Below are 55323 nucleotides of genomic sequence, written 5' to 3'. Positions count from 1 at the left end.
ATGCCTCTGTTGAAAGAGCGCATGGGCGATGCGTGCCTCTCGTACACCATCGACAAGGGTCTCGGCGGCGGCGCGCCGGGCTCGCCGCCGGCCTACGTCGGCATGTGCCACGTGTTCTGCGAGTCGGCCGAGGCGTTCCAGGCGGCGTTCGGCCCGCACGCCAAGGAAATCCGGGCCGACATCCAGAACTACACCGACATCACACCGGTGATGCAGGTCAGCGAAGTCGTGGTGGGCTGAGTCAGTTCGAGCGCGCGCGGCGGCTGCGGCGGCGCCACAGCACGCGCGCGAGCCACGCCACCGGCAGCACCACGATCACCAGCCATGGCAGCGCCGCCGCCACGAAGGTGATCAGCGCGCCGACGCTTTCGGCCAGCACCGCACCCGCGTTGCGCAGCGCCTCCCTCATCGGGCTGTAGCCATCGTCGCCGCCCGCCACCAGCACGCGCTTCGGCGTGAACTGGATCTGGATGTGCTGCTTGCTGGTCTGCTGCGCCAGCACCTTGCGCTGCGTGGCGGTGGCGTCGAGTTCGGCCTGCGTGTTCGACAGCGTGCGCTGGATCGCCAGCAGGTCGGCCATGGTGCGCTTGGTGACGGTATCGCCCAGCATCGCGCGCAGGCTGTCGCGAAACTCGGTGCGGTTCTTGATGCGGGCTTCGACGTCGATCACCTCGGCGGTCTTGTCCTCGCTGGTGGTGGTGTGCGAGACCACGCTCGCGACGCCAGCCAGGCCGCCGAGCAGCTTGTCGACCTCGGCGGGCGCGACGCGCACTTCGAGCATGGCGCTGCCGGGCTGCCGCGGCGTTTCGCGCAGCAGCGAGGCCGAGAGCAGCTCACACTGCAGCGTGCCGCAGAGATCGCGCATCTTTTCAAAGGCCGCCGCGAGCTGGTCGGGCGGCACCTCGACGACGAGCTCCTGCCGCACCGCGAGGAAGCGCTGCAGCGGCGCATCCTGCTGCACGTCCTGCCGCATGTTCGACGACGCGCTGGATTCCGCGGCCGGCTGCATGCGCTGTGCCTTCATCGCCATGCCGCCGGCCGGGGCCGGGGCCATGGCCGGCGGTGCGACCGGCTCGCTGCTGTGGTTGTTGGCGTCCCTGTCGCGGCCGCAGCCGGCCAGCGACAGCGCGGCGGCCAGTGCGAGCAGCAGGCCGCCCGCGCGCAGGCGTTCGGCAAGAAGGCGGTCAGCGAGAAGGCGGGGGAAGCCCGAAGGCAGGCGAGAGGCGGTCATGGCGTTCCTTGAGTGATGACGACCTCGGCTGATACGCGCCGGCGCCCGCAGCGGGGTTAAAAACTTTTCTTCAGGCCGCCGCGGTCGCCATCCGCAGCAGTTCGTCGCCCTCGCCCACCTGCTCGCCCGGCGCGAACAGCAGTTCTTGCACCGTGCCGTCGGCCGGCGCGGCGATGGTGTGCTCCATCTTCATGGCTTCCATCACTGCCAGCGGCTGGCCGCGGCTGACCTTGTCGCCGGCCTTCACCGCGAACGACACGACCTTGCCCGGCATCGGCGCGGTGAGCCGGCCGCCTTCGGCCTGTGTGTCACCGGCATGCGCGAGGCGATCGACGGCAGTGATCTTCGTGGCGCCCTTCGCTGCGAAGACATGCGCCGTCGCGTCGTCGAGGTAGACGTTCACCGTCTGCCGGTTGCCCGCGAAGTCGAGTTCGAACTCGCCCGAAGGAAAACGCCCGACGGTCAGCGGGCCCGCGACACCGCCGACTTCGAGCCAGAGGCTGCCGTCGTGCCGGAACGTGAGCAAGGCGGTCTGCGCCTCGCCGCGGAACTCGACATCGAAGCGGCGCGTGTAGGCGCCCAGTGCACGCCAGCCGTCGCGGCGCGCAAACGGGTCGGACGCGCCGGCCGCGGCGCCCTCGGCCACCAGCGTGCGCGTGATCGCCGCGGCAGCCGCGAGCGGCAGGCCCAGCGGCTCGCGGTCGAACAGCACGGCGCGCTCGCGCTCGATCAGCGCCGTGTCGAGGTTGGCCTTGGCGAACGAGTCGGTCGCGAGCACGCCGCGCAGGAACTGCACGTTGGTCGCGACGCCGACGATGTGCACCTGCGCCAGCGCCGCATCGAGCCGCGCGAGCGCCTCGCCGCGCGTGGCGCCGTGCACGATCAGCTTGGCGATCATCGAGTCGTAGTAGGGCGAGATCTCGCCGCCCTCGCGCACGCCGTCGTCGATGCGCACGCGGCTGCGTTGGAACGCCGTGGCCTGCGGCTTGCGATAGACGCGCAGCGTGCCGGTCGCGGGCAGGAAGTTGTTGTCGGGGTTCTCGGCGCAGATGCGGGCCTCGATCGCGTGGCCGTGGATCTGCAACTCCGCTTGCTGCGCCGGCAGCAGCTCGCCCGACGCCACGCGCAACTGCCATTCGACGAGATCGAGGCCGGTGATGGCTTCGGTGACGGGATGCTCCACCTGAAGCCGCGTGTTCATCTCCATGAAGAAGAAATTCATTTCGCCGCCATCGCGCTGCTCCACGATGAACTCCACCGTGCCCGCGCCGACGTAGTTCACCGCGCGCGCCGCAGCCACGGCCGCCTCGCCCATCTGCTTGCGCATCGCCTCGGTCATGCCGGGCGCGGGCGCTTCCTCGAGCACCTTCTGGTGGCGCCGCTGCACCGAGCAGTCGCGCTCGAACAGGTAGACGTAGTTGCCGTGCGCATCGCCGAACACCTGGATCTCGATGTGGCGCGGGCGCTGCACGTATTTCTCGATCAGCACCGCATCGTCGCCGAAGCTGTTGATCGCCTCGCGCTTGCACGAGGCGAGCGCGGCCTCGAAGTCGGCCGCCTTGTCGACCGCGCGCATGCCCTTGCCGCCGCCGCCCGCGCTGGCCTTGATGAGCACCGGATAGCCGATGCGGTCGGCCTCGCGCTGCAGCAGCGCCGGGTCCTGGTCATGGCCGTGGTAGCCGGGCACCAGCGGCACGCCGGCCTTTTCCATCAGCTGCTTCGACTCGGCCTTGAGCCCCATCGCCTTGATGGCCGAGGGCGGCGGGCCGATGAAGACCAGTCCCGCGTCGGCGCAGGCCTGGGCGAACTCCTCGTTCTCGCTCAGGAAGCCGTAGCCCGGATGCACCGCCTCGGCGCCCGTGGCCTTGGCGGCCTCGAGGATCTTCTGCCAGCGCAGGTAGCTGTCCTTGGGCGCGCTGCCGCCGAGGTGCACCGACTCGTCGCAGGCGCGCACATGGTTCGCGTGCGCATCGGCGTCGGAATACACGGCGACGGTGCGGATGGCCATGCGGCGCGCGGTGGCAGCCACCCGGCAGGCGATCTCGCCACGGTTAGCGATGAGGATTTTCTTGAACATTCGAGGCGTCTCCCGGAGGATTCTTTTTCAGTTGGAACGCGGGCACGACGCCCGGATCGGATCGGCCGCTGAAGATGCGGGCCACGCGGCTGAACAGCGCCCGGAGGAAGCGCCAGCTTTTGCGGATGAGCCACACGCTCGCGACCAGCACCAGCACGAACAGCACGAGGAACACGAACGGGTGCGCCACCGCCAGCCACAGCCCCGCGGGCACCATCGTGTCTTCGACCAGCGAGGCGCCCACGTTCGAGAACGGCTCGGGCGAGGTGTTGATCGCGGCGCGCGTGGTGGCCTTGGCCGCATGCGCGGTCGCAGCGAAGCCGCCGCCGAGCAGTGCCGCGACGATCGCCATCACGCCATGGTCGGCGCCGAACACGCTGGCCGCGAGCGCTGCGCCGGCCGGGATGCGGATCGCGGTGTGCACCATGTCCCAGAGCGAATCGAGCCCCGGGATCTTGTCGGCGAAGAACTCGATGAAGACCATGAAGCCGCTCGCCGCGATGACGACCGGATGCGCGAGCATTTGCAGCCCGCCCGGCAGCGGCACCCAGCCGAAATAGCCGACGAGGCCCGTCAGCAGCACCACGAGGTAGAGGCGCACGCCGCTGGCCCAGCCGATGGCGGCGGCCAGTGCGAGCAGCTGGGGCATGTCGAGCGCGGTCATGCGTGCGCGCTCAGCGGCCCAGCCACGAAGGCTTGCGTTTCTGCAGGAAGGCCTGCACGCCCTCGCGGCCTTCGTCGCTGGCGCGGATGTCGGCGATGCCCTCGACCGTCTTCGCGACCAGCGCGTCGTCGATCTGGCGGCCGTCCACGTCGGCGATCAGCTGCTTGCAGGCACGCACCGCAGCGGGGCTCACGCCGGTGAGCGCCTTCAGCAGTTCGTCGACCTTGGCATCGAGCGCCTCGGCCGCGACCACCTCGTGCACGAAGCCGATGCGGTGCGCCTCGGCCGCGCCGAAGCGCTCGGCCGTGAGGAAGTAGCGCTGCGAAGCCCGCGTGCCCATCGCGCGCAGCACGTACGGGCTGATGGTCGCGGGCACGAGGCCGATCTTCACTTCGCTGAGGCAGTACCAGGCGCTGTCGACGCTCACGGCCATGTCGCACGCGGCCACCAGGCCCATGCCGCCCGCATACACGTCGCCCTGCACCCGCGCGATGGTGGGCTTGGGGCATTCGGCGATGGTGCGCAGCATGGCGGCGAGCTTGCCAGCGTCGGCAATGTTCTCGTCGCGCGTGTAGTCGGCCATGCGGCGCATCCAGTGCAGGTTGGCGCCCGCGCAGAAGGCCGGGCCGTTGGCGCCGAGCACGATGGCCCTGACCTGCGGCGCGGCGCCGGCTTCGGTGAAGGCCTGCGTGAGCTCGGCGATCACCGTGTCGTCGAAGGCATTGCGCGCGTCGGGCTGGTCGAGCCAGATGCGCGCGACCGGGCCGTCGCCGGATTCGAGCTTGAGCTTGGTGAAGGTGGTCATGTCACATCCGGAAGATGCCGAAGCGGGGTTCGGGAATGGGCGCATGGCGCGCAGCGGCAAGGCCGAGCGCGAGCACGCGGCGCGTGTCGGCCGGATCGATGATGCCGTCGTCCCAGAGCCGCGCGCTGGCGTAATAGGGATGGCCCTGGTCTTCGTACTGCTGGCGGATCGGCGCCTTGAAGGCTTCTTCCTCTTCCTTGCTCCAGCTGCCGCCCTTCAGTTCGATGCCGTCGCGCTTGACCGTGGCCAGCACGCTCGCGGCCTGCTCGCCGCCCATCACGCTGATGCGCGCGTTGGGCCACATCCAGAGGAAGCGCGGGCTGTAGGCCCGGCCGCACATGCCGTAGTTGCCGGCACCGAAGCTGCCGCCGATGATGATGGTGAACTTGGGCACGTTGGCGGTGGCCACGGCGGTCACCATCTTGGCGCCGTGCCGTGCGATGCCTTCGTTCTCGTACTTGCGCCCGACCATGAAGCCCGTGATGTTCTGCAGGAACACCAGCGGGATCTTGCGGTGGCAGCACAACTCGATGAAGTGCGCACCCTTCTGCGCCGATTCGCTGAACAGGATGCCGTTGTTCGCGACGATGCCGACCGGCATGCCTTCGATCTCGGCAAAGCCGCAGACCAGCGTGGCGCCGAATCGGGCCTTGAACTCGTGGAACTCGCTGCCGTCGACGATGCGCGCAATGATCTCGCGCACGTCGAAGGGCTTGCGCGTGTCGGTGGGGATCACGCCGTAGAGTTCCTCGCGCGGGAACAGGGGTGCGCGCACCTCGTCGGCCGCCGGGGCGGCGCGTTGTTCTTCGCCCCGCTGCGCATTGAGGTTCGCCACCGCCGAGCGCGCAAGCGCGAGCGCATGCAGGTCGTTCTGCGCCAGGTGGTCGACCACGCCCGACAGGCGGGTGTGCACGTCGCCGCCGCCGAGGTCTTCGGCCGTCACGACCTCGCCCGTGGCCGCCTTCACGAGCGGCGGGCCGCCGAGAAAGATGGTGCCCTGGTTCTTGACGATGATCGACTCGTCGCTCATGGCCGGCACATAGGCGCCGCCGGCCGTGCACGAGCCCATGACGACCGCGATCTGCGGGATGCCCTGGGCGCTCATGTTGGCCTGGTTGTAGAAGATGCGGCCGAAGTGGTCGCGGTCGGGAAACACCTCGTCCTGGTTCGGCAGGTTGGCGCCGCCCGAGTCGACGAGGTAGATGCACGGCAGGCGGTTCTGCTCGGCGATCTCCTGTGCGCGCAGGTGCTTCTTGACCGTCATCGGGTAGTAGGTGCCGCCCTTCACGGTGGCGTCGTTGCACACCACCATGCAGTCGACACCGTTGACGCGGCCGATGCCCGCGATCAGGCCGGCGCCGGGCGCGTCGCCCTTGTACATGCCGTGCGCGGCGAGCGGCGAGATCTCGAGGAAAGGCGTGCCCGGGTCGAGCAGCTCGGCCACGCGGTCGCGCGGCAGCAGCTTGCCGCGTGCGGTGTGCTTGGCGCGCGCGGCCTCGCCGCCGCCCTGCTCTACCGTGGCGAACTGCGCGCGAAGGTCGTCGACCAGCGCTCGCATGGCGGCGGCATTGGTCTGGAAGTCCGCGGAGCGGGCGTTGAGTTTGGTTTCGATCTTGCTCATTGGGCCCCTTTGTTCGGCACTGTCGTGTCCTCACTTCCCCCCAAGGGGGAGCGAGCTTGCTTGAAGCGGTTCTGCGCGGCGCTCATGCTGTCTTTTCTTGTTCGAGGCCGAGCTGTTCGGCCATCGCTTCGCGGATCTTGAATTTCTGGATCTTGCCGGTCACGGTCATTGGGAACGCTTCGACGAAGCGGATGTACTTCGGCACCTTGTAATGCGCGATCTGGCCTTTGCAGAAATCGCGCACCTCGGCCTCTTCGAGCATCTGGCCGGGCTTGGGAATGATCCAGGCGCAGAGCTCCTCGCCGTACTTGCGATCGGGCAGGCCGACCACCTGCACGTCCTGGACCTTCGGATGGCGGTAGAGAAACTCTTCGATCTCGCGCGGATAGATGTTCTCACCGCCGCGGATCACCATGTCCTTGATGCGCCCGACGATGTTGACGTAGCCCTCGGCGTCCATGGTGGCGAGGTCGCCGGTGTGCATCCAGCGCTCGGCATCGATGGCCTCGCGCGTCTTGGGCTCGTCGTCCCAGTAGCCATGCATCACGAGGTAGCCGCGCGTGCACAGCTCGCCCGACTGCCCGGGCGCGACGATGGCGCCGGTCTCGGGATCGACGATCTTCACCTCGACGTGCGGCTGCACCGTGCCGACCGTGGACACGCGCCGGTCGAGCGGCGTGTCGGTGCTGCTCTGGCAGCTCACGGGGCTGGTCTCGGTCATGCCATAGGCGATGGTGATCTCGCCGAGGTGCATCTCGTTGACCACGCGCTTCATCACCTCGGTCGGGCACGGCGAGCCGGCCATGATGCCGGTGCGCAGCGTGGACAGGTCGAACTCCTTGAAGCGCGGATGGTCTAGTTCGGCGATGAACATCGTGGGCACGCCGTGCAGCCCGGTGCACTTCTCGGCCTCCACGGTCTCGAGCACGGTGAGCGGATCGAAGCCGTCGTTCGGGTACACGATGGCCGCGCCATGCGTGAGGCAGGCCAGGTTGCCGAGCACCATGCCGAAGCAGTGGTACAGCGGCACCGGAATGCACAACCGGTCGGCCGGCGTGAGCTTCATGCACTCGCCGATGAAGAAGCCGTTGTTGAGGATGTTGCGGTGCGTCAGCGTCGCGCCCTTGGGAAAGCCCGTCGTGCCGCTGGTGAACTGGATGTTGATCGGGTCGGTCGCCTTCAGCGTCTTCTGGACCTGCTGCACCTTCGCATCGGCCGCATCGCCGCTCGCGAGCAGCGCGCTGAAGCGCTGCATGCCGGACTCGTCGGGGGCATCCTTGCCGTCGATCCAGAAGGTGTGCGCAAGCTGCGGCAGGCGTTCGGGTCCGACTTCGCGCAGCATCGCCAGGTAGTCGCTGGTCTTGAAGCGGGCCATGGTCACCAGCGCCTTGCAGCCGACCTTGTTGAGTGCGTATTCGAGCTCGGCGGTGCGGTAGGCCGGGTTGATGTTGACGAGGACAAGGCCGACCTTGGCGGTGGCGATCTGCATCAGCACCCACGGCCCATTGTTGTGCGACCAGATGCCGACGCGGTCGCCGGGTGCCAGGCCGAGTTTCAGCAGCGCGCTCGCGAGGCGGTTGGCTTCGGCCTGCAGTTCGCGGTAGGTGAAGCGCAGGCCTTCATGGCGACTGACCAGGGCTTCGCGCTCGGGTTGCTTCTCGACCATGCCGTCGAAGAAATCGCCGAGGGTCTGTTCGATCAGCGGGACGTCGGTGGCGCCCTTGGCGTAGCTCTTGTCCAACGCAGAAGTCATGTCCATGTCCTTTGGGATGGGCGCCCCCGGAAGGGGAGGGAGAAAACCCGCTCAGGCGGTTTCCGAGAACAGCTCGCGCCCGATCAGCATGCGCCGGATCTCGCTCGTGCCCGCACCGATCTCGTACAGCTTGGCATCGCGCCAGAGCCGCTCGACCGGAAAGTCCTTCGTGTAGCCCACGCCGCCCAGCGCCTGGATCGCCTCGCCGGCCATCCAGGTCGCCTTCTCGGCCGAATAGAGGATCGCGCCGGCCGCGTCCTTGCGGAAGGTGCGGGCGTGGTCATTGCGGTCGCAGGCCTTGCCCACCGCGTAGACGTAGGCGCGCGTGGCCTGCCAGGTCGAGTACATGTCGGCCAGCTTGCCCTGCATGAGCTGGAACTCGCCGATGCTCTGGCCGAACTGCTTGCGCTCGTGCACGAAGGGCAGCACCGCGTCCATGCAGGCGGCCATGATCCCGAGCGGGCCGCCCGAGAGCACCGCGCGCTCGTAGTCGAGGCCGCTCATCAGCACCTTGGCGCCCTGGCCTTCGCCGCCGAGCACGTTCTCCTCGGGCACTTCGCAGTTGTCGAAGAACAGCGGATAGGTGTTGGAGCCGCGCATGCCGAGCTTGTCGAGCTTGGTGCCGGCCGAGAAGCCCTTGAAGCCCTTCTCGACGATGAAGGCCGTCATGCCGCGCGCGCCCATCTCGGGCTCGGTCTTGGCGTAGATGACCAGCGTGTCGGCGTCGCCGCCGTTGGTGATCCACATCTTGCCGCCGTTGAGCACGTAGTGGCCGTTCTTCTTCTCGGCCTTGAGCTTCATGCTGACCACGTCGGAGCCGGCGTTCGGCTCGCTCATGGCCAGCGCGCCCACGTGTTCGCCGCTCACCAGCTTGGGCAGGTATTTCTTCTTTTGCGCGTCGCTGCCGTTGCGGTGGATCTGGTTCACGCACAGGTTGGAGTGCGCGCCGTACGAAAGCCCCACCGACGCCGAGGCGCGAGAGACCTCTTCCATCGCGACGATGTGCGCGAGGTAGCCGAGCTCGGTGCCGCCGAACTCTTCCTTCACCGTCATGCCGTGCAGGCCGAGGTCGCCGAGCTTCTTCCAGAGGTCGTGCGGGAACAGGTTGTCGCTGTCGATGTCGGCCGCGCGCGGCGCGATTTCATGGGCCGCGAAGTCCTGGATGGCGCTGCGCAGCGAGTCGATGGTCTCGCCCAGGTCGAAGTTCAGGCCGGGATCGTGCATGTGTCTTGTCTCCTCTGAGGGGTCGGCGCGCAGGCGGTCCCACGCGGATTGGCGCTTGGAACCACGCAGCTTACGCCTGGCCGCGCCGCAATTGGCGCCACAATGGTTGCAAAATGCGCCACGCCGCGCCTGCCATCCGATGTCGTCTCCTGCCTTTCTCAGACCCGCCCGCGCCGTCACGCCAATGGCCTTCGTGCGAGCCATCGTGCGCGGCTACCAGCGCTATGGCGCCGATCCGTCGGAGGCGCTGCGCTCGGCACAGATCACGCCGCGCGAACTGGCCCGGCCCGACGCCCGGGTCACGGCCGCGCAGTTCGAGGTGCTGTCGGATCACGCCATGCAGGAACTCGACGACGAAGCGCTCGGCTGGTTCTCGCGCCGGCTGCCCTGGGGCAGTTACGGCATGCTGTGCCGCGCCTCGCTGACCGCGCCCGACCTGGGCGTGGCGATCAAGCGCTGGTGCCGCCACCACCACCTGCTGACCGACGACATCGGCCTGTCGCTCGAGATGGCGGGCGGTGTCGCCACGCTGCGCGTGGCCGAACGCCGCGCGCTCGACGACGCATTCCGCGAGTTCTGCCTGGTGACGAGCCTGCGCTTCATGCACGGCTACATGTGCTGGGCCATCGACTCGCGCATCTCGCTGCGCCAGGCCAGCTTTCCGTTCGCGGCGCCGGCACACCGCGATGCCTATGCGTCGATGTTCACGCCCGACACGCGCTTCGACGCGGCCTGCGCGAGCATCGCGTTCGACGAGCGCTACCTCGCCCTGCCCTTGCAGCGGGACGAGCGCGCGTTGCGCACCATGCTCAAGCGGGCGCTGCCCCTCACGATCCTGCAGTACCGGCGCGACCGGCTGCTGGGCCAGCGCGTGCGCGAACTGCTGCGCTCGCACGCCGGCGAAGCCACCACCGCCGAGGGGCTGTCCGCATGGCTCAATGTGTCGAGCCGCACGCTGCACCGGCAGTTGCACGAGGAAGGCACCTCGCTCCAGGCGCTGAAGAACGAGGTGCGCCACGAGATGGCCGTGGACCTGCTGCGCCGCACGGCGCGCCCCATCAAGCAGGTGGCGCTGGCGGTGGGCTTTCGCAACGAGAAGAGCTTCGCGCGCGCCTTCCTGCAATGGACCGGGCAGGCGCCGAGCGATTTCCGCCAGCAGGTGAAGAAGTAGAAGTAGCGCTCAGGCGGCCGCAGGTGCGTCGATGCGCGCCAGCGCCGCGGCGATGGAAGCGCTGTCCTCGGGGCGCACGAGCTTGGCGACTTCCTTGCCGTCGCGCATGAACACCAGCGTGGGCCAGAGGCGCACGCCGAACGAGCGGCCGAGCGGCCGCCCGCTGCCGTCCTCGACCTTGATGCGGCGGATGTGCGGGTACTGGGCAAAGGCCTCGGCGATGTTCGGCTGCGCGGCCTTGCAGATGCCGCACCAGTTGGTGCCGAACTCGACCACGGCGGGGCCTTCGAGGGCATCGATCTCGGCGCGCTCGGGCTGCGCCGTCTGGTATTCGGAAGTCATCGGGGTCTGGCTCCTTGTGAACATGCTCGTTGCCATTGCAGCAGAAAGCGCGCGGGCCTGTTCGCCGCAGGGGTTTCAGCCCTGCTGCATGCCGTGCGCCGCGAGCAATGCGGGCAGTTCGCGCATGTCGCTGAACACCTGCAGCGCACCGACGCTGCGCAGTGCCTCGGGTCCGCTGTGGCCTGATTCGCCGGTGCTGTAGCCGAACACCGTGGCGCCTGCGGCCACGCCGGCGGCGGCGCCCGTCACGGTGTCTTCGACCACCGCGCAGCGCTTCGGATCGACGCCCAGCGCTGCCGCTGCTGCGAGGTACACGTCGGGATGCGGCTTGGAGCGCGGCATCTCGTGGCCGCTGAAGATGCGGCCCTCGAAGAACTCGATCAGGCCCGTCTTGGCCAGCTGCAGCTCGACCTTGTGGCGATCCGCGCCCGAGGCGCAGGCGATGCGCCCGTCTAGCGTGGCGTGGATCTTGCGGATCGCGTCGAGCGCATGGGGAATGGCCTCGAGGTCGCGTTCGAGCGCTTCGTTGCGGCGGCCGCGGAAGGTCTTGAGCCAGTCCTCGGTGATCCGCACGCCGGTCTTCGATTCGATGAGCGCGGCCTCGTCCTTCACGGCCTTGCCGGTGAAGGCGTTCATCGCCTCTTCGGTGCTGAGATGCCAGCCGAGCTCGCCGAGCATTTCGGCGAGCACGCGGTTGGTGATGGGCTCGGAGTCGACGAGTACACCGTCGCAGTCGAAGAGGACTGCGGCGAAGGGGAAGGTGGGCATTGAGGTGTCTTTTTGGGGATCTTGGGCTTTGGGGATAGTAGCAACGCGTGAGCTAGGTTTGTTTTCCGGAGCCGGGTTTCGCCCCGGCCCCGAACCCAAAAGAATCAGGAAGAAGACACAGCCCGAATCGGTATGTACATCTCCCCACCCCCCGCCACGAACTCCCGCGACTTCTCGGCCATGCCGGCCGAAGCCGCTTCCGCCTCGGCCACCCCCTTCTTCGCCGCGTACTCCCGCACCTCCTGCGTGATCTTCATCGAGCAGAACTTCGGCCCGCACATCGAACAGAAGTGCGCCACCTTGCTCGAATCCTTCGGCAGCGTCTCGTCGTGGAATTCACGCGCGGTGTCGGGGTCGAGCCCGAGGTTGAACTGGTCCTGCCAACGGAATTCGAAGCGCGCCTTGCTCAGAGCATCGTCGCGCGAGCGCGCGCCGGGATGCCCCTTCGCCACATCGGCCGCGTGCGCGGCGATCTTGTACGCAATGATCCCCTGCTTCACGTCGTCGCGGTCCGGCAGGCCGAGGTGCTCCTTCGGCGTCACGTAGCAGAGCATCGCGGTGCCGGCCCAGCCGATCATCGCGGCGCCGATCGCGCTGGAGATGTGGTCGTAGCCTGGCGCGATGTCGATCGTCAGCGGCCCGAGCGTGTAGAACGGCGCCTCGTGGCAGTGCTTGAGCTGCTCGTCCATGTTGGCCTGGATCATGTGCATCGGCACATGGCCCGGCCCTTCGATCATGGTCTGCACGTCGTGCTTCCAGGCGATCTGCGTGAGCTCTCCGAGCGTGCGCAGTTCGGCGAACTGCGCCTCGTCATTGGCGTCGGCACCCGAGCCGGGGCGCAGGCCGTCGCCGAGCGAGAAGCTCACGTCGTAAGCCTTCATGATGTCGCAGATGTCTTCGAAGTGCGTGTAGAGGAAGCTCTCCTTGTGGTGCGCGATGCACCACTTGGCCATGATCGAGCCACCGCGCGAGACGATGCCGGTCATGCGGTCGGCCGTCAGGTGGATGAACGCCAGGCGCAGGCCGGCGTGGATGGTGAAGTAGTCCACGCCCTGCTCGGCCTGCTCGATCAGCGTGTCGCGGTAGATCTCCCAGGTCAGGTCCTCGGCCACGCCACCGACCTTCTCGAGCGCCTGGTAGATCGGCACGGTGCCGATCGGCACGGGGCTGTTGCGCACGATCCAGTCGCGCGTGGTGTGGATGTTCCTGCCGGTCGACAGGTCCATCACGTTGTCGGCGCCCCAGCGGATGGCCCAGACGAGCTTTTCCACTTCTTCCTCGATGCTCGAGGTGACGGCCGAGTTGCCGATGTTGGCGTTGATCTTGACCTTGAAGTTGCGGCCGATGGCCATCGGCTCGACTTCGGGGTGGTTGATGTTCGCGGGAATGATCGCGCGGCCGCGCGCCACTTCGTCGCGCACGAACTCGGGCGTGATGATGCGCGGAATCTGCGCACCCATCGGGTTGCCGGCCACGCGCCTCGCACGCTCCTCGTTGGCGAGGTACTCGGCCATCCACTCGCGCTTGCCGTTCTCGCGCAGCGCCACGTACTCCATCTCGGGCGTGACGATGCCGCGGCGCGCATAGTGCATCTGCGTCACGTTGGCGCCCGACTTGGCGCGGCGCGGCGTGCGCTGCAATGCCGAGGCGCCGGCGCGCAGTTCGGCCAGGCGCTGGGCATCGCGGTCTTCGTTCTTGGCGCCGTCGTCGAGCGCATGGTGCATGCGGCCTTCGTAGCTTTCGGTGTCGTTGCGTTCGACGATCCATGCGCCGCGCACGTCGGGCAGGCCGCGGCGCACGTCGATCTCGACCTTCGGGTCGGTGTACGGACCCGAGGTGTCGTAGAGCGAGACCGTCTCGCCGTTGGTGAGCAGAACGTCACGCACAGGCACGGCGAGGTCGGGCCGGCTGCCGGGAATGACGCACTTGTGCGATGCGGGGAACGGCTCGCGCGTCAGCGACAGCAGCGAGGTGAACTTATCGGGGGCATTCATCGATCGGGCACTCCTTGTGGAAAGACAGGGTGCTCCGCAATCGCTCGGTGGCCTTCGGCAGATGCCCGCCACAAGATGGTGTGGCGGACCGAAGTCAGGGAGTGCAGCTCTTCTTACGCCGGTATGACCCGGATCAAGTTCGCGGGTCGGCAGCTTGCCATCTCAGCACGCCACATGCGTGCACCCCGGAGCGGTGCCTATTGTGCGGGCCGTCGCACGGGGCGTCAACCGGCAGGCTGCTGCAGGTCGCCGTCGAGGTAGTACCAGCGCTCGCCCTCGCGCACGAAGCGGCTGCGCTCGTGCAGGCGCGTGGCGGCACCGCTGGAAGCGCTGCGCTGGCGCGCGACGAATTCGACTTCGGCATGGTCGGCGTCGAGCACCGAGCGCGAACGCACATCGAGCCCCAGCCATTTCACGCCCGGCTCGAAGTCGATCGACGCCGGCCGCTTCGTCGGATGCCAGGTGGCGAGCAGGTAGGGGGCGCGCTCCAGCACGAAGGCGGTATAGCGCGAGCGCATCAGCGACTCGGCGTCGGGCGCGGGCGTGTGCTCGAAGTCGTCGACGTAGCGACCGCAGCACATCGTGTAGCCGATGGGCTTGTCGCGGCGGTCGGTGCGGCCGCAGGGGCAGGGTCCGGAGGTGGGATCGGTGGCGCTCATGGAGACCGCTATTGGAACATTTCCGCGCGGCGCCCCCCGCGGCGCGCCGGATGGGTGCATCCACCGTTGGCGCGGCGCTTGCTACAAGCTAGGCTTCCGGCACGAGGAGATGATGCGATGTACCTCACGGCCTCCGAGCACAAAGCGCTGCGCGGCGTCTTCACGCTGTTGGCAGAAGACCGCGGCGAGCGCGAGATCCGCGAGCGCCTTGGCTGGGCGCTGCTCGACCTGCTGCGGGCCGACCAGTTCGCCTCGTACGTCTGGCACGCCGAGCACGGCAGCTTCGGCGAGCGCGTGGCCCTCAACATGGACCCGGCCAACCTCGACCGCTATGCCGAATGGCACCAGCACCACGACCCGATCACCTTCGTGCTGCAGTCGCGGCGGCGAGCGACGCGCGTGACCGAAGTGATGCCGCAGCGCGCGCTGATGCGCACGCCGTTCTTCGGCGACTTCCTCGCGCGCGACGGCCTGCACTGGGGCATGAACCTTCATGCGTTCGAAGGCGTGCATGCGTTGGGCGACCTGCGCATCTGGCGCCGCAAGGGCCGCAGCGACTTCGGCGACCACGAGAAGGCACTGCTCGACCTGGTGGAGCCGGCATTCGCCGGCGCGCTCAGGCGCGCGCAGCAGCATCGCGCGCCGGCCGCATCGCTGCTGAGTGCGCGCGAGCAGCAGGTGGCCGACGCGGTGCGGCAGGGCCTGACCGACAAGGAGATCGCGCGGCGCATGGGCGTGGGCGTGCCGACGGTGCGGACCTACCTGCGCCGCACCTTCGACAAGCTCGGCATCGAACGGCGCTCGGCGCTGGCGGCACGCATGGGCGCGGAAGCACCGGCCACGCGCTGAATGAGCCGCCCCCTGCCGCGCTACTTCGGCGCGGCGATGCGCCCGAGCACGGCTTCCACCGCGAGCCCCAGCGCCAGCAACCGGCGATCGCTGCCGGCGGGGCCGTCGAACTCCAGCCCGATCGGCAACCCGCTCGCCGCGCCGATCCCCGATGGCAGTTGCAGGCCCGGAATGCCGGCATTGCTCCCCGGGTCGGTGTTCTGGATCAGCGCGCCGAAGTTCTCGGGACTGCTCGACTCCGGCCCGGCCGCGAGCGCCACGCGCGGCACGGTGGCGAACACCAGCGCATCGAGGCGGTGCGTCGCGAAGGTGTCGCGATAGAGCTTCTGCAGCGCCGGCCGCGCGACCTTCATGGCGTTGTCGTAGGCCGGCTTCGCATCGATCACGCCATTCGGCGCGGGCAGCTTGCGCGGCACGACGAAGGTTTCGAAGGTGCCCTTGACGTCGGCGCTCGCAATGCCGGCGACCAAGTGCGTCATGTCGACGCCGGTGCGGTACTTCGCAAGATAGGCCACCATGTCGTCGTGCGCCTCGTAGAGCGCCAGCGGAAAGCCGATGGCGCCGTTGAGTTCCATGAGCTTCGGCATCTCCACCTCGACCAGCGTTGCGCCGGCTTCGCGCAACTTGGCGAGTGCCGCGTCGGTGGCCGCGCGCGTGTCGGCGTCGAGGTTCTCGTGGAAGGCCGGCACCACGCCGAGCCGCACGCGCTTCAGGTCGACCGGGCGGACCGCCGCACCACCGGCGATCACACGGTCGAGCAGCACGAGGTCGGCCACCGACGCGGCCATCGGCCCTGCGGTGTCCCGGGTGTGCGAAATGGGCGCGATGCCCTGCTGCGGATAGCGCCCGATGCTCGGCCGCAATGCGGCGCAGCCGTTGAACGCGCACGGGATGCGCACCGAGCCGCCGGTGTCGGTGCCCAGTGCGGCCGTCACGATGCGCGCGCCCAGCGCCGCGCCATTGCCGGACGACGAACCGCCCGCGATGCGGCTTGCGTCGTAGGCATTGCGCACGCCCACCTCAGGCCCGCTCTGGAACGCCGGATTCCATCCCGTCACGCCGAAGGCCAGCTCGTGCATGCTCGTCTTGCCGAGGATCACGGCGCCGGCAGCGCGCAGCTTCGCGACCACCGGCGCATCGGCGGCGGGCACGAAACCCTTCAGCGCGGGCGTGCCGGCCGTGGCGGGCAGGCCCTGCACCTGGATGTTGTCCTTGATGACCACGGGCAGCCCGGCCAGCGGCTTGCACGCAGCGCCGCCACGCTGGCGCTGGCGTTGCTGCGCATCGGCGGCGCGCGCAGCCTTCAGCGCGCCCGCTTCGTCGAGCGTGACGAAGGCATTCAGCTCCGGTCGGGCCTTGGCGCGCGCGAGCGAAGCCGTCACCAGTTGCTCGCTGGAGAGCGTGCCGGCGCAAAGCTGCCGGACCGCTTCGCTGGCGGTCAGCGCGGCGATGTCGCCGGCTGCAGGCTGCGCGGCTGCGGCGGCGCTGCACAAGAGAAGGGAAAGGGAAACGGCTTTCTTGGACGACTTTGGCACGACAGAACCTCCGATGAAGAGGCCGCCATGCTGCACCGGCGCCGCGGTGCTGTCTGTCGTCGAAACCGATGACAGGCAGCGCGGCGGTCGCTCAGGCCAGTGCGCGCTGGATAAGAAGCTTCTGGATGTCCGACGTGCCTTCGTAGATCTGGCACACCCGCACGTCGCGGTAGATGCGCTCAAGCGGAAAGTCGTTCACATAGCCGTAGCCGCCGAGCGTCTGGATGGCGGCACTGCAGACGCGCTCGGCCATCTCGCTCGCGAACAGCTTGGCCATCGCGGCTTCCTTGAGGCAGGGCCTGCCGGCATCGCGCAGGCTCGCGGCATGCCAGATGAGCTGCCGCGCCGCCTCGAGCTGCGTGGCGCAGTCCGCAAGGCGGAAGCCCACGGCCTGCTGGTCGAAGATCGCGCCGCCGAAGGCCTGGCGTTCCTTCGCATAGGCGAGCGCGACCTCGAACGCGCTGCGCGCCATGCCCACGCTCTGCGCCGCGATGCCGATGCGCCCGCCCTCGAGCGCGCCAAGCGCGATCTTGTAGCCCTCGCCCTCCTGCCCGATCAGGTTCTCGGCTGGGATGCGGCAACCGTCGAAATTGATCTGCGCGGTGTCGCTGCTGTGTTGGCCGAGCTTGTCCTCGAGCCGCGCCACGTTGTAGCCCGGCGCCTCGGTCGGCACGATGAACGCGCTCATGCCGCGCTTGCCCGCGGCCTTGTCGGTGACCGCGATCACGATCGCCACCTGGCCGTTCTTGCCGCTGGTGATGAACTGTTTGACGCCGTCGATGACCCAGCCGTCGGCGTCCTTGCGCGCGATGGTGCGCAGGCTCGACGCGTCGCTGCCGGCCTGCGGCTCGGTGAGGCAGAACGCGCCGAGCATCTGTCCTTGCGCCAGCGGCTCCAGCCACTGCTTCTTCTGCTGTGCATTGCCGTAACGCAGCATGATGGCGTTGACCGGGCAGTTGGTCACGCTGATGGCGGTGCTGGTGCCGCCGTCGCCGGCGGCGATTTCCTCGAGCACGAGCGCGAGCGTCAGGTAGTCGAGGCCGGCGCCGCCGTGCTCCTCGGGCACGCAGATGCCGTAGGCGCCCAGCGCCGCGAGGCCCTGGTGCGCTTCCTTCGAAAAGATGTGCTCGCGGTCCCAGCGCGGGGCGTGGGGCCAGAGTTCGGCTTGCGAGAACGCGCGCACCGCGTCGCGGATGGCTTCCTGGTCGGCACTGAGCAGCATGGCTGTGTCTCCTGTGTTTTTTTTTCTTGGCGCGGGCCTGCAGCGGCTACTTGCCGGCGCCCAGGTCCATGATCAGCCGCGCGGCCATGTACAGGCGGCGCGGGATGGCGCTGGTGTCGACGTACTCGGCCTTGTCGCTGTGGTAGCCGAAGCCCGGCAGGCCCAGGCTTTCAATCACCGGCTTGCCCGAGAGCGCCGCATAGGCCGCATCGGTGCCGCCGCCGGTGCGTTCGGCAATGTCGAGCGTGCCGCCCGCCTCCTTGTAGAAGGCGATGGCCTTGTCGACCAGTTTGCGGCCGCCTTCGCCGGCATTGAAGGCCGGACGGCCGCGCGTGATGAGCACCTTGACGTCCGCTTCGGGCAGTTTCTTCTGCTGCGCACGCTCCTGGAGCGTCTTCATCGCGGCGTCGAAGTCCTCGTTGCGCGCGTAGCGCACGTCGGCATTCAGCGTGGCGCTTGCCGGGATGATGTTCGACACGTTGCCGGCCTTGGCGATGGTCCAGTTGAAGCGCAGGTTCTTCGACTTGTCGTCGATGTCCATCGTGCGCAGCACGAGATCGGAGGCCTCGACCAGCGCGTTCACGCCGAGCTCGGGCGCCGCGCCCGCATGCGAGGCTTTGCCGGTGATGTTGACCTGCACGTAGGCGATGCCCGAGGTGCCGAGGGAGAGCTTCTCGTCACCGGCGCTCGTGGGTTCGAACGACAGCACGTAGTCGGCCTGCTTCGCTTCTTCCTGGATCAGGTCGCGCGAACCGAAGGAGCCCTTTTCCTCGTCGGTGTTGAACAGCACGGTAATGGTGCCGAAGTCGCGCACGCCGTAGTCCTTGATCAGCAGCTTGAGCGTGTGCAGGATCACGGCGTTGCCGCCCTTGTCGTCGGCGATGCCGGGACCGTAGGCCTTGTCGCCCTCGATCTTGAACGGGGCCTTCGCGAGCGTGCCCTTCGGATAGACCGTGTCCATGTGCGACATCAGCAACAGGTTCTTGCCGCCGCGCCCCTTGAGCTTGCCGACGATGTTGTCGCCCACGACGAGCCCCGCCGACTTGTGCCGTGTGACCGTGAAGCCGAGGTTCTTGAGTTCGCCCTCGAGGTACTGGCCGGCGGCCGCGAGGCCTTCGGCATCGCCGGTGCCGGTCTCGAGGTTGACGAGTTTTTCCAGCGTCTTGATCAGCGCGGGCTGCTCGTCGGTGGCGGCCTGAAACAGCACGTTGTCGCGCTTCTGGGCCCAGGCGGCGCTCGCCACGAAGGCGGTGGCCAGCACGACGGCCATGGCGGTACGGTGAAAGGAAGGGCGCATGAAGACTCCTGCTCTACGCATTGTTGGATGTTGGTCTGGGGGCGCCCGGGGGGCGTCCGCTCATAGCAATTCGAGTGCCACCGCCGTGCCTTCGCCTCCGCCGATGCACAGCGTCGCCACGCCGCGCTTCTTGCCGCGCGCCTTGAGCGCATGCAGCAGCGTGACCATGATGCGTGCGCCGCTCGCGCCGATCGGGTGGCCGAGCGCGCAGGCGCCGCCATGCACATTGACGATCTCGTGCGAAACGTCGAGTTCGTGCATCAGCGCCATCGGCACCACCGCGAAGGCCTCGTTGACTTCCCACAGGTCGACGTCGCGCACGCTCCAGCCGGTCTTCTTGAACAGCTTGGCGACAGCGCCGACCGGTGCGGTCGAGAACCACTCGGGCTGCTGCGCATGCGTCGCATGGCCCATGATGCGGGCGATCGGCGTTGCGCCGATCTTCCTGGCGTGCGATTCGGTCATCATGACCAGCGCCGCGGCGCCGTCGTTGATCGACGAGCTCGAGGCGGCGGTGATGGTGCCGTTCTCTTTCTTGAACGCGGGCTTGAGCGTGGAGATCTTGTCGAGCTTGACCTTGCCCGGGCCCTCGTCGATCGAGACCACGGTATCGCCGCCGCGGCCCTTCACGGTGACGGGCACGATCTCGTCCTTGAACGCGCCGGATTCGGTGGCGGCCTTGGCCCGCTGCACGCTGGCGATCGCGAAGGCGTCCTGCTGCTCGCGCGTGAACTTGTACTTGGCCGCGCAGTCTTCGCCGAAGGTGCCCATGGAACGGCCCGGCTGATAGGCGTCCTCGAGGCCGTCGAGCATCATGTGGTCGAAGATGCGGTCGTGGCCCATGCGGTAGCCGCCGCGGCCCTTGAGCATGAGATACGGCGCGTTGGTCATGCTTTCCATGCCGCCCGCCACCATCACCTCGTGGGTGCCCGCAAGCAGCAGGTCGTGCGCGAGCATGGCCGCCTTCATGGCCGAGCCGCACATCTTGCTGAGCGTGACCGCGCCGGCGCTGTCGGGCAGGCCGCCCTTGTAGGCCGCCTGGCGCGCCGGCGCCTGGCCCTGGCCCGCCATCAGGCAGTTGCCGAACAGCACTTCGCCGACGCTGTCGGGCGCAATGCCGGCGCGCTCCACGGCGGCCTTGATGGCAGCGCCGCCGAGGTCGTGCGCCGCGAGCGACGCGAAGTCGCCCTGGAAGCTGCCCATGGGAGTGCGTGCAGCACCGACGATGACGATGGATTCGGACATTTCAGATCTCCTTGTGGATGGATGTTCAGAAGTGGGTCGCATGCCCCTCGTGCGGGAAACGCTGCGATTCCTCGTACGGGAAGACGTCGAGCATCTGCCCGGCCTCGATGCGCTGCTTGTGGTGCTGCCAGAAGGCGGCGTCGAGCAGGTCGGCATGGTGCGCCATGAAGGCCTCGCGCACGGCGTCGTTGCCGAGCAGGAACGGGCCGAAGGTCTCGGGGAACACGTCCTTCGGGCCCACCGAATACCAGACCTCGCCGCTCATCTCGTCCTCCTCGTTGCGCGGCGCGGGCACCTTGCGGAATTTGCAGTCGGTGATGTATTCGATCTCGTCGTAGTCGTAGAAGACGACCTTGCCGCCACGCGTGACGCCGAAGTTCTTCCACAGCATGTCACCGGGAAAGATGTTGGCGGCGACCATGTCCTTGATGGCATTGCCGTACTCGACGACCGCATGCTCGAGCTGCTCCCTGGCGCGCCGTGCGTGCGCCGGGGTTTCGGGGTCGGCCAGCGTGTCGAAGGCCTCCTGCAGGTAGATGTTGAGCGGGATCATGCGGCGCTCGATGTAGACGTGCTTGAGCACCAGCTCCATCTCCCCGTTGCCGTCGCGGTCGGCGATCTCGAGCTGGCTGGGTGCGAATTTCTTGATCTCCTCGATGAGTTCGGGCTCGAATCGGTCGAGCGGAAAGCCCACGTCGCTGTATTCGAGCGTGTCGGCCATGCGCCCGACGCGGTCGTGCTGCTTCACGAGCAGGTACTTGCCCTTGATCTGCTCGCGCGTGGTGTCCTTCTGCGGCGGATAGAAGTCTTTGATGACCTTGAACACGAACGGGAAGGAAGGCAGGTCGAACACCAGCATGACCATGCCCTTGATGCCGGGCGCGATGCGGAAGCGGTCGCTCGAATAGTTCAGGTGCGAAAGAAAGTCGCGGTAGAAGAGCGTCTTGCCCTGCTTAGCGAGGCCGAGTGCGTTGTAGATCTCGGCGCGCGGCTTGCGCGGCATCAGCGAACGCAGGAACTGCACGCAGGCCGAGGGCACTTCCATGTCGACCATGAAGTACGCGCGCGCAAAGCTGAAGAGCATCTGCAGGTCGTCTTCGCCGAACAGCACCGCGTCCACGTAGAAATGGTCTCGGCTGTCGTGCAGGATCGGCAGCGAGAACGGCAGCTCGGTGAAGCCGTTCATGATCTTGCCAACCACGTAGGCACCCTTGTTGCGGTAGAACAGGCCCGAGAGCACCTGCAGCTGAAAGTTGGCGCGCAGCTTCACCTGGTCGAAGCGCCCCATCATGGCATTGGCCACGCGCTCGGCGTCGCGCCGCTTGTCGGCGAAGCTGCCCTGCAGCGCATAGTCGTCGATCATCTGTTCGATGGTGCCGGCCAGCGCCTCGTCGCTCGGGTAGTAGGGCCGGTATGTGGGCGCACCGCGCGGCTCGATGTATTCGGTGCTGATCGCCGGGCGCACGAAGATGAAATCGTTCTGGAAGTAGGCGCGGTGCAGGATCTTCGTTGTCACCGAGTTGAAGAAGCTCTCGGCCAGCTCGGGCTGGTGGTGGTCCACAAGCAGGCCGATGAAGTGCAGCTTGACCTGGTGCCACACCTCCATGGGCTGCTCGCCGGCCTTGAACTCCTTCTCGAGGCGGGCCACCGCCTCGTTCACCCGCAGGTCGTAGAACTCGATGCGCTCGCGCTGCGCGCGCTGCTGGCCATGCCAATCGGCTGTTTCGAACCGGTGCTTGGCGCGCGCCGACTCGGCGCGAAACAGCGTGTAGTGGCGGTTGAAGCCGTCGATCATCGCCTTGGCGATATCGTAGGCCAGCGGGGAATCGAGACGCTGCGGGAACATGCGTTCAGCCGGCGCTTGTGGGTGTCGCGTTCTGGCCGGCTTCGTCGGCGGCCGCCACGGCGGCACGCGGCAGCGGCGTGGCTTCGGACGGCGTGCTCCACTTGAAGCGGATGCGCTGCACCGCGGCCTTGTACACCGCGTCGAGCGGCTTGGCGCCGTCCACGCTCAGGCCCAGGTCCTGCAGCAGGCCGTCGTGCACGCCGAAGGTCCAGCCATGGATCGTGACCTGCTGGTCGCGGCTCCAGGCGTCGACCATGACCGTGCTCACCGCCACGTTGACCACCTGCTCGGCCACGTTGAGTTCGCACAGCGCATCGGCGCGCACGTCCTCGGGCAGGCTGTCGAGCATCACGTTGTGCCGGTCGCGCACGTCCTGAATGTGGCGGATCCAGTTGTCGGCCAGGCCGATGCGCTTGCCGCTGAGAGCGGCCGCCACGCCGGCGCAGCCGTAGTGGCCCACCACCATGATGTGCTTGACCTTCAGGTGCTCCACGGCGAACTGGATCGCCGACAGCGCATTGAGGTCGGAGTGCACCACGATGTTCGCGACGTTGCGGTGCACGAACACCTCGCCGGGCTCGAGGCCGGTGATCTGGTTGGCGGGCACGCGGCTGTCGGAGCAGCCGATCCACATGTAGCGCGGCGTCTGCTGCTTCACCAGGCCGGTGAAGAAGCCGGGCCGGTCGCGTTCCATCTGTGCGGACCAGGCACGGTTGTGGGCGAAGAGGTCGTCGAGTGTTTCGGTCATGGCGGTGATTGTCGATGAGTCGTGGTTCGGTCGAAGGTCGATGCCGGCATCTCAGGCCGGCCTGGCGGCTTTCTGCGCGCGGGCCAGCGCCGCGCGGCCTTTTTTCTCCTGCTCGCGCACTTCGGCCAGATTGGCCTGCAGCTCGACGAGCTGCGCCTCGAGCTGCGCGCGGTGCGCGCCGAGCACGCCAAGGAACTTCTGCAGCTGCGCCACGGTGTCGCGCGGGCTGTCGTACATGTCGAGGATGTCCTTGGCCTCGGTCAGGCTCAGGCCGAGGCGCTTCGCGCGCAGCGTGAGCGTGAGCCGCGCCCGGTCGCGCGCGCTGTAGATGCGCTGCATGCCCGAGCGCTCCGGCGTGAGCAGCCCCATGTCCTCGTAGAAGCGGATGGCGCGCGTCGTGAGGTCGAACTCCTTCGCGAGCTGGCTGATGGTGAAGGTCTGCGCGGACATGTGGCGAAAGGTAAGGGCGGAATACGTCCGGAAGGGCGTTGCGGTGGCGACAGCAGGTTTGTGCCGCCGTCCCTACAATGGTGCCCTCAACCTATGACGTTTACGTAAACGTCAATCTTACATGAACCTCCTCGAACGCGAACTCCACTACCCCCTGGGCGACACCCTGCCCGTCCCCGGCGAAGCATTGGAAGTCGCACCGGGCGTGCGATGGATCCGCATGCGGCTGCCCTTCGCGCTCGACCACATCAACCTCTGGCTGCTGCGCGACAGCATCGGCGGCGTCGAGGGCTGGACGGTGGTCGACTGCTGCATCGCGCACGACGAATCCCGCGCCCAATGGGAACAAGTCTTCGAGACCCAGTTGCAGGGCCTGCCGATCCTGCGCGTGATCGTCACCCACATGCATCCGGACCACATCGGCCTGGCCGAATGGCTCTGCACGCGCTGGAACGCGCCGTTGTGGATCAGTTCGACCGACTACCACGTGGCACGTGTGCTCACCACCAGCGGCGACACGCTCGCGGGCGGCGAGGCGGCGGCGCGCTTCTTCGCCTCGCACGGCCTCAGCGACCCGGAGGCGATGGCCAAGATCCGCGCGCGCACCAGCTACTACGCGAACATGGTGCCTGCGGTGCCCGACTGCTTCGTGCGCATGATGGACGGCGACACCGTCATGATCGACGGCCATGCATGGCGCTGTATCAGCGGCTACGGCCACGCGCCCGAGCACATTGCGCTCTACTGCGACGAACTGAAGCTGCTGCTCGGCGGCGACATGATGCTGCCGCGCATCTCGACCAACGTGAGCGTGCACGCCAGCGAACCCGATGCCAACTCGCTGCGGCTGTTTTTGGACAGCATCGACAAGTTCAAGGCGCTGCCGGCCGACACGCTCGGCCTGCCGTCGCACGGCAAGCCCTTCACGGGCATCCACCGCCGCGTCGACCAACTGCAGGAACACCACCGCGACCGCCTGGCCGAGCTGCTCGAGGCCTGCATCGCAGGGCCGCTGACGGCCGCCGAGGGCCTGCCGATCCTGTTCAAGCGCGCGCTCGACCTGCACCAGATGACCTTCGCGATGGGCGAGACGGTCGCGCACCTGCACCTGCTGTGGTTCGCAGGCCAGGTGCGCCGCGAGCTGGGCGAGGACGGCGTCTACCGCTTCAGGGCGGCCTGACGAAGCAGAAGAAGCCGCCGCCGTGCGCGCCGCAGCCGGGGCCGCATAGACTTGGCGGCCATGAACATGCCGCACACGCTCGCCGCGCTGCGCGCCGGCCGGCTGGCGGGCACGCGGCGGCTCGATCTCTCGTGCGGGCTGACCGAGTTTCCGCGCGAGATCTTCGCGCTCGCCGATTCGCTCGAAATACTGAACCTGTCGGGCAATGCGCTCGAGGCACTGCCTGACGACCTGAGCCGGCTGCACCGGCTGCGCGTGCTGTTCTGCTCCGACAACCGCTTCACCGAACTGCCCGCCTCGCTCGGGCAATGCCGCTCGCTCGAGATGGTCGGCTTCAAGGCCAACCGCATCCGCAGCGTGCCCGCGGCGGCGCTCGAACTGCCGCTGCTGCGCTGGCTGATCCTCACCGACAACCAGATCGATTCGCTGCCTGATGCGCTCGGGCGCTGCGCACGGTTGCAGAAGCTCATGCTCGCGGGCAACCGCCTGCAGGCGCTGCCGGCATCGCTCGCGGCCTGCGGGCAGCTCGAGCTGCTGCGCATTGCGGCCAACCGCTTCGAGCAGTTGCCCGCCTGGCTGGCATCGATGCCCCGGCTCGCATGGCTCGCGGCGGCCGGCAATCCCTTCGATGCCGCCGCGGAAGACGCGGCCATCGCCGCGCCTTCGGTGCCGAGCGTGCCGTGGCACGAGCTGGCGCTCGGCAAGAAGATCGGCCAGGGCGCCTCGGGCGTGATCCATGAAGCCGTGCTGCGCGGCGTGCAGCCGGTGGCGGTCAAGCTGTTCAAGGGGGCGGTCACGAGCGACGGCTGGCCGCACAGCGAGATGGCGGCCAGCGTCGCGGCGGGCGAGCATCCCACGCTGGTCGCGGCGCAGGGCCGCATCGGCGGGCATCCCAAAGGGTGCGACGGCCTGGTGATGGCGCTCGTCGATCCGGCGTTCGCCACGCTCGCGAGCCCGCCGAGCTTCGACTCGTGCACCCGCGACGTGTACGCCGAGGACGCGCGCTGGCCTTCGGCGGTGGCGCTCCGCATCGCACGCGACATCGCCTCGGCGATGCGGCACCTGCATGCGCGCGGCATCGTCCACGGCGACGTCTACGCGCACAACATCCTGTGGCGGCCGGAGGGCGGCGCGCGGCTCGGCGATTTTGGCGCTGCCTGGATGCCCGGCACGCTCGGTGCGGTCCAGGCACGTGCCTTCCAGGCCGCCGAGATGCGCGCCTTCGGCTGCCTGCTCGAAGAGCTGCTGGCACGCTGCACCGATGCGCCCGCGCCCGCCGTGGCCGCGCTCGCGGCGCGCTGCCTGCAGCCCGATGCGGCCGCACGCCCGACGTTCGACGAGGCGCTGCCGCTCATCGAGCGCGCGCTGTCCTCACCATGACGCGCCGCCCGCCACCGCAACTGCCGCTGCCCACGCGCGACGGCGTCGGCCCGAGCTGCGTCGGCCTGCCGCAAGGCCCGTGGCCGACCATCGCCGAGTTCCTGGTCGAGCGATTCACCGCGATCACGCGCGAGGCCTGGCTCGAACGCATGGCCGCCAACGACGTGGTCGACGAGTACGGCGAGCCCGTGACCGCGTCGCGCCGCTACGAGGCGCCGCTCAGGGTCTATTACTACCGCACGCTCGACGACGAGGCGCGCATCCCGTTCGAGGAGCAAATCGTCTACCGCGATGCCGACCTGCTGGTGGTCGACAAGCCGCCCTTCGTGCCCGTCATTCCCACCGGCAAGTACCTGCACGAGAGCCTGCTGGTGCGGCTGAAGCGCAAGCTCGGCATCGACGACCTGGTGCCGATGCACCGCATCGATCGCGGCACGGCCGGGCTGGTGCTGTTCTCGGTGCGCCGCGAAACGCGCGGCGCCTACCAGGAGCTGTTCCCGGAGCGCCGCATCGACAAGCACTATGAGGCGGTCGTCCCCTGGCAGCCCGGGGTGTCGGCGGCGCCGGCCATCTACCGCAGCCGGCTCGTCGACGACGAAGCGCACTTCATGCGCGTCAGGGAGGAACAAGGCGGCGAGCCCAATTCCGAGACGCACATCGAGGTCGCGCAGCAGGCGGGAGGCCACGCGCTGCTCCGGCTCTCGCCGGTCACAGGGCGGCGCCACCAGTTGCGCGTGCACTGCATGGCGCTCGGCATGCCGATCGTCAACGACCCGATCTACCCCACGCTGCTGCCGCAGGGTGCCGACGATTTCGACCGACCGCTGCAGCTGCTCGCCAAGTCGGTGGCGTTCGAAGACCCGCTGAGCGGCGAAGCGCGCACTTTCACCAGCCCCCGAAGCCTGGCGCTGCCGCCAAGGTGACGGCGCGCGGGCGCGCGGCGCACTAAGCTTCCCTCCGGCATCTTTCAAGACTCCGGAGACACCTACATGGACACCACCCGACTCTTCTCGCTCGAGGGCCGCAGCGCCCTCATCACCGGCGGCTCGCGCGGCATCGGCCGCATGATCGCCGAAGGCTTCCTGGCCCAGGGCGCGCGCGTGTACATCTCGGCGCGCAAGGCCGATGCCTGCGACGCCGCCGCCAAGGAGCTCTCGGCCTTCGGCCACTGCGTGTCGCTGCCGGCCGACGTGTCGACGCAGGAGGGCATGAAGGCGCTGGTCGAGGCCTATGCCGGCCACGAAAAGACGCTCGACATCCTCGTCAACAACGCCGGCGCCGCCTGGGGCGCGCCCTACGACGAATTTCCAGAGAGCGGCTGGGACAAGGTGGTCGACCTCAACATGAAGACGCCCTTCTTCCTCACGCAGATGCTCACGCCGATGCTGCGCGCCGGCGCCACCGACCACCTGGCGAAGGTGATCAACATTGCCTCGATCGACGGGATCGCGGTCAATCCGCTCGAAACCTATTCCTACGCGGCCAGCAAGGCCGGCGTGATCCAGCTGACGCGCCGCATGGCCACGCGGCTCGCGCGCGACCGCATCGTGGTGAGCGCCATCGCACCGGGCGCGTTCGCCTCCAGCATGAACAAGGATGCACGCGACAACGCCGAAGAGGTGGGCAAGCGCATTCCCGCCGGCCGCATCGGCACCCCCGAGGACATGGCCGGCGCGGCCATCTTCCTGGCCTCGCGCGCGGGCGACTACGTGCTGGGCTCGACGCTGGTGCTCGACGGTGGCGTGATCCACACGCGCGGAACCGACTAGGCACAACGGGCTGCCCCGCAGCGCCGCGTCGCGGGATCAACGCCAGCGGGGAACGGCTTCGTCCTTGAGCTGCGCGCGCAGAACACCGTAGTCCGGCACCACGCTCTCCACCGTTTCCCAGAAGCGGTGCGAGTGGTCCATCACGCGCAGGTGGGCGAGCTCGTGCGCCACCACATAGTCGATCACCGACAGGCGGAAATGGATCAGCCGCCAGTTGAGCCGGATCGAACCGTCGGCACTCGCGCTGCCCCAGCGCGTGGCGGCGTTCGAGAGCGACAGCTTCTGCCACTGCACGCCGAGCCGCGGCGCAAAGTGGTCGAGGCGCTCGATGAAGAGGCGTCGCGCGCTGCGCATGAGCCAGGCCTGGGCGGCATCGCGGATCTGCGACGGCGCTGCGTTCTGCGCCACCGCAAGGCGCAGGACGCGCGCTCCCGTGCCCTCGGCGCCGGCCTCGTCGAGCGTGCCGCCGACGCTCGAGAAGCCGTGCTTCGGGTCGAGCCGGATCACGACCGGCTCGCCCATGAACGGAAATTCGGCGCCGTCCTTCCACTCGATGCGCGTGGCCTCGACGCGCGCCTGGCGCTGCTGCGTCTCGCGCAGCTTGCGCAGGATCCAGTCGGCTTTCTCCTGCACGGCGGCATCGACGTCGCGCAGCGTCACCCAGCGCGGGGCGCGCACCGACAGTCCCTCGGCACCGACGAGAAAACCGATGGTCTTGCGCTTGCCGCGTTTGAACTCGTAGCCCACGCGCGCCGAGCCCAGGACCACTTCGCGCGTGGCCTGCGGATGGACGAAGCTCGCGAGCGCCAACGTGTCGCGCAGCGGAATCGCGGGCACTGCGGGCGCGGCGCCGGCATGCGGCGCAGCCTCGTCGGTCGCGGAAGGCGCGGGCGCAGGCGACACGGCCGGCGGCGCTTTCTTCTTGCGCGGCGTGCGCGGACGGTGCTCGGGCGGTGCAGGCGCGGCGAACTCGCTGCCGAGCTTCTCGAACAGGTCCATGGTGAACTGCAGCAGTGCCTGCATCGTCCGGCTCTTTCCTGCCTGCGCCGCCTGCGCTCTCTTCAGCGCCCGTGCGCCTGCTGCGCCTCGACGGGCGGGCTGCTGTCGCGATAGGCCTCGGGATCGAGCCGGTGCATCTCGGCTTCGATCCAGGCCTCGACCTCGCGCATCAGTTCGTCGGGCTTGCGTCCGACGCTGGAAATGGCCGGGCCGATCGACACGTCCACCACGCCGGGGCGTTTTATGAAGGCCTTGCGCGGCCAGACCTTGGCCGAGGTGACCGCGATCGGAATGACCGGCACGCCTGTTTCGCAGGCGAGCCGGGTGCCGCCATTCTTGTAGGTGCCTTTTTGCCCGCGCGGAATGCGCGTGCCCTCGGGGAACATGATGATCCAGATGCCCTGCGCGAGCAGCTTGCGGCCCTGGTTCACCACCTTGTTGAAGGCCTGGGCGCGCTGACTGCGATCGATGTGGATCATGTCGAGCCGGGCCATCGCCCAGCCGAAGAAGGGCACGTAGATCAGCTCCTTCTTGAACACGTAGGCCAGCGGGTGCGGCATCAGCGTGGGCATGAGGAAGGTCTCGAAGGTGGACTGGTGCTTGACCAGCAGGATCGCGCCTGCGAGCTGGTCGGTGGGCAGGTTCTCCATGCCGCTCACGCGGGTGCGGATGCCCAGCAGCACGCGCGCACCGTCGATTGCCCAGCCGAGCCAGCGCGCGGCCATCCAGTAGAGCGGGATGCCGCGCTTCCAGAGCGAGCTGACGCACATGATGATGCCCCAGGGCACCACGGTGACGAGCATCCAGAGGGCATGGAACACGGAACGGAGAAAAGCCATCAGACAGCCACCTGCAGTGCGGCCTGCGCTTCGCGCGCAAGCAGAAAGTCGACAAAGGCGGCCAGGTCGTTGTGGACCATGGTGTTCGCCGGGTATTCGGAAGGCAGCGGATCGACGCCGCGGCAGGCGGCGCCCATGCCGGTGAGCAGCAGGTGCGGTTCGCATCCGGCCGCAGCGCCGGCCTGCAGGTCGCGCAGGCTGTCGCCCGCGGTCGGCACGCCCTTGAGATCGAAGCCGAAGCGGTCGGCGATCTGGCGGAACAGCCCGGGCGCCGGCTTGCGGCAGGCGCAGCCCTCGTCGGGGCTGTGCGGGCAATAGAAGACCGCCTCGACCCGCCCGCCCACGGCCGCGAGCATCTTGTGCATCTTGGCGTGCATGGCATTGAGCGAGGCCATGTCGAACAGGCCGCGCCCGAGCCCCGACTGGTTGGATGCGATCACCACGTGCCATCCCGCATGGTTGAGCCGGGCCACGGCTTCGAGCGCGCCGGGCAGCGGCGTCCACTCGACGTCGCTCTTCACGAAGTCTTCACGGTGCACGTTGATCGTGCCGTTGCGGTCGAGGATGACGAGTTTCATGGGGTTGTCCCTTCAGACTCCTGGTGACGCCGCGCGAACGCCAAACCTCAAGCCGCCAGCCGCTCGAGCTGCGCCACGCGGTTCATCGCCACGTGCAGCGACATCAGCAGGCCGAGCCGGTTGAGCCGCAGGTCGGCCTGCTCGGCGTTGACCATCACGCCGTCGAAGAAGGCATCGACCGGCTCGCGAAGGGCTGCCAGGGTCTGCAGCGATCCGGTGTAGTCGCCAGCGTCGAACTGCGCATTGGCGGCCGGCACGACCTCGGCCATGGCGGCGTGCAGCGCCCGCTCGGCGGGTTCCTGCAGCAGCAGTTCGCTCACGTGCGCATCGGCCTCGGGCGCCTTCTTGAGAATGTTGCCGATGCGCTTGTTGGCGGCGGCCAGCGCGGCGGCGGCCGGCAGCGCGGCAAAGGCGCGCACGGCCGCGAGCAGGCGCGGCACTTCGCCCAGGCGCTGCGGGCGGGGCGCGAGCACGGCGTCGACCTCCTGCGCGCTGGCGCCCTGTTCGCGCAGGCTGCCGGCGAGCCGGTCGAGCACGAAGTCCTGCAGCTCGGCGGTGGCGCGCTGGCGCTCGAAGCCCTCGATGCCGTCGAACTGCGCAGCGGCCTCGGCCAGCAGCACGTCGAGGTCGAGCGGCAGGTTCTTCTCGATCAGCATGCGGATCACGCCGAGCGCATGGCGGCGCAGCGCGAACGGGTCGCGGTCGCCGGTGGGCAGGTTGCCGATGCCGAACATGCCGACCAGGGTCTCGAGCTTGTCGGCCAGTGCGACCACGAGGCCGACGGGATTGCGCGGCAGCTCGTCGCCCGCGAAACGCGGCTTGTAGTGGTCTTCGATGGCGTCGGCCACCGCGGCATCGAGGCCGTCGTGCAGCGCGTAGTAGCGGCCCATGATGCCCTGCAGCTCGGGAAACTCGCCGACCATGTCGGTCACGAGATCGGCCTTGGCGAGCTGCGCGGCCTGGGTGGCGTGGGCCGCGAGCGTGGCGTCGCCGAGCTTTCCGGCCAGCGCCTGGGCGATGCCGCGTGCAATGCGCATGACGCGCTCGACGCGCTCGCCCTGGGTGCCGAGCTTGTTGTGGTAGACCACCTTGGCCAGCGATTCCACGCGCGAAGCCAGCGACTTCTTGCGGTCCTGGTCGAAGAAGAACTTCGCGTCGGCCAGCCGCGGCCGCACCACGCGCTCGTTGCCGCCGACGACCGCGCTGGCGTCGTCGGGGCTGATGTTGCTGACGACCAGGAACTGGTGGGTGAGCCGGTTCTGCGCGTCGAGCAGCGGAAAGTACTTCTGGTTGGCCTTCATCGTGAGGATGAGGCATTCCTGCGGCACTTCCAGGAATTCGCGCTCGAAGCTGCAGACCAGGACGTTGGGGCGCTCGACCAGCGCGGTCACTTCGTCGAGCAGCGCGTCGTCGTGAATCGGCACGGTGCCGCCGCCCACGCGCACCGCCGCGGCCGCGAGCTGGCGCGCGATCTCGGCGCGGCGCGTCTCGAAGCCCGCGATGACGGCGCCTTCTTCCTGCAACTGCAGCGCATAGTTGCTGGCATCGCGCAGCACCACCGGGTCGACAGCCGCCTCGAAGCGGTGCCCGCGGGTCTCGCGGCCGGCCTTCAGGCCGAGCGCCTCGACTGGCACGATGGCGTCGCCATGCAGCGCCACGAGGCCGTGCGCGGGCCGCACGAAGCTCACGCTGCTCCAGCCCGGCAGTTCGCATCCGCTTTCGAGCTGGTAGCTCATGACCTTGGGGATCGGCAGCTTGGCGATGGCTTCGGCCAGCGCCTTCTGCAGGCCTTCGGCGAGCGTCGCGCCCTTGGCGGTGCTTTCGTAGAACAGGGCCTCGGCCTTGCCGTCCATCGCGCGCTTCAGGCCCGCAACGGCCGACGCATCGGCACCGAGCGCGCCCAGGCGCTTCAGCAGCGCGGGCGTCGGCTGGCCCGAGGCATCGAGCCCCACCGACACCGGCATGAGCTTCTGCGACACGGCCCGGTCGGCGGCCCGATCGGCCACGAGCGTGAGGTGCGCCGCCAGGCGGCGCGGCGAGGCATAGGCGGTGAGCACCGAGCCGGCTTCGGCCAGGCCTTGCGCCAGCAGCTGGTCGCGCAGCACGCCGGCAAAGGCCTCGCCGAGCTTCTTCAACGCCTTGGGCGGCAGTTCTTCGACGAACAGTTCAACCAGCAGGGAATTCTTGTTGTTCATGGGGATGGTCATCGCTCAGGCTGCCTTTTTGGGTGCGATCTGCGCGACCCATTCGCGCGGCGCCATCGGGAAGCCCAGCCGCTCGCGGCTCTCGTAATAGCTCTGCGCCACGCTGCGCGCGAGGTTGCGGATGCGGCCGATGTAGGCGGCGCGTTCGGTCACGCTGATCGCGCCGCGCGCGTCGAGCAGGTTGAAGCTGTGCGCGGCCTTGAGCACCTGCTCGTAGGCCGGCAGCGCGAGTTGTTCGGCCATGAGGTGCTTGGCCTGCTTCTCGTGTGCGGCGAAGGCGGTGAAGAGGAACTCGGCGTCGCTGTGCTCGAAGTTGTAGGTCGACTGCTCGACCTCGTTCTGCTTGTAGACGTCGCCATAGCTCAGGCCTTCGGTCCAGGTCAGGTTGTAGACGTTGTCCACGCCCTGCAGGTACATGGCCAGGCGCTCGAGGCCGTAGGTGATCTCGCCGGTGATCGGCTTGCAGTCGATGCCGCCGACCTGCTGGAAATAGGTGAACTGCGTCACTTCCATGCCGTTGAGCCAGACCTCCCAGCCCAGGCCCCAGGCGCCGAGCGTGGGATTCTCCCAGTCGTCCTCGACGAAGCGGATGTCGTTCTTCTTGAGGTCGAAGCCCAGCGCTTCGAGCGAGCCGAGGTAGAGCTCGAGGATGTTGGACGGCGCGGGCTTGAGCACGACCTGGTACTGGTAGTAGTGCTGCAGCCGGTTCGGGTTCTCGCCGTAGCGGCCGTCCTTGGGGCGGCGGCTGGGCTGCACGTAGGCGGCCTTCCAGGGTTCGGGGCCGAGCGCGCGCAGGAAGGTGGCGGTGTGCGAGGTGCCCGCGCCCACTTCCATGTCGTACGGTTGCAGCAGCGCACAGCCCTTGTCGGCCCAGTACGACTGCAATTTGAGAATGATTTGCTGGAAGGTCAACATGAAGCAGGCCGGCGTGACCGGACATTGGACGGTAGCGCGGTGAAGAAGCACCGCGAAAGCAGGCGATTTTACGGTCGGAGGGCAACTCTCCCACAGCCGTCCGGCATGGTCGCTGCCGCGCCGGGCGCGCAGCGTGTGCGACAAACGAGGGCCGGCCGCGTGCCACCGCTTCACAGACAGACATGCAACCGCCCCACATCGGCCCCGAATCCCCCCTGTTCATCGTCCTCAACACCAGCTCCGGCAGCGAGGACGCCGCCGAGGCCCGCCGCACTATCGAAGAAGGCTGCGCCGCGGCCGGTCGCCGCCACCGCATCTTCGAGATCGACGGGCGCGTGACGGTCCAGGCGCTGGCGCGCGAGGCGGTCGAGCGGGCGCGCGCGGCGGGCGGGATCGTGGTGGCGGCGGGCGGCGACGGCACGATCAATGCGGTGGCCCAGGCCACGCTCGGCAGCGGGCTGGCCTTCGGCGTGCTGCCGCAGGGCACTTTCAACTACTTCAGCCGCGCCCATGGCATTCCGCGCGACACCGCCGAGGCGCTGCAGGTGCTGCTGACCCAGCGGCCCCGGCCCGCGCAGGTGGGGCTGGTCAACGACCGCGCCTTCCTCGTGAATGCCAGCATGGGCCTGTATGCCGAGCTGCTCGAGGACCGCGAGAGTTACAAGGTGCGCTATGGCCGCAAGCGCTGGGTCGCCTTCTTCGCCGGGCTGCTCACGGTGATGCGCGGCCGCCGCCACTGGAACCTGCGCATGGCCTGGCGCGGGCAGGAACGGTCGATCCGCACACCGACACTGTTCGTCGGCAACAACCCGCTGCAACTGCTGCAGGTCGGCATCGAGCATGCCGACGCCCCCGAGAACGGCCAGCTGGCCGCCGTCACGCTGAAGCCCCTGGGCATGCTCGCGATGCCGGGTCTGCTGGTGCGCGGCGCGCTGGGCCGCTTGGGCAGCGCCGACGAGGTGCTGAGCTTTCCGTTCGAATCGTTGACGGTGAATGCCGGCCGCTCGCGCGGCCCGCGGCGCGTGAAGGTGGCGACGGACGGCGAGATCGCCTGGGCCGAGATGCCGCTCCTTTTCCGTGTCTCGCCCGAGCCGCTGTGGCTGGTGCGGCCCGAGGTGGCACCGGAACTGGAGGCCGCCAAGCAATGAGCGGCCTGCTGCAGATTTCCGATCCGCATTTCGGCACCGAGCAGCCCGAGGTGCTGTCCGCGCTGGAACGCTTCGCGCGCGAACTCGCGCCGCAGGTGGTGGTGCTCTCGGGCGACATCACGCAGAGGGCCACGCGGCGCCAGTTCGCGGCGGCGCGCACCTTCGTCGACCGGATCGCGGCACCGGCGGTGGTGGCGATTCCGGGCAACCACGACATTCCGCTGTTCCAGCTGGGCGCACGCCTGCTTTCGCCCTACGGCCGGTATGCCGAGGCCTTCGGCGCCGAGCTGGAGCCGGTGTTCGAGTCCGCCGACTGGCTGGTCATCGCGGTCAACACCACGCGTTGGTACCGGCACGAGGACGGCGAAGTGTCGCCCGCGCAGGTCGAGCGGGTGGCGGATCGGCTGGCGCGTGCGCGCCCCACGCAGCTGCGCGTGGTGGTCACGCACCAGCCGGTGCTGGTGACACGGCCCGAAGACCTGCGCAACCGGGTGCACGGGCATGAAGCAGCCATTGCGCGCTGGTGCGCGGCCGGCATGGACCTGATCCTCGGCGGCCATATCCACTTGCCTTTCGTGCGTCCGCTCGCCGCGGCCTGCACCGCCTGCCCGCCCACGGCGTGGGCAGTCCAGGCCGGCACGGCCGTGTCGTCGCGCGTGCGCGGCGGGCACCCCAACTCGGTGAATGTGGTGCGCACGACGGATGCAGACGGCAGCCGCATCTGCCAGGCCGAGCGCTGGGACCATTCGGCGATCGAAAAGGCGTTCGTCTGCGCCAAGACATGGCAGCTGCCGCTGGCGGAGGGTTTCAAGGGACCGGGCTAAAGTCAGGCGCATGCCCATGGATGCCCCCGCTCTCGTTCTTCTTGCGCACCAGCTCGGCGAGCATGCCCTGGCCTGGTTCGCGGCCGCCTTCATCGTCTCGGTGCTCGGCACGGGCGCGGTCTGCGCGAGCCTGCAGCGGCGCCGCGCCCGCACCGCAGCGGACGGCGAACCCGACGAGCCGCGGCTCGCGGGTGCGCTGGCCGTCGGCTTCGGCGGCATCCTCGCGGCGGCGAGCCTGGTGGCCTACATCGCCTCGAAGCTCGGCGACGGGCGACTGCTGGGACTGGCCGACCAGGCGCTCGCCGATGCTATCGCGGCGCACGTGCCCTGGGGAGCGCTGGTAGTTTTCAGCTGGCTCACGCACCTCGGCGACTTCGAACTGCTGGCGCCGGTCTGCATCGCTGTGGCCTGGCTGCTGTGGCGCCATGCGCACCGCGGGCTCGCGCTCGGGTGGGTGATGGCGCTCGGCGGCATCGTGCTGCTGAACCCGGCGCTCAAGCGCATCTTCGAGCGCGCGCGGCCGCTGCACGACCACGGCCTCACGGTCGAGACCAGCTTCAGCTTCCCGAGCGGCCACGCCGCCGGCGCGATCGTGAGCTACGGCATGCTGATGTACTTGGCGTTGCGCCTGCTGCCGCCGCGCTGGCATGTGCCCGCGGCCATGGCCGGCACGGCCGCCATCGTCACCATCGGCTCCAGCCGCGTGTTTCTGCAGGTGCACTTCGCGAGCGATGTGCTTGCCGGGCTGGCGACCGGCCTGGCCTGGCTCCTCGTGTGCGTGGGCAGCCTCGAATTCGCGCGGCACCGCAGGCGCCGGCGCCTCCGCTGAGCTGCACCGCTTCGTGCCTCAATACTCCCAGAAGATGCGCTGCAGTTCCTTGGTGTCACTCGTTCTAGTGAGCGCCACCATCGCAAGGATACGCGCCTTCTGCGGACGCAGGTCGTGCGCCACCACCCAGTCGTACTTGTCGTCGGGCTGCTCGGCATTGCGCAGCACGAAGCCGTCGGCCACGCGCGAGGCACGGATCACGACCACGCCATCGGCGCGCGCCTTCTGCAGGTTCGGCACCACGCGCGCTGCCACCGAGCCGTTGCCCGTGCCGCCATGGACGATCGCCTTCACGCCGGCCTTGGCATAGGCATCGACGGCGATCGGCGAGACCCCTTCGTAGCCCAGCGCGATTTCCACCGGCGGCAGCGCATCGATGCTGTCGATGTTGAACTCCGAAGCCGTGGTGTGGCGTTTCACGGGCGCGCGGAACCAGTAGTTGCGGCCTTCGACCACCATGCCGAGCGGGCCCCACTGGCTCGAGAACGCACTGGTCTTGATGTTGACGTTCTTGCTCACGTCGCGGCCGCTGTCGATGTTGTCGGCCATGGTGACGAGCACGCCCTTGCCGGCCGCGTCCTTGCTGCCGGCCACGCTGACGGCGTCGTACAGGTTGAGTGCGCCGTCGGCCGAGAGCGCGGTGCCGGGGCGCATAGAGCCGACCACCACGATCGGCTTGCTGGTGTGCACGGTGAGCGTCAGGAAGTACGCGGTCTCCTCGAGCGTGTCGGTGCCGTGGGTGATGACGATGCCGTCCACGTCGGCCTGCTTCGAAAGCGCCGACACGCGCTTGGCGAGCGTCAGCAGGTGGTCGTTGGTCATGCTCTCCGACGCGACCTGGAACACCTGCTCGCCGCGCACGTTGGCGATCTTCGTCAGCTCGGGCAGGCCGGCGATCAGCTTGTCGACGCCCACCTTGGCGGCCGCATAGGTGGCGCTGTTGACGGCCGAGGCACCGGCCCCTGCGATGGTGCCACCGGTGGCCAGGATCACCACATTGGGAAGCGCCTGCTGCGCCTGGGCGATGGCGCTGGCGGCAAGCAATGCGGCACCGGCCGCGAAGGCCCGAAGGCGGGATGAAAGGTACATGCACAACTCCTTGCGTTAACAATTCTGCGAAGCGGCGAGAAGATACATGAACCATGGCGGCATGCCGCCCCCGGCCATGCCGCCATGGCATGCGGCCATGCGCGTGGGATTACCATCGGGCCGGCGCACTGCCGCCACCCGCCCATGAACGCCGATTCCGCCGCCCTCCCCCCCGCCCCTGCCCTGGAGATGCCCGCGCCCGAGGGTCCGCTGTCGCGGGCGCGGCCCGGGCGCGAGCGCATCATGGCGGCGATCCGGGCAGCGGCCATCGCCGAATTCAGCCTCAACGGCCTGAAGGGCACGTCGACCCAGGCCATCGCCGCGCGCGCCGGCCTCACCAAGCCGCAGCTGCACTACTACATCGCCGGCAAGGAGGAGCTCTACGAAGAGCTGCTGATGCAGGTGCTGCATGCCTGGAAGGTGGTGTTCTCGTTCGAGGACGCGAGCGACCCGGCCACGGTGCTCGGCGACTACATCCGCAAGAAGCTCGACCATGCCTTCGACAACCCCGAGATCTCGCGCATCTTCACGCGCGAAGTGCTCGACGGCGGCCGCAACCTCGACCGCTACTGGCCGAACGCGCGCGCCTGGACGCAGAAGAAGGTCGACATCATCAACGGCTGGATCGCGCGCGGGCAGATGCGCCCGCTCGACGCGCGGCTGCTCTTGATGCACATCTGGGCCATGACCCAGAGCTATGCCGACTACGCGATACAGACGCGCGTGATGCTCGGCCTGCCGCCCGACGCGCCCATCGAGCGCGAGCCGATCGCGCGCGAGCTCGTCGGCTTCGTGTTGAGCGGCTGCGGTATCGAAGCCTAGTTTTCCGCTGAATCGGCGCCTCTGCGCCCCAAGCCGGTGCCTCCGCGCTGGCACGTCGCTTGCATAACCTGACCACTTGCTCTGATTAAGCGGTCAAACACCATGCGCGTGCTCGTCGTCTACTGCCATCCGGTTGAAACCAGCTTCCACGCTGCACTGCACCAGGAGGTGCTCAGGAATCTGCGTGCGGCCGGGCACGAGGTGGACGACTGCGACCTTTACGCTGAGGGCTTCGACCCGGTGCTTTCGCGCGCGGAGCGCCTGGGCTACCACGACGTGCCGCAAAACCGGTTGCCGCTGGCATCCCATGTCGCCCGGCTGCAATGGGCCGAGGGCATCGTCTTCTGCTTCCCGACCTGGTGCTTCGGGCTGCCGGCCATGCTCAAGGGCTACTTCGACAGGCTGTTCATGCCAGGCGTGGCTTTCGACATCAGCGATCCGGCCAACGTGAAGCCGATGCTGACGCACATCAAGCGCATCAGCGCCGTGGTGACCTACGGCCGGCCGCGCTGGGTCGCCTGGTACATGGGCGACCCGCCGCGCAAGATCGTCACCCGCTACATGCTGCGGCTGACCGGCCGGCGCGCAAAGGTGGACTACCACGCCCACTACCACATGAACGTGGCGACCGAGCCTCAATTGAAGCGCTTCATGGCGCGCGTGGGCCGGGCGATGGGGCGCTTCGCATGACCGCGTCGCCCGCTCTGCTCGACAACGTGCGGCTGCCGCGCTGGCTGCTGCCGGCCGACTGGCCGGGGCGCGAGAGCGTGCCCGTGCCCGCACGCATCGCGCTCGAGGCCGGCCGCGTGCAGTCGGTGCGCCCTGCTACCGATGCGGCCCGCTCTGCCGCAGGGTGGAACCTCGACGGCGCGCTCGCACTGCCGGGCTTCGTGGACGCCCACACGCACCTCGACAAGGCCTTCACGCTGCCGCGCATGCAGCAGGTGCAGCCGGGGTTGCTTGGCGCCATCGATGCAATGCTGGCCGATCGCGCCCACTGGACGCCTGCCGATGTGCGCGAGCGAGCGGCCCGCGCGCTGCAATGGGCCTGGGAATGCGGCACCACGCAGGTGCGCACGCACGTCGACTGGTGGGAGCCCGATGCGTTGCCGATGGCCTGGTCGGTGTTGGCCGAGCTTGCACAGGAATGGCGCGGCCGCGTGCGGCTGGAGCAGGTCGGCCTGATCAAGCTGCCGCTGTTCGAGGATGCCGCGCAGGCGCTGCGGCTCGCGCAGCAGGTGAAGGCCACCGGGCCGCATGCGCTGCTCGGCGGCTTCGTGCACTCCACCAACTGGAGCAAGACCGCGCTGCGCAACCTGCTGCTGTCGGCCCAGGCCTGCGAGCTCGACGTGGACCTGCACGTGGACGAGGAACTCAACGCGCAGGCGGTCGGCCTCGAGACGACGGCCCGCATCCTGCGCGAAATCGGCTATGGCGGCCGCGTGGTCTGCGGCCATGTCTGCGCACTGGCGGTGCAGCCGGAAGCGCAGGCGCTCGCCACGCTCGACGCGGTGGCGCGCTCCCCGATCACCGTGGTCTCGCTGCCCGCCACGAACCTGCTGCTGCAGGACGCAGTGACCGGCCGCACGCCGCGCCTGCGCGGCATCACGCTGGTGAAGGAGGCGCGCGAGCGCGGCATCCCGGTGCTGTTCGCGAGCGACAACGTGCAGGACCCCTTCTGCCGGCTCGGCAGCTTCGATCCGGTCGAGGCGCTGGGCACGGCCGCACTCGTGGCACAGCTCGACGACCCTTTCGACACCTGGTCCGAGGCGCTGTGCCGCGCGGACTGGCTGCGGCGCGAGCCGGCCACAGTGCCCACGCTGGTCGGCGCCAGCAGCGACCTGGTGCTGTTCACGCAAGCCGACCGCCACGGCTGGCCCTCGCGCAGCGCTCAGCGCGTGGTGCTGCGCGACGGCCAGGTGACGCAAGGCGACCCGACCCCGTTTCTTCCCACGTAGAGAACCCACAAGGCGCCCATGCTCCACGGCTACATTCCACCCCACCGCTTCCTGCCTTACCTCAGCTGGACCGAGATCGCAGCCCTGCCGGACCGCGAGAACACGGTCATCGTGCTGCCCTGCGGCGCAATCGAACAGCACGGCCCGCACCTGCCGTGCTCGGTCGACAGCGTGATCTGCTCGGGCGTGATGGGCAAGGCGCTCGAGAAGCTGCCCGCGGAGGTGCGCGCCTTCGCGCTGCCGACCATCACCTACGGCAAGTCGGAAGAGCACCTGCACTTTCCGGGCACCATGACGCTGACCGGCACCACGCTGCTGTCGACCGTGATCGAGATCGGCGAATCGGTGTACCGCTCGGGCTTTCGCAAGCTGCTTTTCGCCAATGGGCACGGCGGCCAGCCGCAGGTGCTCGAGATGGCGGCGCGCGAGCTGCGGCTGCGCCATGGCGACTTCGTGGTGGTGCCGCACGGCGTCTCGCGGCTGCCGAGCGCGGCCAGCCAGCAGGTGAGCGAGCAGGAGAAGAAGCTCGCGATGCACGCAGGCCATTCGGAGACCGCATTGATGCTCGCGCTCGCACCCGACACGGTGCACATGGCGCGCGCCGTGGCCAACTTTCCGCCTCCGTTCCCGATCAAGCTGCTGTCGCCCGACGGCCGGCCGGCCTGCGCCTGGACCGCGCGCGACTTCGGCCCGAGCGGCGTGATCGGCGACCCGACCACCGCCACCCGCGAACAGGGCGAGCAGATCCTCGAGACGCTCTCCGACAGCTGGGTGCAGGCGCTGACCGAACTGCATGCGCTGCGCTGGCTGGTGCGCGAGGAAGCCACCTGGGAGCGCGGTCACCAGCAGGGCTTCGTCCAGCAGCACTTCACGCCGGCCTGAGCCTGCTTCTTGCATCCGGCATTTCCGTAGCTCTCTCTTCCCAACCTCACGCACTCTCGAAAGGTCGACTCCCATGCGCTCCTTCGCACGCTCCCTGGCCGGCGCCGCCGCCATCGTCTTCCTCGCTGCAGCCGCTCCCGCGCACGCCGAAGACAAGTTCACCTACATGACCAACTGGTACGCGCAGGCCGAGCACGGCGGCTTCTACCAGGCGGTGGCCGAAGGCATCTACAAGAAGCACGGGCTCGACGTGACCATCCGGATGGGTGGCCCGCAAGTCAACATCACGCAAATGATGGCCGCGGGCCAGGCCGACTGCATCATGGGCTCGAGCGACATCCAGATGATGCAGGTGCGCGAAGGCGGCGTGCCGGTGGTCAACGTGGCGGCCTTCTTCCAGAAGGATCCGCAGGTGCTGATCGCGCACGACGACGTGAAGAAGTTCGAGGACCTGAAAGGCAAGACGCTCCTGATCGGCGCCCAGGCCAACCGCGGCTACTGGCCCTGGCTCAAGGCCCGCTTCGGCCTCAAGGACGAGCAGACGCGTCCCTACACCTTCAACATCCAGCCCTTCGTGGCCGACAAGAACACCGCGCAGCAGGGCTACCTGACTTCGGAGCCGTATGCGATCCAGAAGGCCGGGGTGAAGAGCACCGTGCTGATGTTCAGCGACCACGGCTTCCCCGCCTATGCAACCACGGTCTCGTGCATGGAGAAGACAGTGAAGGAGCGCAGCAAGCAGGTGGCGGCCTTCATCAAGGCCTCGGCCGAAGGCTGGAAGAGCTACCTCGCCAATCCCGCACCCGCCAACGCGCTGATCAAGAAGGACAACCCCAACATGACCGAAGACCAGCTCGCCTACAGCGTGGCCAAGCTCAAGGAGATGGGCATGATCACCGGCGGCGATGCGGGCCAACTCGGCATCGGCGTGATCACCGATGCACGCGCCAAGGCGAGCTACGACTTCCTCGTAAGCGCCAAGCTGCTCGATCCTGCGAAGGTCGAACTCGCCAGGACCTACACGACCGAGTTCGTGAAGGACGCCAAGGTCCTGCCTTGAAGCCGACGCTGCCGGAGGCCCGCGCATGAACCGCATCGAACCCCACACGCTTGCGCCGCCGGCCGGCCTCGCGCCCACCGTGCCGGCGGTCGAAGTGCTCTCGGCCGAGAAGACCTACCCCAACGGCACGCAGGCGCTGCTGCCGGTGGACCTGTCGATCGCCGAAGGCGAGTTCGTCACGCTGCTCGGCCCTTCGGGCTGCGGCAAGAGCACGCTGCTCAAGATGGTGGCGGGCATGCTCGAGCCAAGCGACGGGCGGCTGCTGGTGTGGCGCAAGCCCGTGGCGGAAATCCACAGCTGCCCGCGCAAGCTGTCGTTCGTGTTCCAGTCGGCCACACTGATGCCGTGGGCCAGCGTGAAGACCAACGTGCGGCTGCCGCTCGACCTGGCCGGCGTGCCGCGCAGGGAGGCTGAGGCACGGGTGATGGACTCGCTCGCGCTGGTGGGCCTCGAGAAGTTCGCCGACGCGCTGCCGCGTGCGTTGTCGGGCGGCATGCAGATGCGCGTGTCGATCGCGCGCGGGCTCGTCACCGAGCCCGACCTACTGCTGATGGACGAGCCCTTCGGCGCGCTCGACGAAATCACGCGCCACAAGCTCGACGCCGACCTGCTCGATCTCTGGCGCAAGAAGAAGCTCACGGTGGTCTTCGTGACGCATTCGATCCACGAGGCGGTGTTTCTGTCGACCCGGGTGGTGATGATGGCTGCGCGGCCCGGCCGGGTGGTGGAGCAGTTCGTGATCGACGAGCCATATCCGCGCAGCCCCGACTTCATGGTGACACCCGAATTCGCCCGCCATGCGCGCGGCCTGCAGGAAAGCCTGCTGCGCGCGAGCCGCGCCGACGAGGAGCACGCACGATGACGACGACCGCCCGAAAGAACCCGCCGCTGCTGGCCCGGCCGCGCGTGCAGCGCGTTGTCTATCCCCTTCTCATCGGCGTGGTGCTGGTCGCGCTGTGGCAATGGATGGTGGTGGCCATGGAGCTGCCGCCCTACCTGGTGCCCTCGCCGATCCTGATGGTGCAGACGCTCGTCACCGACTGGGCGCCGCTCGGCAGTGCGCTCTGGGTCACGCTGAAGATCACGCTGCTGTCGTTCGCGCTCGCCACGGTGGCGGGTGTGCTGGTGTCGTTCCTGTTCGTGCAGAGCAAGCGCATCGAGACCGCCCTGTTTCCGTATGCCGTGCTGCTGCAGGTGACACCGATCGTCGCGGTGGCGCCGCTGATCATCATCTGGGTGAAGAACCCTGTAGCGGCAATGACCGTGTGCGCGGCGCTCGTGGCGCTGTTCCCGATCATCAGCAACACCACGCTCGGGCTGCGCAGCATCGACCCCGACCTGCAGAGCTACTTCAAGCTCAACCGCGCGACGCGCTGGCAGCAGTTGGTGCGGCTGCGCATTCCGAGCGCGCTGCCGTATTTCTTCGGCGGGCTGCGCATCTCGAGCGGCCTGGCGCTGATCGGCGCGGTGGTGGCCGAGTTCGTGGCCGGCACCGGCGGCGCGGGCGCCGGACTGGCCTACCAGATCCTGCAGGCCGGCTTTCAACTGAACATCCCGCGCATGTTCGCGGCCCTGCTCCTGATCTCACTGACCGGCGTCGCGCTCTTCGTGCTGATGGCCTGGCTCACCAAGCTCGCGCTCGGATCGTGGCACGCGAGCGAACTTTCTCAGGACTGACCTTGACCATGAACGCTTCCATCTCCGCCATCGAACAACTTCTGTTCGAGCTGCCGAACCTCGACTGGATCACCGACGAAAGCCGCGTGGCACGCCTGTCGCAGGACTTCTCCTGGTTCAGCCCGGTGCTGAACCGCCAGCTCAAGGACAAGCGCGCCGACGCCGTCGTGCGGCCGCGCAGCGAGGACGAGATCCGCGCCGTGGTCGGTGCCTGCGCACGGCGCGGCATACCGATCACGATCCGCGGCAGCGGCACCGGCAACTACGGCCAGACCACACCGCTCGCGGGCGGCGTGGTGCTCGACATGACCGGCTACAACGCGTTCCTCTGGGTGCAGCCCGGCGTGGCCCGCGCGCAGGCCGGCATCCGCCTGGGCGAACTCGAGAAGCAGACCCGGCCCTCGGGGCAGGAGATGCGCAGCGTGCCTTCGACCTACCGCAGCGCCACGCTCGGCGGCCTGTTCGGCGGCGGATTTGGCGGTGTGGGCTCGATCAACTACGGGCCGATCGGCGCGCCCGGCAATGTGCTCGGCATCCGCGCCATGACCATCGAGCCCGAGCCGCAGGTGGTCGAGCTGCGCGGCGCCGAGGCGATGCGCATGCACCATCTCTGGGGCACCAACGGGCTGGTGCTTGAAATCGAGATCGCGCTCGCACCCGCGCATCCGTGGCTCGAGACGCTCGTGACATTCGCCAGCTTTGCCGACGCGCTGCACTTCGCCGACAAGCTCGCGAACGCGCCGGGCATCGTCAAGCGCGAGATCGCCTTCTTCGCCGCACCGATTGCGGACCACCTGGCGCAGCTCGCAGCGCACCTGCCCAAGGGCTGCCACACGGTACTCTCGCTGGTGGCCGAGTCGTGCGAGGCCGCGATGCTGCAGCTGGCCGAGGCGCACGGCGGCAACGTGAGCTACCGCAGGACGGCCGCCGAGGTGCAGAAGAGCAACCGCACGCTGGCGGAGTTCACCTGGAACCACACCACGCTGCATGCGCTGAAGGTCGACCCCACGCTGACCTACCTGCAGAGCGGCTTCGTGCCGGGGCAGCATGTGGCGCAGGTCACCGAGATGGAGCAGCTGCTTGGCGGCGAGGTCATGATGCACATCGAGTTCATCCGCAACGTGGCGGGGCTCATGACCTGCAGCGGTCTCCAGCTGGTGCGCTTCAGCACCGAGGAGCGGCTTGCCGAGATCATCGAGATCCACCGCGCGCACAAGGTGCACATCAACAACCCGCATGTGAACATCGTCGAGGACGGCAAGGCGGGCGGCCCGCTACCGCCCGAGGTCATCGCAATGAAGCAGCGCTTCGATCCGCTGGGGCTCCTGAACCCCGGCAAGCTGCGCGACTGGCCGGTGAAGAAAGCCGAGCCGCTCGCGGCCTGAGCCGCACGTCGGCTTCGCGTTGCTTCAGTTCTTGCGGCGCAGCGCGAAGGCGATCGCCACGACGGCGAAGGCAAGGCCCCACAGCGGCCAGAGCCCGAACGGCGCCACCCAGCGTGCGAACGGCGTGAGGCCGGTACGGCCTTCGACCGTCGCCTCGAGCACGCCGCGCGTGAGCCGCGGCAGCGCATGCGTGACGCGGCCTTCGGCGTCGATGACGACCGTGGCGCCGGTGTTGGTGGCGCGCACCATCGGGCGCGCGAACTCAAGCGCGCGCATGCGCGAGATCGCCAGATGCTGGTCGATGGCCACGGTGTTGCCGAACCAGGCGATGTTGCTCACGTTGAGCAGGATCGTGGGCGCGCTCGCCTCGTTCTTGAAGTTGGCGCCGATCTCGTCGCCGAACAAATCTTCGTAGCAGATGTTCGGCGCGATGCGCTGGCCCTGCCAGGCGAACGGCGCCTGCGCGAGGCCGCCGCGGGCGAAGTCGCCGAGCGGTATGTTCATCATGTCGATGAACCAGCGGAAGCCCGGTGGGATGAACTCGCCGAACGGCACGAGGTGGTGCTTGCCGTAGCTGTAGGGCTCGGCCACACCAGGCCGAAACCCGAGCACGGCATTGCGGTAGGTGCCCTGCCCGCCGAGCGGCAGGCCGACGATCGCGGCCTGTTCGCCCTGGCTGTAGCGCGCCTGGATGGCGTCGAGGTAGCCCGCGGGCAACTGCTGCGGCAGCAGCGGCAGTGCCGTCTCGGGCGTGACGACCAGCGAGGCCGTCGCATCGCGCAGCTGCTCGCCATACCAGCGCAGCGCGAGGTCGATGCCGCCGCCGGGGATGAACTTTTCGTCCTGGGGGATGTTGCCCTGCAGCAGCGCGACCTGCAGTGTTCCGCTCGATGCCTTGGCGCCCTGCGCGGTCACGAGGTGCGGCGCGGCGAGCGCCGCCGCGGCGACGAGCACGGCGCCCCACACCGCCCTGGTGCGCGCGGGCCGCAGCAGGCCCGCGAGCGCGGCCACGAATGCCGCGACCGCGCCGATGCCGTAGACACCGATCCACGGCGCCCAGGCGGCCAGCGGCCCGTCGACATGAGCATAGCCGCCAGCGCCCCACGGAAAGCCGGTGAACCAGCTGCCGCGCACGAGTTCGGCCAGGGTCCAGAGCGCCGCGAAGACCAGCGCGCCGGCCAGGGCGCGGCGCGGGCCGCGCACCACGAACCAGGCGCAGGCCACCGCGTAGTAGAGCCCGAGCGCCGCCGCGAGCGACAGCACCGCGATGGCCGCCAGCGGTGCCGGCAGCCCGCCATAGGTGTGCATCGAGATGAAAAGCCACCAGAAGGTGCCGGTGAGCCAGGCGGTGGCGAAGAGCCAGCCATGCAGGCCCGCGCGGCGCCAGCCCGCACCCTCGGCGCGGAGCCACCCGAGCAGGCCCACGAGCACGGCGAGCGAGACGAGCTGCAGCCACCAAAGCGGACGGCCGTTGCCGGGCCAGGCGATGGCCGCGGCCTGTGCGAGGCCCGCGAAAGCAAAGCCGAAGACGCGCAGCAGGCCGACGGCGGGCCGCATCAATCGGAAGCGTCGGCGCCGCGGGCCGGCGACACCTTGAACCAGCGCACCGCGCCGCCCTTGGTGTGCAGCACGACGAAGTCGAAGCCGCCGATCGCGTGGTGCTCGCCGCGCTTGGGCACGCGGCCCATCTCGTGTGCGATCAGGCCGCCGATGGTGTCGAAGTCTTCGCCGAGCTGCTCTTCGTCGAAGACGATGCCGAAGGCCTCGCCCACGCGTTCGATCGGCGTGTCGCCCGAGACGCGATAGGTGTGGTCGGCCAGGCCGAAGATGTCGCCTTCGTCCTCGGCAATGTCGAACTCGTCCTCGATCTCGCCGACGATCTGCTCGAGCACGTCTTCGATGGTGATGAGGCCGGCCACGCGGCCGAACTCGTCGATCACGATCGCAAGGTGGTTGCGGTTGCCGCGGAACTCGCGCAGCAGGTCATTCAGGCCCTTGCTCTCGGGCACGAAGGTGGCGGGGCGCAGCAGCGCGCGGATGTTCAGGCCCGGCGCGCGCTGGAGCTTGAGCAGGTCCTTCGCGAGCAGGATGCCGATGATGTTTTCCTTCTCGCCTTCGTACACCGGAAAGCGCGAGTGCGCGGTGTCGATGACGAGGTGCAGCAACGCGTCGTAGGGTGCGTCGATGTTCACCAGATCCATGCGCGGCGCGGCCACCATCACGTCGCCCGCGGTCATGTCGGCCATGCGCAGCACGCCTTCGAGCATCACGCGCGACTCGGCGCCGATCACCTCGTTGTCCTCGGCGTCCGCGAGAGTCTCGATCAACTCGTCGCGCGAGTCGGGTCCGGGGTGGATGAATTCGGCCAGTTTCTGGAGGAATCCGCGCTTGTCTTCCCGTTCGACGGGAGCGCGTTCAGGGTGAGGTTCGGCCACTGCGGGAGGCGTAGTTGAAGAGGCACAAGGATACCGGATTGCGTGTGACAGGCTCTACCCCCGTCAAATCCCTGGCGCCAAGGGAGGATGCAGCCGCTTGCGGCGCAGCCCGGCTGACCAGCCTACTGGGCCGACTTGCCGCGCGCATCGCGGATGCCGCTGCGCACTTCCTGCAGGCTCGCGAGAAAGGCCCAGAACTGTTTGGCGCGGCTCTTGAGGTGGTAGTCGACCGCGGCGAAGTGCTCGAGCGCGATTTCGCTCATGCGGCTGTCGAGGGTGGCGCCGGGCAGTTGCAAATGTGCCTCGGACTCCGAACCGCTGCGCACCACGGTCGCACCGGCGTTGCGGGCGATCTTCAGCATCGCGGCGTTTTCGCTCAGTGCATGGATGAAGAGCATCCCGACGCCTTCGTTGCGTGCAACGACCACGGCGCGCTCGAACAGGCGGGCGCCGTAGCCGCGGCCGCGCGCATGCGCCGCCACCGAGACGCCGAACTCGGCACAGTCGCTGTGCTGGCCCGCAGGCGCGAACGCGAGGTGCGCCATGGCGATCAGGTCGAGCCGGCGGTTGTAGATGCCGAAGAGTTCGTCGCGGTCGAAATCGAGCCCGTCGACGTACCGCTGCACTTGGGGGTCACCTGCGGCATAGCCGAAGCGCAGGTAGCGATCGTGCGGCGAAAGCGCCAGCAGGTGGCGCGCGATGCGGTCGCGCTCGCGCGGGCCGATCGAGCGGATCGGCACCATGACGGGCGCGGGCGCGGGTGTCGCGCGCGGTTGCGCCTCAACCATCGGCGCCTTCAGGAATGAGCCGAGGCCGAGAGACGCCTGCAGAAGGGTCTTGGCGGTAAGCATGCTTCGAATATAAGGGTTTTCCCTTAACTTCCAAGTCCACAGGGGTACTTTCCGGCTTCATTTGTGAACCAATTGTGGATCGCCCATGGCATTGGCGCCACCGATCCGTGGCTAGACGGGTACAGCCGTGGTCGCCTTTACACGATCGAGCACGAAGCTGGTCTTGCAGTCCTCGACGCTGGGATGCTTGAGCAGGGTGTCCATGATGAAACGGCTGTAGTGGCCCATGTCGGCCACCACCACGCGCAGCAGATAGTCCATCTCGCCCGTGAGCGCCGCGCATTCGACCACCTCGGGCCAGGTCTGGACGCTGGCGCGGAACAGGTCCATGGGATTGCGCTTGTGGCTTTCGGTGTGCTTTTCGAGCCTGACGTTCAGGTAGGCCGTGAGCCCGAGGCCCACGACTTCGGGGCGCACGAGTGCGACGTAGCGGTCGATCACCCCGCTTTCTTCGAGACGCTTGACTCGCCGCAGCACGGCGCTCGGCGAGAGGCTGACCTGCTCCGCGATCTGGTCGTAGGTGGCGCGGCCGTCTGCCTGGAGCGTGCGCAGAATCAGCCGATCGATCTTGTCCAGTGCTTCCATGGACGCATTTTTGCAGGTTTCCTGCGCTGCGGCTTGCTTCAGCGCCCGACAACGCTGAAATCATGAACGCCTTCCGGCCTACATTGTGAGGACTGGCCTTTCGTTGCCACTTTTCATTTCAGCCCCACATTCCCTTTCGGAGACTGCCCATGAGCCACACCGACGCCCCCGCCTTCACCCCCTGGGAGAACCCCATGGGCACCGACGGTTTCGAATTCATCGAGTACGCGGCGCCGGACCCGGTCGCCATGGGCCAGGTGTTCGAGCGCATGGGCTTCACCGCCGTGGCCAAGCACCGTCACAAGAACGTGCTGCTGTACCGCCAGGGCGGGATCAATTTCATCGTCAATGCCGAACCCGATTCGTTCGCGCAGCGCTTTGCGCGCGAGCACGGCCCGAGCGTCTGCGCCATCGCCTTCCGCGTCCAGGACGCCAAGCAGGCCTATGAGCGCGCCATCTCGCTCGGTGCCTGGGGCTTTGCCGACAAGGCCGGCCCGGGCGAGCTGAACATTCCTGCGATCAAGGGCATCGGCGACAGTCTGATCTATCTCGTCGACCGCTGGCCCGGCAAGAACGGGGCGAAGCCCGGCGACATCGGCAACATCGGCTTCTACGACGTGGACTTCGAGCCGCTGCCCGGCGTGTCCTCGCAGGAAGCGCTCGCGCCCAAGGGCAACGGCCTGACCTACATTGACCACCTGACGCACAACGTCTACCGCGGCCGCATGAACACCTGGGCGGCGTTCTACGAGAAGCTCTTCAACTTCCGAGAGGTCAAGTACTTCGACATCGAGGGCCAGGTCACTGGTGTGAAGAGCAAAGCCATGACCAGCCCCTGCGGCAAGATCCGCATCCCGATCAACGAAGAAGGCAAGGAACAGGCCGGCCAGATCCAGGAGTACCTGGACATGTACCGCGGCGAAGGCATCCAGCACATCGCGATGGGCTCGGACAACCTCTACGAGACGGTCGATGCGCTGCGCGCAAAGGGCGTGACGCTGCTCGACACCATCGACACCTACTACGAATTGGTGGACAAGCGGATTCCGGACCACGGCGAGGACGTGGCCGAGCTGCACAAGCGCAAGATCCTGATCGACGGCAAGAAGGATGCGCTGCTGCTGCAGATCTTCAGCGAGAACCAGCTCGGGCCGATCTTCTTCGAGTTCATCCAGCGCAAGGGCGACGACGGCTTCGGCAACGGCAACTTCAAGGCACTGTTCGAGAGCATTGAGCTCGACCAGATGCGTCGGGGCGTGCTGACCGCCACAAAGTAGGCGGCCGCGATGAACCGCTGGCCCACCTAACCCGAGAAGAGCACTTCCATGGAAATTCCTGCCACTGCTGCTGTCGTGGCGCCGGCCGTCTACGGCGCTTCGGACCGCCCGCCGCGCGGCGACTATTCGCGCGGCGGCGCCGTTCATGCCGACTACACCTGCCCGCAGGACTGGGCCAGCTACACGGCGGCGGATCACGACACCTACAAGCGCCTCTACGAGCGCCAAGCGGCGCAGCTGCCGGGCCTTGCCTGCGATGCGTTCATCCAGGCGCTGCCCCTGCTGGGCGTGAAAGACCGGATCCCGCGCTTCGAGGAGATCAACGAGCGCCTGCACAAGGCCACGGGCTGGGAGATCGTCGCAGTGCCGGGGCTGATCCCGGAGCTGCCGTTCTTCACCCTGCTGGCCAACCGCAAGTTTCCGGTGACCGACTGGATCCGCAAGCCCGAGGAGTTCAACTACATCGTCGAGCCCGACGTGTTCCACGACCTCTTCGGCCATGTGCCGATGCTGTTCGACCCGGTGTTCGCCGACTACGTGCAGCGCTATGGCCAGGGCGGCATCAAGGCGCACGAACTCGGTGCAGGCGAGAAGCTGGCGCGGCTGTACTGGTATACGGTCGAATTCGGCCTGATCCGCCAGACCGACGGGCTGCGCGCCTATGGGGCCGGCATCCTGAGCTCGGTCGGGGAGTTGCAGCACGCGGTGCGCAGCGACGAGCCGCACCGGCTGCCGCTCGACCTGATGCGCACCATGCGCACGCAATACAAGATCGACACCTACCAGAGCAACTACTTCGTCATCGAGAGCTTCGCGCAGCTCTTCGAGCTCACGGCGCCGGACTTCACGCCGCTTTATCGCGCGCTCGAAGTCGAGCCGGACGTTCCCGCCGGGGTGCTGCTGCCGGGCGAAACCGGCAAGGCCTGATCCCGGCGGCTCTGGTTTCTTTCTTCTTCGCTCGCTATCGCTCAGGCGACAGCGGGCGCAAGACTCCTAGGACAAGCCCGCTGGCGTGCGGGCCTACGCGGCTCTCACAATTCGCGCAAAGGAGCTCGCATGCAGACATCCGCGCAACGACAGAACTATCCGGCCGACGTGCCGCACGAGATCGATCCGGACACGTACCGGTCCCTGCCCCACATGTTCGACGAGGCCTTCGGCCGCTACGCCGATCGGCCGTTCTCGGTCTGCATGGAGCGCTGGATGTCGTATGGCGAGCTCGACACGCTGTCGAAGGCGTTGGGTGCGTGGCTGCAGTCGCTCGGGCTCGAGCCAGGCGCCCGCGTGGCGATCATGCTGCCCAACATTCCCCAGTTCGCCGTCACGATGTGCGGCGTGCTGCGCGCGGGCTACACCTGCGTGAACGTGAATCCGCTCTACACGGCGCGTGAACTCGAGCACCAGCTCAAGGACTCGGGCGCCACGGCGATCGTCATCCTCGAGAACTTCGCTGCGACACTCGAGCAGGTGATCGACCGCACGCCGATACGGCATGTGGCCATCACTTCGATGGGCGACCTGCTCGGCGGGCTGTACGGCACCTGGATCACAGTGGCGGTCCGGCATCTGGCGAAGATGGTTCCGCCTTTCAAGCTGCCCATCGGCGACGGGCGCACCGTGACGCCGTTTTCCGAAGCGATCACAGAAGGGCGCGGACGCACGCTCGGGCCCGACCAGACCACGCTCGACTCGATCGCATTCCTCCAGTACACCGGCGGAACCACGGGCCTTTCGAAGGGCGCGGTGCTGACCCACCGCAACATCGTTGCCGCCACCCTGCAGGCGGAGGCCTGGTTCACCCCCGCCCTGGCGCGCGCCGGCGACCTTGCCAAGGTCAACAGCATTGCGGCGCTGCCGCTCTATCACATCTTTGCGCTCACGCTGTGCCTGCTGGTGATCCGGCAGGGCTCGCACATGACGCTGATTCCGAACCCGCGCGACTTCGACAAATTCGTCGCGGTACTCAAGAAGCGGCCTTTCCACATGCTGCCCGCGGTGAACACGCTGTTCAACGCGCTGCTCATGCATCCGGAGTTCAAGTCGATCGATTTCTCGACCCTTTTCGTTTCGCAGGCCGGCGGCATGGCAGCGTCGGAAGGCACGGCCCGGCGCTGGTTCGAGGTCACCGGCTGCCCGATGATCGAAGGCTGGGGCATGAGCGAGACTTGCGCCATCGGCACCAACAACCCGGTGTCGAACACCACGTTCACCGGCACGATCGGCCTGCCGCTGCCGAGCATAGCGATCGCCATCAAGGACGACGAGGGCAACTCGCTGCCTGCGGGCACGCCGGGCGAACTTTGCATCAGGGGACCGAACGTGATGCGGGGCTACTACAACCAGCCCGAGGAGACTGCCGCGGCGTTCACTGCGGACGGGTTCATGCGCACGGGCGACATCGCCGTCATGCAGGACGACGGCTACACCCGCATCGTCGACCGCAAGAAGGACATGATCCTGGTGAGCGGCTTCAACGTCTTTCCCAACGAGCTCGAGAACGTCATCTCTCTGTGTCCTGGCGTGATCGAGTGCGCGGCGATCGGCGTGCCCGACGAAAGGCAAGGCGAGGCGATCAAGGTCTTCGTGGTCCGCCGTGATCCCGCACTGACCGAAGAGGCCGTCATGCAGTACTGCCACAGCCAGCTGACCGGCTACAAGCGGCCCAAGCACATCGAATTCCGCGACGCGCTGCCGAAGACCAACGTCGGCAAGATCCTTCGACGCGAGCTTCGAACCAACACGCATGCCTGAATGAGCGACCACCCTGCCGCGGCCGGATTGCCGGCGAACCTCGTCGTTTTCGAGCGCGGCTGGCTGTCGTCGAACAACGTGCTGTTCACCGGCGCGGACGAGACCACGCTGGTCGACACCGGCTATGTGGCGCATGCCGGGCAGACGCTCGCGTTGGTGGAAGGCGTACTCGGCGGCAGGCCGCTCGACCGCTTGCTCAATACCCATCTGCACAGCGACCACTGCGGCGGCAACGCCGCCCTGCAGAAACGCTATCCGGCGCTCCTCACGGACATCCCGCCCGGCGATGCTGGGCTGGTCTCGGCATGGGACGAAGAGGCCCTGAGCTTCAGGGCAACCGGCCAGCGCTGCGCACGTTTTGGATTCACCGGGCTGCTTCGGCCCGGGACCGAATGCGTGTTGGGCGGAACGCCCTGGCAGGTGCACGGTGCACCAGGCCACGATCCGCATTCGGTCATTCTGTTCGAGCCGCTTTCACGAACCTTGATTTCTGCCGACGCGCTCTGGGCCAACGGCTTCGGCGTCGCCTTTCCCGAGCTGGTCGGCGAACCGTCGTTCGACGATATGGCGGCCACGCTGGACAGCATCGAGCGCCTGGGCCCGCAGCAGGTCATTCCGGGCCATGGCGCAGTCTTCTCGGAGGTGGCGGGCGCGCTGGCCGCCGCGAGGCGGCGGCTCGAGGGCTTCCAGCGGGATCCTGTCAAACACGCGCGACACGCCATCAAGGTGCTGATGAAGTTCAAGCTGCTGGAACTCCAGTCAGTCGACAGGACGGAGTGGGCCGGTTGGATCACCGGTACCCCTTATCTCGAAAGCATCCGATCGCGGTTTTTTGCCGCGATGGCATTGGATGCGCTAGCCGGCGAGATTCTGAAGGAATTGGCCGCATCGGGCGCCGCTGCAGTGGACGGCGAATACATCCGAAACGTCTGATGCAGACCAAGCGATGTTTGGTCAACAGAAAAGCGCCCGTCGGAGACAAGGCGCTTTATTAAACTGACAAAAGAAAAAGCCCAACCCTTTCGGGGCTGGGCTTTTCTTGGCTGTAAGAGCCTGACGATGACCTACTTTCACACGGGAACCCGCACTATCATCGGCGCTGACGCGTTTCACTGTCCTGTTCGGGATGGGAAGGAGTGGTACCACGTCGCTATGGTCATCAGGCATAACTTGTTGTCGTACTGATCACATGATCAATACAACGAATTCATAGAGTTTGGAATCAGCTTTGGCGAATTATTTTGAATGCGTCAACTTGGCATAACACCTTGATCTGACTGATCAAAGTTATAGGGTCAAGCCGCACGAGCAATTAGTATCAGTTAGCTTAACGCATTACTGCGCTTCCACACCTGACCTATCAACGTCCTGGTCTTGAACGACTCTTTAGGGGGCTCAAGGCCCCGGCAGATCTCATCTTGAAACGAGTTTCCCGCTTAGATGCTTTCAGCGGTTATCTCTTCCACACTTAGCTACTCGGCAATGCCACTGGCGTGACAACCGATACACCAGAGGTGTGTCCACTCCGGTCCTCTCGTACTAGGAGCAGGCTTCCTCAAATCTGCAGCGCCCACGGAAGATAGGGACCAAACTGTCTCACGACGTTTTAAACCCAGCTCACGTACCTCTTTAAATGGCGAACAGCCATACCCTTGGGACCGGCTACAGCCCCAGGATGAGATGAGCCGACATCGAGGTGCCAAACACCGCCGTCGATATGAACTCTTGGGCGGTATCAGCCTGTTATCCCCAGAGTACCTTTTATCCGTTGAGCGATGGCCCTTCCATACAGAACCACCGGATCACTATGTCCTGCTTTCGCATCTGCTCGACTTGTCAGTCTCGCAGTTAAGCACGCTTATGCCATTGCACTATCGTCACGATGTCCGACCGTAACTAGCGTACCTTCGAACTCCTCCGTTACGCTTTGGGAGGAGACCGCCCCAGTCAAACTGCCTACCATGCACTGTCCCCGATCCAGATAATGGACCTAGGTTAGAACCTCAAACACACCAGGGTGGTATTTCAACGTTGGCTCCACAAGATCTAGCGACCCTGCTTCAAAGCCTCCCACCTATCCTACACAGATCTGTTCAAAGTCCAATACAAAGCTACAGTAAAGGTTCATGGGGTCTTTCCGTCTTTCCGCGGGGAGATTGCATCATCACAAACATTTCAACTTCGCTGAGTCTCAGGAGGAGACAGTGTGGCCATCGTTACGCCATTCGTGCAGGTCGGAACTTACCCGACAAGGAATTTCGCTACCTTAGGACCGTTATAGTTACGGCCGCCGTTTACTGGGACTTCAATCAAGAGCTTGCACCCCATCATTTAATCTTCCAGCACCGGGCAGGCGTCACACCCTATACGTCCACTTTCGTGTTT

50 protein-coding genes, 2 rRNA genes and 1 riboswitch (2 of these 53 running past the window's edge) are annotated in these 55323 nt (G+C 67.6%); of the genes, 22 read left to right on the top strand and 30 right to left on the bottom strand.

All coding sequences use genetic code 11. The features are described from left to right. Positions 1–240, top strand: partial view of an EthD family reductase gene (locus AC3A6G_RS16570; protein ID WP_487862358.1) — the 3' portion only. It extends 75 nt beyond the left edge of the window; only the last 240 of its 315 coding nucleotides appear in the window; the start codon falls outside the window, past its left edge; the stop codon is at positions 238–240. Position 241: 1 nt separating this feature from the next. Here the strand turns inward: AC3A6G_RS16570 and AC3A6G_RS16565 are convergent, their stop codons facing one another. The 7 genes from AC3A6G_RS16565 to AC3A6G_RS16535 form a co-directional block, all read right to left on the bottom strand. Further along, a complete protein-coding gene (locus AC3A6G_RS16565) occupies positions 242–1231 on the bottom strand; it encodes a DUF4349 domain-containing protein (protein ID WP_487874079.1) in 990 nt (329 codons plus the stop codon). Positions 1232–1301: 70 nt separating this feature from the next. Then, a complete protein-coding gene (locus AC3A6G_RS16560; protein ID WP_487874078.1) occupies positions 1302–3308 on the bottom strand; it encodes an acetyl/propionyl/methylcrotonyl-CoA carboxylase subunit alpha in 2007 nt (668 codons plus the stop codon). Then, positions 3283–3972 carry a DUF4126 domain-containing protein gene (locus AC3A6G_RS16555; RefSeq protein WP_487865616.1) on the bottom strand — a complete coding sequence of 230 codons (690 nt, stop codon included), beginning with the start codon at positions 3970–3972 and terminating at the stop codon, positions 3283–3285. The genes AC3A6G_RS16560 and AC3A6G_RS16555 overlap by 26 nt, the downstream gene beginning before the upstream one ends. Positions 3973–3982: 10 nt before the next feature. After that, positions 3983–4777, bottom strand: coding sequence for an enoyl-CoA hydratase/isomerase family protein (locus AC3A6G_RS16550; protein WP_487874077.1), 795 nt, complete (start codon positions 4775–4777; stop codon positions 3983–3985). A 1-nt stretch (position 4778) separates the two neighbouring features. Next, positions 4779–6398 (bottom strand): carboxyl transferase domain-containing protein, encoded by a 1620-nt coding sequence (locus AC3A6G_RS16545; protein ID WP_487874076.1) that lies wholly within the window; start codon positions 6396–6398, stop codon positions 4779–4781. Positions 6399–6480: 82 nt separating this feature from the next. Next, positions 6481–8157: an AMP-binding protein gene (locus AC3A6G_RS16540; protein WP_487874075.1), complete on the bottom strand. Its 1677-nt coding sequence runs from the start codon at positions 8155–8157 to the stop codon at positions 6481–6483. Between the two features lie 45 nt (positions 8158–8202). Then, entirely contained in the window at positions 8203–9375 is a 1173-nt protein-coding gene (locus AC3A6G_RS16535) for an isovaleryl-CoA dehydrogenase (protein WP_487862351.1), read from the bottom strand. Positions 9376–9514: 139 nt separating this feature from the next. Here AC3A6G_RS16535 and AC3A6G_RS16530 point away from each other — a divergent pair, with 139 nt between their 5' ends. Then, entirely contained in the window at positions 9515–10546 is a 1032-nt protein-coding gene (locus tag AC3A6G_RS16530) for an AraC family transcriptional regulator (protein ID WP_487874074.1), read from the top strand. Positions 10547–10555: 9 nt separating this feature from the next. Here the strand turns inward: AC3A6G_RS16530 and AC3A6G_RS16525 are convergent, their stop codons facing one another. The 4 genes from AC3A6G_RS16525 to AC3A6G_RS16510 form a co-directional block, all read right to left on the bottom strand. Then, complete coding sequence (locus AC3A6G_RS16525; RefSeq protein ID WP_487862349.1) at positions 10556–10888, bottom strand: thioredoxin family protein; 333 nt, start codon at positions 10886–10888, stop codon at positions 10556–10558. A gap of 75 nt (positions 10889–10963) precedes the next feature. Continuing rightward, a complete protein-coding gene (locus AC3A6G_RS16520) occupies positions 10964–11656 on the bottom strand; it encodes an HAD family hydrolase (protein WP_487874073.1) in 693 nt (230 codons plus the stop codon). A gap of 104 nt (positions 11657–11760) precedes the next feature. After that, positions 11761–13650, bottom strand: a complete 1890-nt coding sequence (thiC, locus tag AC3A6G_RS16515; RefSeq protein WP_487874072.1) for a phosphomethylpyrimidine synthase ThiC — start codon at positions 13648–13650, stop codon at positions 11761–11763. A gap of 93 nt (positions 13651–13743) precedes the next feature. Further along, a riboswitch (TPP riboswitch) is annotated at positions 13744–13848 on the bottom strand. A gap of 26 nt (positions 13849–13874) precedes the next feature. Further along, positions 13875–14309 (bottom strand): YchJ family protein, encoded by a 435-nt coding sequence (locus tag AC3A6G_RS16510; protein ID WP_487862346.1) that lies wholly within the window; start codon positions 14307–14309, stop codon positions 13875–13877. A gap of 117 nt (positions 14310–14426) precedes the next feature. Here AC3A6G_RS16510 and AC3A6G_RS16505 point away from each other — a divergent pair, with 117 nt between their 5' ends. Next, positions 14427–15158 carry a helix-turn-helix transcriptional regulator gene (locus AC3A6G_RS16505; protein WP_487874071.1) on the top strand — a complete coding sequence of 244 codons (732 nt, stop codon included), beginning with the start codon at positions 14427–14429 and terminating at the stop codon, positions 15156–15158. Positions 15159–15178: 20 nt separating this feature from the next. On the opposite strand, the gene iaaH is transcribed toward AC3A6G_RS16505, so the two are convergent. The 7 genes from iaaH to AC3A6G_RS16470 all read right to left on the bottom strand — a co-directional run bounded on the left by iaaH (position 15179) and on the right by AC3A6G_RS16470 (position 23501). Further along, complete coding sequence (gene iaaH, locus AC3A6G_RS16500) at positions 15179–16693, bottom strand: indoleacetamide hydrolase (protein WP_487874070.1); 1515 nt, start codon at positions 16691–16693, stop codon at positions 15179–15181. 91 nt (positions 16694–16784) lie between these two features. Next, positions 16785–17915, bottom strand: coding sequence for an acyl-CoA dehydrogenase family protein (locus AC3A6G_RS16495; RefSeq protein ID WP_487874069.1), 1131 nt, complete (start codon positions 17913–17915; stop codon positions 16785–16787). 46 nt (positions 17916–17961) lie between these two features. Continuing rightward, complete coding sequence (locus AC3A6G_RS16490) at positions 17962–19212, bottom strand: glutamate carboxypeptidase (RefSeq protein ID WP_487862342.1); 1251 nt, start codon at positions 19210–19212, stop codon at positions 17962–17964. 60 nt (positions 19213–19272) lie between these two features. Further along, on the bottom strand, positions 19273–20457 hold the full coding sequence (locus AC3A6G_RS16485) for an acetyl-CoA C-acyltransferase (protein ID WP_487874068.1): 1185 nt from the start codon (positions 20455–20457) through the stop codon (positions 19273–19275). Between the two features lie 25 nt (positions 20458–20482). Then, on the bottom strand, positions 20483–22303 hold the full coding sequence (gene aceK, locus AC3A6G_RS16480) for a bifunctional isocitrate dehydrogenase kinase/phosphatase (RefSeq protein WP_487874067.1): 1821 nt from the start codon (positions 22301–22303) through the stop codon (positions 20483–20485). Between the two features lie 4 nt (positions 22304–22307). Beyond that, positions 22308–23051 carry a carbonate dehydratase gene (can, locus tag AC3A6G_RS16475; protein ID WP_487862339.1) on the bottom strand — a complete coding sequence of 248 codons (744 nt, stop codon included), beginning with the start codon at positions 23049–23051 and terminating at the stop codon, positions 22308–22310. A 51-nt stretch (positions 23052–23102) separates the two neighbouring features. Next, entirely contained in the window at positions 23103–23501 is a 399-nt protein-coding gene (locus tag AC3A6G_RS16470) for a MerR family transcriptional regulator (RefSeq protein WP_487862338.1), read from the bottom strand. Between the two features lie 121 nt (positions 23502–23622). On the opposite strand from AC3A6G_RS16470, the gene AC3A6G_RS16465 reads away from it, so the two are divergent. The 4 genes from AC3A6G_RS16465 to AC3A6G_RS16450 all read left to right on the top strand — a co-directional run bounded on the left by AC3A6G_RS16465 (position 23623) and on the right by AC3A6G_RS16450 (position 27830). Then, positions 23623–24681 carry an MBL fold metallo-hydrolase gene (locus tag AC3A6G_RS16465; RefSeq protein ID WP_487865606.1) on the top strand — a complete coding sequence of 353 codons (1059 nt, stop codon included), beginning with the start codon at positions 23623–23625 and terminating at the stop codon, positions 24679–24681. 66 nt (positions 24682–24747) lie between these two features. Then, positions 24748–26061, top strand: a complete 1314-nt coding sequence (locus tag AC3A6G_RS16460) for a leucine-rich repeat-containing protein kinase family protein (RefSeq protein WP_487874205.1) — start codon at positions 24748–24750, stop codon at positions 26059–26061. Beyond that, positions 26058–26984 carry a pseudouridine synthase gene (locus tag AC3A6G_RS16455; protein WP_487874066.1) on the top strand — a complete coding sequence of 309 codons (927 nt, stop codon included), beginning with the start codon at positions 26058–26060 and terminating at the stop codon, positions 26982–26984. Before AC3A6G_RS16460 ends, AC3A6G_RS16455 begins: the two co-directional genes overlap by 4 nt. Before the next feature lie 66 nt (positions 26985–27050). Beyond that, positions 27051–27830, top strand: a complete 780-nt coding sequence (locus AC3A6G_RS16450; RefSeq protein WP_487862335.1) for an SDR family oxidoreductase — start codon at positions 27051–27053, stop codon at positions 27828–27830. A 36-nt stretch (positions 27831–27866) separates the two neighbouring features. On the opposite strand, the gene AC3A6G_RS16445 is transcribed toward AC3A6G_RS16450, so the two are convergent. Genes AC3A6G_RS16445 through glyQ form a run of 5 tightly spaced genes read right to left on the bottom strand, consistent with a single transcriptional unit; the run spans position 27867 to position 33365 of the window. Then, positions 27867–28853 carry a M48 family metallopeptidase gene (locus tag AC3A6G_RS16445; protein ID WP_487874065.1) on the bottom strand — a complete coding sequence of 329 codons (987 nt, stop codon included), beginning with the start codon at positions 28851–28853 and terminating at the stop codon, positions 27867–27869. Between the two features lie 38 nt (positions 28854–28891). Then, the gene (locus AC3A6G_RS16440; protein ID WP_487874064.1) at positions 28892–29668 is read right to left on the bottom strand and encodes a lysophospholipid acyltransferase family protein; all 777 of its coding nucleotides are present in this window, start codon (positions 29666–29668) and stop codon (positions 28892–28894) included. Further along, positions 29668–30246 (bottom strand): D-glycero-beta-D-manno-heptose 1,7-bisphosphate 7-phosphatase, encoded by a 579-nt coding sequence (gene gmhB / locus AC3A6G_RS16435; RefSeq protein WP_487862332.1) that lies wholly within the window; start codon positions 30244–30246, stop codon positions 29668–29670. Before gmhB ends, AC3A6G_RS16440 begins: the two co-directional genes overlap by 1 nt. A gap of 47 nt (positions 30247–30293) precedes the next feature. Beyond that, a complete protein-coding gene (gene glyS / locus AC3A6G_RS16430; protein ID WP_487874063.1) occupies positions 30294–32441 on the bottom strand; it encodes a glycine--tRNA ligase subunit beta in 2148 nt (715 codons plus the stop codon). Positions 32442–32456: 15 nt separating this feature from the next. After that, positions 32457–33365 (bottom strand): glycine--tRNA ligase subunit alpha, encoded by a 909-nt coding sequence (glyQ, locus tag AC3A6G_RS16425; RefSeq protein ID WP_487862330.1) that lies wholly within the window; start codon positions 33363–33365, stop codon positions 32457–32459. Between the two features lie 182 nt (positions 33366–33547). Here glyQ and AC3A6G_RS16420 point away from each other — a divergent pair, with 182 nt between their 5' ends. The 3 genes from AC3A6G_RS16420 to AC3A6G_RS16410 are packed head-to-tail and all read left to right on the top strand — an operon-like array spanning position 33548 to position 36166. Then, complete coding sequence (locus AC3A6G_RS16420) at positions 33548–34513, top strand: diacylglycerol/lipid kinase family protein (protein ID WP_487862329.1); 966 nt, start codon at positions 33548–33550, stop codon at positions 34511–34513. Next, positions 34510–35337, top strand: coding sequence for a metallophosphoesterase family protein (locus AC3A6G_RS16415; protein WP_487865601.1), 828 nt, complete (start codon positions 34510–34512; stop codon positions 35335–35337). Before AC3A6G_RS16420 ends, AC3A6G_RS16415 begins: the two co-directional genes overlap by 4 nt. Positions 35338–35353: 16 nt before the next feature. Continuing rightward, complete coding sequence (locus AC3A6G_RS16410; RefSeq protein ID WP_487874062.1) at positions 35354–36166, top strand: phosphatase PAP2 family protein; 813 nt, start codon at positions 35354–35356, stop codon at positions 36164–36166. Positions 36167–36184: 18 nt separating this feature from the next. On the opposite strand, the gene AC3A6G_RS16405 is transcribed toward AC3A6G_RS16410, so the two are convergent. Further along, positions 36185–37255, bottom strand: coding sequence for an asparaginase (locus tag AC3A6G_RS16405; protein ID WP_487874061.1), 1071 nt, complete (start codon positions 37253–37255; stop codon positions 36185–36187). Positions 37256–37399: 144 nt separating this feature from the next. Here AC3A6G_RS16405 and AC3A6G_RS16400 point away from each other — a divergent pair, with 144 nt between their 5' ends. The 8 genes from AC3A6G_RS16400 (at position 37400) to AC3A6G_RS16365 (ending at position 45039) form a co-directional block, all read left to right on the top strand. After that, positions 37400–38077 carry a TetR family transcriptional regulator C-terminal domain-containing protein gene (locus AC3A6G_RS16400; RefSeq protein WP_487862325.1) on the top strand — a complete coding sequence of 226 codons (678 nt, stop codon included), beginning with the start codon at positions 37400–37402 and terminating at the stop codon, positions 38075–38077. 102 nt (positions 38078–38179) lie between these two features. Beyond that, positions 38180–38767: an NAD(P)H-dependent oxidoreductase gene (locus AC3A6G_RS16395; RefSeq protein ID WP_487874060.1), complete on the top strand. Its 588-nt coding sequence runs from the start codon at positions 38180–38182 to the stop codon at positions 38765–38767. Continuing rightward, a complete protein-coding gene (locus tag AC3A6G_RS16390) occupies positions 38764–40035 on the top strand; it encodes an amidohydrolase family protein (protein WP_487874059.1) in 1272 nt (423 codons plus the stop codon). The genes AC3A6G_RS16395 and AC3A6G_RS16390 overlap by 4 nt, the downstream gene beginning before the upstream one ends. 18 nt (positions 40036–40053) lie before the next feature. Next, positions 40054–40917: a creatininase family protein gene (locus AC3A6G_RS16385; RefSeq protein ID WP_487874058.1), complete on the top strand. Its 864-nt coding sequence runs from the start codon at positions 40054–40056 to the stop codon at positions 40915–40917. Positions 40918–40990: 73 nt separating this feature from the next. Further along, positions 40991–41977 (top strand): ABC transporter substrate-binding protein, encoded by a 987-nt coding sequence (locus AC3A6G_RS16380; RefSeq protein WP_487874057.1) that lies wholly within the window; start codon positions 40991–40993, stop codon positions 41975–41977. 25 nt (positions 41978–42002) lie between these two features. Next, positions 42003–42839: an ABC transporter ATP-binding protein gene (locus tag AC3A6G_RS16375; RefSeq protein ID WP_487862320.1), complete on the top strand. Its 837-nt coding sequence runs from the start codon at positions 42003–42005 to the stop codon at positions 42837–42839. Continuing rightward, on the top strand, positions 42836–43654 hold the full coding sequence (locus AC3A6G_RS16370; RefSeq protein ID WP_487874056.1) for an ABC transporter permease: 819 nt from the start codon (positions 42836–42838) through the stop codon (positions 43652–43654). The genes AC3A6G_RS16375 and AC3A6G_RS16370 overlap by 4 nt, the downstream gene beginning before the upstream one ends. 8 nt (positions 43655–43662) lie before the next feature. Beyond that, positions 43663–45039: an FAD-binding oxidoreductase gene (locus AC3A6G_RS16365; RefSeq protein ID WP_487874055.1), complete on the top strand. Its 1377-nt coding sequence runs from the start codon at positions 43663–43665 to the stop codon at positions 45037–45039. A 24-nt stretch (positions 45040–45063) separates the two neighbouring features. Here AC3A6G_RS16365 and lnt read toward each other — a convergent pair whose 3' ends face one another. From lnt to AC3A6G_RS16345, 4 genes are all read right to left on the bottom strand, one after another. Next, positions 45064–46596: an apolipoprotein N-acyltransferase gene (gene lnt / locus AC3A6G_RS16360; protein ID WP_487874054.1), complete on the bottom strand. Its 1533-nt coding sequence runs from the start codon at positions 46594–46596 to the stop codon at positions 45064–45066. After that, the gene (locus AC3A6G_RS16355) at positions 46596–47474 is read right to left on the bottom strand and encodes a CorC family transporter (RefSeq protein ID WP_487862316.1); all 879 of its coding nucleotides are present in this window, start codon (positions 47472–47474) and stop codon (positions 46596–46598) included. The genes lnt and AC3A6G_RS16355 overlap by 1 nt, the downstream gene beginning before the upstream one ends. 122 nt (positions 47475–47596) lie before the next feature. Continuing rightward, entirely contained in the window at positions 47597–48325 is a 729-nt protein-coding gene (locus AC3A6G_RS16350; RefSeq protein ID WP_487865592.1) for a GNAT family N-acetyltransferase, read from the bottom strand. Positions 48326–48436: 111 nt separating this feature from the next. Further along, on the bottom strand, positions 48437–48910 hold the full coding sequence (locus AC3A6G_RS16345) for an Lrp/AsnC family transcriptional regulator (protein ID WP_487862314.1): 474 nt from the start codon (positions 48908–48910) through the stop codon (positions 48437–48439). 149 nt (positions 48911–49059) lie between these two features. Between AC3A6G_RS16345 and hppD the strand changes: the two genes are divergently transcribed. From hppD to AC3A6G_RS16325, 4 genes are all read left to right on the top strand, one after another. Continuing rightward, positions 49060–50187 carry a 4-hydroxyphenylpyruvate dioxygenase gene (gene hppD, locus AC3A6G_RS16340; protein ID WP_487874053.1) on the top strand — a complete coding sequence of 376 codons (1128 nt, stop codon included), beginning with the start codon at positions 49060–49062 and terminating at the stop codon, positions 50185–50187. Between the two features lie 48 nt (positions 50188–50235). Continuing rightward, entirely contained in the window at positions 50236–51114 is an 879-nt protein-coding gene (gene phhA, locus AC3A6G_RS16335) for a phenylalanine 4-monooxygenase (protein WP_487874052.1), read from the top strand. 129 nt (positions 51115–51243) lie between these two features. After that, on the top strand, positions 51244–52938 hold the full coding sequence (locus AC3A6G_RS16330) for an AMP-binding protein (RefSeq protein ID WP_487862311.1): 1695 nt from the start codon (positions 51244–51246) through the stop codon (positions 52936–52938). Next, positions 52939–53871, top strand: coding sequence for an MBL fold metallo-hydrolase (locus AC3A6G_RS16325; protein ID WP_487874051.1), 933 nt, complete (start codon positions 52939–52941; stop codon positions 53869–53871). It begins immediately after the preceding gene. Between the two features lie 118 nt (positions 53872–53989). On the opposite strand, the gene rrf is transcribed toward AC3A6G_RS16325, so the two are convergent. Further along, positions 53990–54102, bottom strand: a 5S ribosomal RNA gene (gene rrf, locus AC3A6G_RS16320). Positions 54103–54229: 127 nt separating this feature from the next. Beyond that, a 23S ribosomal RNA gene (locus tag AC3A6G_RS16315) occupies positions 54230–55323 on the bottom strand (it continues 1782 nt past the right edge of the window).

It is taken from the genome of Variovorax sp. Soil_C_26 (assembly GCF_057657075.1).
This window is presented reverse-complemented; position numbering and strand designations above follow the sequence as displayed.

What these genes read in the sequence shown, in the direction of transcription:
- AC3A6G_RS16565 (WP_487874079.1), bottom strand. Translation starts at nt 1,231, where the DNA reads ATGACCGCCTCTCGCCTGCCTTCGGGCTTCCCCCGCCTTCTCGCTGAC.
- AC3A6G_RS16560 (WP_487874078.1), bottom strand. Translation starts at nt 3,308, where the DNA reads ATGTTCAAGAAAATCCTCATCGCTAACCGTGGCGAGATCGCCTGCCGG.
- AC3A6G_RS16555 (WP_487865616.1), bottom strand. Translation starts at nt 3,972, where the DNA reads ATGACCGCGCTCGACATGCCCCAGCTGCTCGCACTGGCCGCCGCCATC.
- AC3A6G_RS16550 (WP_487874077.1), bottom strand. Translation starts at nt 4,777, where the DNA reads ATGACCACCTTCACCAAGCTCAAGCTCGAATCCGGCGACGGCCCGGTC.
- AC3A6G_RS16545 (WP_487874076.1), bottom strand. Translation starts at nt 6,398, where the DNA reads ATGAGCAAGATCGAAACCAAACTCAACGCCCGCTCCGCGGACTTCCAG.
- AC3A6G_RS16540 (WP_487874075.1), bottom strand. Translation starts at nt 8,157, where the DNA reads ATGGACATGACTTCTGCGTTGGACAAGAGCTACGCCAAGGGCGCCACC.
- AC3A6G_RS16535 (WP_487862351.1), bottom strand. Translation starts at nt 9,375, where the DNA reads ATGCACGATCCCGGCCTGAACTTCGACCTGGGCGAGACCATCGACTCG.
- AC3A6G_RS16530 (WP_487874074.1), top strand. Translation starts at nt 9,515, where the DNA reads ATGTCGTCTCCTGCCTTTCTCAGACCCGCCCGCGCCGTCACGCCAATG.
- AC3A6G_RS16525 (WP_487862349.1), bottom strand. Translation starts at nt 10,888, where the DNA reads ATGACTTCCGAATACCAGACGGCGCAGCCCGAGCGCGCCGAGATCGAT.
- AC3A6G_RS16520 (WP_487874073.1), bottom strand. Translation starts at nt 11,656, where the DNA reads ATGCCCACCTTCCCCTTCGCCGCAGTCCTCTTCGACTGCGACGGTGTA.
- thiC (WP_487874072.1), bottom strand. Translation starts at nt 13,650, where the DNA reads ATGAATGCCCCCGATAAGTTCACCTCGCTGCTGTCGCTGACGCGCGAG.
- AC3A6G_RS16510 (WP_487862346.1), bottom strand. Translation starts at nt 14,309, where the DNA reads ATGAGCGCCACCGATCCCACCTCCGGACCCTGCCCCTGCGGCCGCACC.
- AC3A6G_RS16505 (WP_487874071.1), top strand. Translation starts at nt 14,427, where the DNA reads ATGTACCTCACGGCCTCCGAGCACAAAGCGCTGCGCGGCGTCTTCACG.
- AC3A6G_RS16495 (WP_487874069.1), bottom strand. Translation starts at nt 17,915, where the DNA reads ATGCTGCTCAGTGCCGACCAGGAAGCCATCCGCGACGCGGTGCGCGCG.
- AC3A6G_RS16490 (WP_487862342.1), bottom strand. Translation starts at nt 19,212, where the DNA reads ATGCGCCCTTCCTTTCACCGTACCGCCATGGCCGTCGTGCTGGCCACC.
- AC3A6G_RS16485 (WP_487874068.1), bottom strand. Translation starts at nt 20,457, where the DNA reads ATGTCCGAATCCATCGTCATCGTCGGTGCTGCACGCACTCCCATGGGC.
- aceK (WP_487874067.1), bottom strand. Translation starts at nt 22,303, where the DNA reads ATGTTCCCGCAGCGTCTCGATTCCCCGCTGGCCTACGATATCGCCAAG.
- can (WP_487862339.1), bottom strand. Translation starts at nt 23,051, where the DNA reads ATGACCGAAACACTCGACGACCTCTTCGCCCACAACCGTGCCTGGTCC.
- AC3A6G_RS16470 (WP_487862338.1), bottom strand. Translation starts at nt 23,501, where the DNA reads ATGTCCGCGCAGACCTTCACCATCAGCCAGCTCGCGAAGGAGTTCGAC.
- AC3A6G_RS16465 (WP_487865606.1), top strand. Translation starts at nt 23,623, where the DNA reads ATGAACCTCCTCGAACGCGAACTCCACTACCCCCTGGGCGACACCCTG.
- AC3A6G_RS16460 (WP_487874205.1), top strand. Translation starts at nt 24,748, where the DNA reads ATGCCGCACACGCTCGCCGCGCTGCGCGCCGGCCGGCTGGCGGGCACG.
- AC3A6G_RS16455 (WP_487874066.1), top strand. Translation starts at nt 26,058, where the DNA reads ATGACGCGCCGCCCGCCACCGCAACTGCCGCTGCCCACGCGCGACGGC.
- AC3A6G_RS16450 (WP_487862335.1), top strand. Translation starts at nt 27,051, where the DNA reads ATGGACACCACCCGACTCTTCTCGCTCGAGGGCCGCAGCGCCCTCATC.
- AC3A6G_RS16445 (WP_487874065.1), bottom strand. Translation starts at nt 28,853, where the DNA reads ATGCAGGCACTGCTGCAGTTCACCATGGACCTGTTCGAGAAGCTCGGC.
- AC3A6G_RS16440 (WP_487874064.1), bottom strand. Translation starts at nt 29,668, where the DNA reads ATGGCTTTTCTCCGTTCCGTGTTCCATGCCCTCTGGATGCTCGTCACC.
- gmhB (WP_487862332.1), bottom strand. Translation starts at nt 30,246, where the DNA reads ATGAAACTCGTCATCCTCGACCGCAACGGCACGATCAACGTGCACCGT.
- glyS (WP_487874063.1), bottom strand. Translation starts at nt 32,441, where the DNA reads ATGAACAACAAGAATTCCCTGCTGGTTGAACTGTTCGTCGAAGAACTG.
- glyQ (WP_487862330.1), bottom strand. Translation starts at nt 33,365, where the DNA reads ATGTTGACCTTCCAGCAAATCATTCTCAAATTGCAGTCGTACTGGGCC.
- AC3A6G_RS16420 (WP_487862329.1), top strand. Translation starts at nt 33,548, where the DNA reads ATGCAACCGCCCCACATCGGCCCCGAATCCCCCCTGTTCATCGTCCTC.
- AC3A6G_RS16415 (WP_487865601.1), top strand. Translation starts at nt 34,510, where the DNA reads ATGAGCGGCCTGCTGCAGATTTCCGATCCGCATTTCGGCACCGAGCAG.
- AC3A6G_RS16410 (WP_487874062.1), top strand. Translation starts at nt 35,354, where the DNA reads ATGGATGCCCCCGCTCTCGTTCTTCTTGCGCACCAGCTCGGCGAGCAT.
- AC3A6G_RS16405 (WP_487874061.1), bottom strand. Translation starts at nt 37,255, where the DNA reads ATGTACCTTTCATCCCGCCTTCGGGCCTTCGCGGCCGGTGCCGCATTG.
- AC3A6G_RS16400 (WP_487862325.1), top strand. Translation starts at nt 37,400, where the DNA reads ATGAACGCCGATTCCGCCGCCCTCCCCCCCGCCCCTGCCCTGGAGATG.
- AC3A6G_RS16395 (WP_487874060.1), top strand. Translation starts at nt 38,180, where the DNA reads ATGCGCGTGCTCGTCGTCTACTGCCATCCGGTTGAAACCAGCTTCCAC.
- AC3A6G_RS16390 (WP_487874059.1), top strand. Translation starts at nt 38,764, where the DNA reads ATGACCGCGTCGCCCGCTCTGCTCGACAACGTGCGGCTGCCGCGCTGG.
- AC3A6G_RS16385 (WP_487874058.1), top strand. Translation starts at nt 40,054, where the DNA reads ATGCTCCACGGCTACATTCCACCCCACCGCTTCCTGCCTTACCTCAGC.
- AC3A6G_RS16380 (WP_487874057.1), top strand. Translation starts at nt 40,991, where the DNA reads ATGCGCTCCTTCGCACGCTCCCTGGCCGGCGCCGCCGCCATCGTCTTC.
- AC3A6G_RS16375 (WP_487862320.1), top strand. Translation starts at nt 42,003, where the DNA reads ATGAACCGCATCGAACCCCACACGCTTGCGCCGCCGGCCGGCCTCGCG.
- AC3A6G_RS16370 (WP_487874056.1), top strand. Translation starts at nt 42,836, where the DNA reads ATGACGACGACCGCCCGAAAGAACCCGCCGCTGCTGGCCCGGCCGCGC.
- AC3A6G_RS16365 (WP_487874055.1), top strand. Translation starts at nt 43,663, where the DNA reads ATGAACGCTTCCATCTCCGCCATCGAACAACTTCTGTTCGAGCTGCCG.
- lnt (WP_487874054.1), bottom strand. Translation starts at nt 46,596, where the DNA reads ATGCGGCCCGCCGTCGGCCTGCTGCGCGTCTTCGGCTTTGCTTTCGCG.
- AC3A6G_RS16350 (WP_487865592.1), bottom strand. Translation starts at nt 48,325, where the DNA reads ATGCTTACCGCCAAGACCCTTCTGCAGGCGTCTCTCGGCCTCGGCTCA.
- AC3A6G_RS16345 (WP_487862314.1), bottom strand. Translation starts at nt 48,910, where the DNA reads ATGGAAGCACTGGACAAGATCGATCGGCTGATTCTGCGCACGCTCCAG.
- hppD (WP_487874053.1), top strand. Translation starts at nt 49,060, where the DNA reads ATGAGCCACACCGACGCCCCCGCCTTCACCCCCTGGGAGAACCCCATG.
- phhA (WP_487874052.1), top strand. Translation starts at nt 50,236, where the DNA reads ATGGAAATTCCTGCCACTGCTGCTGTCGTGGCGCCGGCCGTCTACGGC.
- AC3A6G_RS16330 (WP_487862311.1), top strand. Translation starts at nt 51,244, where the DNA reads ATGCAGACATCCGCGCAACGACAGAACTATCCGGCCGACGTGCCGCAC.
- AC3A6G_RS16325 (WP_487874051.1), top strand. Translation starts at nt 52,939, where the DNA reads ATGAGCGACCACCCTGCCGCGGCCGGATTGCCGGCGAACCTCGTCGTT.